We start from the raw sequence: 56,459 nt of genomic DNA, 5'->3' as shown, positions 1-56,459 counted from the left end.
CTGGCCGTACCTGACCCACGGCTGACCAACACGCTCACCGCCCTGGTCGTGCCCTCCGGCGCCGGAACGGACCTGCCCGAGTCAGAACTGTCCAAGGTACTCACCCAGCACTGCCGCACCAGGATGCCCGCCTACATGGTGCCCGGATCCCTCAGCGTCGTGCCCGAACTGCCGCGCACCAGCACCGGCAAGGTCGCGCGCTCCGCACTGCGCGACCTCGCCCTTCCCTCGGCGGGAGGCGCCCGATGAGCGGCGTCGCGCAGCCGCGGGCGGACCTGGTGGCACTGGAGGCGGACGTGTTGGCACTGGAGAACGAGGCGGCCGGGCTGGTGGCCGACCACCTCGGCCTGTCCGCGGACCAAGTGCGTTCCGCAGCCTCGCTGTTCGACCTCCCCGGGTTCGACTCGCTGGCCGTGGTGGCCGTACTGGACGGCCTGGAGGAGCGGTTCGGCCGCGAGGTTCCTCCCGAGCGCATCGTGCCGGAGGCGTTCGAGACGCTCGGCTCCCTCGCCGCACTCTTCCTGTCCGCAGGCCCCGCGGGGCCCAACTCCCCCGAGGAGGCAGCCACATGACCGTCACCCTGCTCCACGACCTGCTCGACCGACAGTCGGCGAGCACCCCCGACGCGCCGGCACTCACCCGGGGGGACACCACCTGGACCTACCGGGAGCTGCGGGAGCACAGTCAGGTGCTGGCCGCGCACCTCGCCGACCAGGGGGTCGGCCGCGGCGACCGGGTACTGGTCCTCGCCCCCCACGCCGCCGAGACGGTCGCCGCGCTCTTCGCCGCCTCCCGGCTGGGCGCGATGTACTGCGTGGTGAGCGACCAGACACGGCCCTACCACCTGCGCCACATCCTGGCCGACAGTGAGCCCGCGGTCGTCCTTGCCACCGGGGAGGCCGCAGCCCACGTAGAAGGTCAGAGCGGGTGCACCGTGCAGTGGTACGACGCACGCACACAGTCGTCACCGGTCGTTGCGACGTCACGAGAGGCCGAGAGCCGACAGACCGGTGCGTCGGTTGCTGCCGCGTCACCATCTGCCGACAACCGACAGACCGATGTGCCGCTTGCTGCCGCTTCACCATCGGCCGACAACCGACAGCCCCGCGTGCCCGTCGACGCAGCACCACCATCGGCCGAGAGCCGTCAGCCCTGCATATCGGTCGACGCCGTCGCTCTCACCTACACCTCCGGCAGCACCGCCATGCCCAAGGCGGTCGTCTCCACCCACCGCCAGGTCCTCTTCGCGGCCTCCGCCGTGCAGGAAGTGCTCCGGTACCAAGCCGGCGACCGTATCTTCTCCTGCCTTCCGCTCTCCTTCGACTACGGCCTCTACCAGGTCTACCTGGCCTGCGCGTCCGGCGCCCATCTCGTGCTCGGCGACAGCAGTCAGGCCGGTCCCGGCCTGCTCACGGCGCTGCGCGACCACGGCGCCACCGTCCTCCCGCTGGTCCCCTCGCTTGCCTCCAACCTGCTCCGGCTCCTGGCCCGGTCCGACAGTGCTCCGCCGCCCCTGCGGCTCGTCACCAACACGGGTGCGGCGCTCTCCCCCGGTCTCAGCGCCCAGCTCCGCCAGGCCGTCCCCAACCTCGCCGTGGTCCCCATGTACGGACTCACCGAGTGCAAACGCGTCTCGATCGGGGAACCGGACCTCGACCTGGTACGCCCCGGCTCAGTCGGCCGTCCGCTGAGGGACACCGAGGTCTACGCCGCCGGCCCTGACGGCCTGCCCCTGCCGGCCGGGCAGACGGGGGAACTCGTGGTCCGCGGACCGCACGTGATGGCGGGTTACTGGCGCGCCCCCGAACTGACCGCCGCCCGGTTCGCACGGGACGAGATCGGCCAGCCGCTGCTGCGTACGGGCGATCGCGGCCGGGTCGACGCCGACGGCTACCTGTACTTCGCGGGCCGCGACGACGACCAGTACAAGCAGCGCGGCTTCCGGGTGAGCGCCGTGGAGGTGGAGGCCGCCGCGCTGGACATCCCGGGAGTCCGCCTCGCCGCCGTGCTGCCACCGGCCGACGGACACGAGGCGGTACTGGCGGTCAGCGCCGACATGCCCGTAACCCACCTGGCCAAGGAACTGGGCGAGCGCCTCGACCCGGTAAAACTCCCGTCCGCGTACCGGGTCCTCGACGAGCTTCCGCTGAGTGTCAACGGCAAGGTCGACAAGCGGGCACTGGCCGAGACGCTGCGTGCACCCGGGGCCGCCGTATGACACTCCTGGCCGACCTCGCGCTGACCTACGGCACCCCCGCCTACGTCTACGACCTCCAGATGATCCGTTCCGCCCACGCCGACCTGCGGGCCGCACTGCCGTCCGGGGCCGAGCTGTACTACTCCGTCAAGGCCAATCCGCACCCCCAGGTGATCGCCTGTCTCGCCGGGCTGGGCTGCCGGACCGAGGTCGCCTCGTGCGGGGAACTCGATGCCGCGCTCGCGGCGGGGGTGGCGCCGGAGCGGATCCTGCTGACGGCCCCGGCCAAGAGCGAGAGCACCGTCCTGAACGCCCTCGCCCGCCGGGTCACCCACTTCTCCGTGGACTCCCCGACCGACCTCGCCCGCATCGCCGGTCAGGCCGAACGGATCGGTGTGCCGGCCGACTGCCTGCTGCGGGTCAACGCCGATCAGGCCGTGCCCGGCATGGGGTTGTCCATGACCGGAACCGCGTCGCAGTTCGGCGCGGACGCCTCGTGGATCCTGCGGGAACCGCATCTGTTCCAGGGCCATGACATGGCTCGGGTGACGGGCCTGCACCTGTACATGGGGACCAACATCGGTGAGCAGGAACGGCTGCTGCGGCAGTTCACCATCGGGGTCGAACTGGCCGCCGAGCTGCGTGCGTCGCTGGGCGACCACCTCAGGACCATCGATCTCGGGGGCGGTTTCGGGACCCCGTTCGCCCGAAGCGGCGAGCGCCCGGTCTTCCCCGCCCTGGCCACGGAACTGGCGTCCGTTCTGGACGGCGGTCTGCCTGGCTGGCGCGACGGGGACATCACCGTCGCGTTCGAGTCGGGCCGCTACCTCACGGGGGACTGCGGCCATCTGCTGACCACCGTCCTGGACACCAAGGAGTCCAAGGGGACACGGTTCACCGTCCTGGACACCGGGATCCACCACCTCGGCGGCATGTCGGGGCTCCGGCGGGTGCCTCCGGTCTCCCCCGACGTCATCCGGGCCGCGGAGACCGACGATCACGGGTCCACGCACGCGTACGAGGCCGATCCCCGGGCCACGCGTCCGTACGAGCCCGATCCCCGGCCCACGCATCCGTACGAGCCCGATCCCCGGCCCACGCACGCGAACCGGCCCGGGACCCGGACCGCCTCCGACGTCGAGTCGCAGCAACCGGGCGTACTCGCAGGACCTCTGTGCACCCCCCTCGACACCCTGAGCCGCAACATCCCCCTTCCCGCCATGGACACGGGCGATGTGCTCGCCATCCCCAACGTCGGGGCCTACGGCTTGTCCGCCAGCCTCGTCGCCTTCCTCGGGCACGCGCTGCCCGTCGAGATCGTCCTCGACGGCGGACACGTCGTCTCGGCGTCCCGACTGCGCATGACCCGTGACCCGGTCGACCCCGAAGCGAACGGGCCCTCGTACCCCGTCCACCACACCGAAGGAGTACACGCATGACAAACGATCAGTTCGAGAACCTGCTGCGCGCCCGGCTGCCCTACCTGCCGGCCGACCAGCCGCTGCGCGACGACGCCAACCTCACACAGCTCGGGCTCGACTCGATGCAGGCCATGGAGCTGCTGTTCGACATAGAGGAGGAGGCGGGCATCACCGTCCCGGACTCGGCCATGAACGCCGAAACCTTCGCCACTCCGTCCAGCCTGCGCGCCGTCGTGGACCAGCAGGCGGCGGAGGAGGCCGCATGAGCGCCGCCGCGACAGTTCCCGTGACCGACCGGCAGGCGGCGCCGATCGCCGCACGCGTCGAGGCCGTACTGCCGGTACTGCGGGCGGATGCCAAGCAGATCGACCACGACGCCGCTTTCCCCGTGCGCGGTCTGGCGGCGCTGCGCGAGAGTGGGCTGATGGGTCTGCTGGTCCCGAGTGAGCACGGCGGGCTGGGCGGCAGCCTGACGGACCTGGCGCACGTCGCGCAGGAGCTGGCCGGGGAGTGCCTCTCGACAGCCATGATCTGGGCGATGCACTGCCAGCAGGTCGCCGCCCTCGTCCGGCACGGCAGCCCCGGTCTGCGGGCGGAACTGCTGCCCCGCATCGCCCGCGGTGAGGTGTACGTCGCCTCCGTCACCAGCGAGAAGTTCAAGGGCGGGCACTTGCTGAGCGCCCGCTCCCCGTTGACCGACGAGGGTGACGGCGCGCTCCGGTTCGACCGGGACGCGCCCATCGTCACCGGCGGGGGGCACGCCGACGGCTTCCTGATCACCTTGCGGGACGGCGTCGACGCGGCCTCCCACGCGGTGACGGCCGTGTACGCCGATCGCGACCGCCTCACGGTGGAGGAGGGGGTCGACCGGTGGAACCCGATGGGCATGCGCGGCACGCACAGCATCCCGCTGCGGCTGCACGGCACCGTGGACGCGAGCGCGGTCGTGGGGCGGCGCGGCGCGTTCAAGGACGTCGCGGTGGCCGACTTCGTCCCCGCGGGTCACATCGCCTGGGCCGCGTGCTGGCTCGGCGCCGTCCGCGGCGCGCTCCGTGCCGTCCTGAACCTGCTCCGGTCGCCGGCGGGACGAAGTCAGTTCGACCTCTCCGGACAGCAGTTGCGCAGCCGGCTGGCCAGGGTCCGGATGGATCTCGACGCCATGGCCGCCCTGCTCGCCCAGGTGACCGCGGAGAGCGACGGGCGTCGTAGCGCCGCCGACGCCGAGTCTCAGCCCGTGCAACTGCGGTTGAACGCCCTGAAGATCTTTACGGCGGAGCGTTCCTTCGCCTGTGTCGACGAGCTGATCCGGGTGGTCGGTCTGCGCCACGGATACATGCGTCACGCCGACCTTCCGCTGGAGCGGCTGTTCCGCGATCTCAGGTCGGCCAGCCTCAACTACGCGGACGACCGTCTGCTCGCGGCGAACGGCGCCATGTGCCTGCTCGACAGGGAGGTCTCCCTTGCCGGCTGAGCGGACCCTCGCGGTGGCCCAGGCGTCGGACGCCACCTCTTGCGACGGTACGCTCACCCGCCTGGAACACGCCCTGGACTCCATGGCGGACCCAGCTTCCCCGGCCGATGGCCGGACACTGATCGGCGCCCTCGGGGAGGCCGGAGTCGTCGCGGACTGCCTGTCGGGACGTGACCCGCAACAGCCACTGCGGCTGCCTCTCCTGCAGAGCGTCCTCGGTGCCCTCACCGGCAGGGTGTCCAACGGCGCCCAACTGGCCTGCCTCCTGCACCTGTCGACGATTGCCCCGCTGTCGCTGCGGCTGGCCGGCCAGGAACGGTCCGGCCCGCTGGTCCGCGGCCGGGCGACGGCCGCCCTGGCCGCGACGGACTCGGGAGCGGCGGGGTCCGACCTGTTGGGGCTGACAACCACCGCGCGCCGGGACGGTGACGCGCTGGTGATCGACGGGCACAAGAGCTGGATCACGGGCGCGCGGTGGGCCGATCACTTCCTCGTCCTGGCCCGCCACCGCGCCGGCCGGCACTTCTCGGACTTCTGTCTCGTCACGGTGCCCGCCGACGCGCGCGGCGTGACGGTCGAACCGCTGGACACCCCGTTGCTGGACGGCGCGGGTCTCGGCTCCCTGGCCCTGGACGGTGTCCGGCTGCCGGCGGAGGCGATGTTGGGGCGGCCAGGCAGAGGCATGGTCGCCTTCACGACCCAGATGGGCGCCGAACGTCTGGCGGGTGGCATGTGGACGGCCGCACTGTGCCGTCGGCTGCTTGCCACCGCCGCCGACGACGCCTCGCGGCGCCAACTGGCCGGCCGCGCCCTGTGGGCGGAGTCCGTCGTACGGCAACGCCTGGGCGGCCTGCTCGCCCGGGTCCGGCTCCTGGAGGCCCTCGTCGACGACATCGTCACCCGCACCTCCGTGACCGGCCGTTTCCCGCTCGCCGACGCTGCCGTGGTCAAGGCCACGGTCGGTCCGCTGGCCGGGGAGGTGGCGGACACCTGCCTCCACCTCGCCGGAGCGGCCGGACTCGCCTCCGACAGTGCCCTGTTGCGTACAGCCCAGGACGTCCGGGCCTTCGCGATCGCCGGAGGGAGTACGGAGACCATGCTGGAGCTGATCGCCGAGGGGCTCCCGGGCGCCTCGGGACGGGAAGGGCCCCGGCCATGACCCTCGTTCGAGTCGGCTCCGCAGCGTTCGTCCGCGTCCTGCCGAGGCCGGAACACGGACAACAGGACGACACCGTACTGTCGCCGGAGGAACGCGCCAGGTGCGCGGGCATGCCACCGCACCGGCGCCGGGAATTCGTGCACGGCCGGAGCCTGGTGCGCCACCTGGTGGCGGAGCTCACCGGCGCCGACCCGAGCCGGATCCCGTTGTGCCTCGACGCCCGGGGGGCGCCCCGCGTGGCGCACGGCGGTCCGGGCGTGTCCATCTCCCATTCGACCCGTCACACGGCGGTGGCGGTCCGGCTCGACGGCCCGGTGGGCGTCGACGTCCAGGAGCCTCCGCCGGTGGTCAACGAGCGGATGGTCCGCCGGTGCTGCGGCGCGCAGGCGCAGGCGCTCCTCGCGCTGGGCCCCTCGGAGGCACGCGTCGCGTTCGCCCGCGTCTGGGCGGTCCAGGAGGCGGTGGTCAAGGCCATGCGGCTGGGGCTTGCCGGGGCACCTTGGCGGGTGCCGGTGCAGCTCAACGAACCGCACGGTCTCTGGCACGGCGTCGCCTGGCGGTCGCTGCCGCACGTCGAGCCGGTGGCGCTGGCCGTGGCCACCTCGTCCGTCGGCCAGGTGTGACCCTGCCCGTTCCCTCATCTCCCACCCTACGGAGGTATCGCCATGACGGCTCACCCGCTCGCTACCACGACGCAGTCCACCCCCGCCTCGTCCGTCGACCCCACCGCGGCCGGGCCCCCCGGTGGTGCGGGAGCGGAGGACTTCCGCGCCTTCATGACCTCTTGGCCCAGCGGAGTCTCGGTGGTCACCGCCCGGCACGGTGACGAGGCGCCCACCGGCTGCACCGTCAACGCCGTACTGTCCTGGTCCCTGCGTCCGCCGATGATCGCGGTGTGTCTGTCCGCGGCGAGCCGGACCCTGCGGACCGTCCGGGCCTCGGGCATGTTCGGACTCAACATCCTGAGCTGGGAACAGCGTCAACTCATCGACCAGTTCGCGACCGCGCCGGCGCACGAACGGTTCGACGGCGTGGTCCCTCTGCACCCGGCAGGGCCGACGCTGTTGAGCGGCGCCTCGGCCGCGGCGCTGTTCACCGTGTGCGCCACGTTCCCCTACACCGATCACGTCCTGGTGATCGGCCGTCCGGTCGGCCACCTGTACACGCAGGACGTGGCTCCCGTCGTCCTGCACAACAGGGGCCGCCGCCATCTGACGGAAGGATGAGACCTGTGCCGACCCTGTCAGCCGATTTCTTAGGAGACAACTCATCGACGAGATCCGACGCCCCGGGATGCAGCTCTTACACCGTGGCGATACTGAGGGGAGACATGACCCCGGAACAAGTGCGGGACGTCGTACACGGAAATGCGGAAAACGACGCGTGCGTGGTGGTGGTTTCCAGGTTCGTGATGGGCCGCGTCGAAGGAGGGGACAGCGTGTTGCCGACCGTACTGGCGGCTGCCGCAGAGGCCCTCGAACGAAACTGGGACGGCTCCGGGAATTCCACGTGCACGGAGAGCGAATTGCCGGGGATCGTGGACGGTGGCCGGGAGTTGAAGCGCGTCGTCGGGAGCGGGAAAGCAGGTGAGGACACGCCGTGCGCGGCGGCGCAGTCACCTCAGTTGTCCACCCGGGAAAAAGAGACCCTGCTTCTCGTCGCCGACGGATTGACCCGTAACCAGGTAGCACGCCGCATCGGGATAAGTCCGCATACCATCGACACCTATCTCAAGCGCATACGGGCCAAGCTCGGCCTGGGAAACAAGGCCGAACTCGCCAGAGCCGCGGAACGGTACCGGAGCTAGGAAATCTCGTACAGGGCATCGGCCGCGCGCCGGACGGACACAAGGCCGTTGCCGGGCCGGGCACAGGTTCGCTGCGACGCCTCGAAGGCGTCGCAGCGAACGTGTGCCCGGCCCTTGCTCACTCCACCAGCTTGGCCACCGGCTGGTGGCCCGCGCCGCCCGCCGCGCGCAGCAGGGCCACCACCTTGTCGGCGATCTCTCCGGCCGAACCAGCCCCCGGGCGCGGGCCGCCGAAGAAGCTGCGCACCAGCGTCTGCCGCGGGTCGAAGTCGAATCGGACCGTCGTACACGTCATGGGCAGGCCGGGCCGGAACGGACCGAGTTCCGTCGTCCGGGGGGCCGAGGCGTCAGGGCCGGGACGCCCGCTGCCCGGCAGCTCGCCGGTACCGCGGCTGACGTGCAGCTGGACGTAGCTGACGCCCTCCTCCTCAAGTACCGCCCGATAGGCGGGTATCTCCTGTGCCAGCCGCGGGACCGAGAGCCGCGAGTGGCGGACGGCGCGCATCGAGGCGCGGTACATCTCCTGGGCGTGCTCCGCAAGGCTGCGGTCCTCCCGGACGTGGCAGACCAGCGGCCGCTCGTTGATGAAGTAGCCGACGACTTCGCCGGCCTGCTGTCGCCGACGGGTGGAGACGGGGGTCTGGACGACGAAGTCGCGCTGTCCCGTGCGCTGCCACAGCGCCAGTGAGAGGAGCGTGGAGATGGCGGTGAACTCCGACACGCCGAGTTCCACGCTCAGTTGCTGGATCGTGCGGTCCAGTTCCGCGCCGCCGTGCAGGTGGTCGCGTTGGCTGAGGACCGCGGGGCCGGTGACGCCGCGCAGTGTGGGGTCGTGCAGCGGGGAGACGGTCTCCAGGGCTGAGCGCCAGGCGGTGGTCTCGGGAGCCGCACCCCGCTCACCGTCCGCCGCCCGCTGCCGGCAGAGGTCGGCGTAGGCGTTCGGCCCGGGGAGCCCGGGGTGCCGGCCGTCCTCGATCAGGGCTGCCAGTTGGCCTGCGGCGACGACCGAGGAGCGGGCGTCGGACACCAGATGGTCCATGGCGACGACGAGGGCGGTCTGCCCGTCGGCCCCCCGTACGAGCTCGAAGGCCGCCCGCACCGGCTCCGCGGCCGGACCGAGTTCCGCGAGGTGCAGTGCGGCCAGGCGTTCCCGTACGGTCCGCGTGACGTCGGTGGTCTCGATCGTCACCGGCCGGGGGCAGAGGTCTCCCGTCCACTGGGCCGTGGGCGGGCTGTCGCGCAACGCCGTGCGCAGAGCAGCCTGATGCTCGCAGAAGCGGACCACGGCGTCCCGGACGCGTGCCTCTTCGACGCCTGCAGGGAGCGGAAGGGTGAATGTCATGTTGTGCGCCACTCCCGGCCCCAGGAGAGTCTGCGCGTAGAGCATGCTGTGTTGCTCGGCGAGGAGGGGGAAATTCATTCCACTGGCTCCTTCGGGGAATTCGGGCACGGCGATGACTGTGCACCGTATTCCGTATCGTCATTCCCTGCACGTCCCTGAAACAGGGGTCAAGGTGGCGGGGCATCAATTCCCGCCCACCGGGGACCTGGTCGAGGTGTCGATTCGAGCCGGACGCACTGCGGTTGAGGTGCGTTCTCTCCGTCAGGGGAAATCGGCCAGGGTAATCGGCGCGAACGTCCATCGGAGGAGAAACATCGTGACTTCCATACTGATCACCGGCGGGCAGGGCTATGTGGGATCGACGCTGGCCCGTCAACTCGCCGCCCGTGGAGTGCGCGTCACCGTCGTCGACAACTCCTTGGTGCCCGGCGCGAGGATCGCCGGCTCCCGGGTCACCTACGTGGCCGGGGACATCCGCGAACCGGGAGAGTGGCAGTCCGCCCTGCGCGGTGCGGACGCCGTCATCCACCTGGCCGCGGTCGTGGGCGATCCGGCGTGCGGTCTGGACACCGACCTCGCCTGGCAGACCAACTACGTGGGCACGGTACGGGTCGCGGAGGCGTGCCAGAAGGCCGGCGTCGCCACCCTCGTGTTCGCCTCGACCTGCAGCAACTACGGAGCCACCGAGAACGACGAGGAAGTCGACATCTGGTCGCCCCTCAACCCCCAGTCGGTCTACGCCCAGTCGAAGATCATGGCGGAGCACTACCTGCTGTCCCTCGCCGGCAGCGCTCTCAACGCGCACATCCTGAGGTTCGCCACCGTCCACGGACTGTCCGACCGCATGCGCTTCGACCTCGCGGTGAACGTCATGACCGCCCATGCGGTCTCCCGTGGCGAGGTCGCCGTTCACGGCGGCCGGCAGTGGCGGCCCTTCCTCCACGTCCAGGACGCGGCGAGGGCGCTCCAGGCCGCGACGGACAGCACCGTTCCGACTCTCTACAACTGCGGTTCCGGGGAGGAGAACTACCAGATGGCGCAGATCGGGGAGATCATCGCCCGGGAGATCCCCGGCACCCGCGTCACCGTCCAGGACGAGGCCGCCGATCCGCGCAACTACCGGGTCAACTTCGAGCGCATCCGCCGGGACAGGCTCTTCCAGCGCCGGTTCGGCGTGGTCGACTCGGTCCGCGAGATTCGGGACGCCATGGCCCACGGACGCTACCTGGACTTCACCGACGCCAAGTACAGCAACTTCCTCACGGCGCAGAACTCACTCACGGCGCGGGACACGCTCACCGCCGCCGCGCCGGCCGGTGGCGCCCACATCGGCATGTTCTCCCCCATCGCGTCCGTCTGACCCGACTGATCCGTCTGATCCCTCCGGTCCGTTCGAGAGGAACACCGCATGAAGACCGTCAGCACCGCCACCACGCACCCGGCACCGTCACAAACCGGTGACCGCCCGCCCATCCCGCTGGTGCGGCCCACCGTCGAACCGGACAGCGCCCTGCTGAGCAGGATGGACGAGGTCCTGAGGTCGGGGATGCTGACCAACGGAGTGTGGGTCGGCCGCTTCGAGGAGGCGGTCGCCGAGTACCTCGGGGTGCGCCATGCGGTGGCGGTCAGCAACTGCACAGCCGGCCTGATGCTGGTCCTGCGCTCCATCGGCAGGGGCAAGGACGTCGTGGTGCCGAGCTTCACCTTCATGGCGACCGGCCATGTCGCCGCCTGGAACGCCCAGAACGTCCTCTTCGCCGACAGCGACCCACGCACCTGGACCCTCGACCCGGCCGCCTGCGCCGAGGTGGCCCCGGCCGCGGGCGCGGTCGTCGGCATGCACACCTTTGGCGCGCCGTGCGACGTCGCCGGACTCCAGCAGGCGGCCGGCAGCCACACGCCCCTCGTGCTGGACGCGGCGCACGGCTTCGGCAGCCGCTACCCCGACGGGACCATGGTCGGCAGCAAGGGACTCGCGGAGGTGTTCAGCCTGAGCCCCACCAAGCCGCTGTCGGCGGGCGAGGGCGGACTGGTCACCACCAACGACGACAGCCTGGCCCAGGAACTGCGGACCGGCCGCGAGTACGGCAACCCCGGTGACTACGACGCCCGTTTCGTCGGACTGAACGCGCGCATGCCCGAACTGTCCGCGCTGGTGGGCCTGTCCGCGCTGGAGCGCTTCCCGCACTGGCTGGAGCGCCGGCTGTCACTGGTCCGGCGCTATCGGCGCAATCTCGCCGACCTGCCGGGGCTGACCTTCCAGGACGTGCCCGAAGGCGCCCGCAGTTCGTACAAGGACTTCGGGGTCCAGGTCGCCCCCGAGGTGTTCGGCACGGACCGCACCCAACTCGCCAAGAGCCTGTCCGGCGAAGGCATCAGCACCCGCTTCTACTTCGACCCGCCGCTGCACCGCCAGACCGCGTACCGCTCGGAAACGGCCCCGGCCGCCTTGCCTGTGACAGACCGGCTGTCCGAACGGATGATCACCCTCCCGCTCTACTCGCACATGCCGGAGCATGACGTCGACCGCGTTTGTGACGTGGTGCGCCGGGCACATGTCGATGGCTTTTCGCACGCGGTCTGACCACCGCCGAAAGGACGACGGATGAACGACTACGTAGCCGAGCTGCGCTCCCTGGTGGGCCACCGGCCCGTCATCTTCCCGGGGTCGTCGGTGGTGGTCACCGACGACCGCGGGAGGGTGCTGCTGCTGGCCCGCGCCGACACCGGCGGGTGGGGGCTGCCCGGGGGGCTGATGGATCCCGGCGAGTCCTTCGAGGAGACCGCCCGCAGGGAGGTTCTGGAGGAGACGGGGCTCGTCGTCGGCGAACTCGACCTGCTGGGCCTGTTCTCCGGGGGGCCGGACTTCTTCTACCGCTACCCGAACGGCGACGAGGTGCACAACGTCACGGCCGCCTACGTCGCTCCCCTGCCCGCCGGTTCCACCGTGGTGCCCGACCGGGTCGAGAACACCGCGGCGGCGTTCTTCGACATCGACGACCTCCCGCCCGACGTCATCACACCGGAGCGCCCCATCCTCGACATGTACCGCGACAGGTACGGGGACGCCTCCCCGGCCGCCCCCCGCGGCGCGCCGGACCGGACGGTCGTGCGCACGGCCCGAGGGGCGGTGCGGCGATGACCGACTACCTGCCCTGGCTCGACGCGGTCCTGGACCGGGCGGACGAACTGGCCGCGCGGCACGCCGGCCGCGGTCCCGGCGGGGCGGTAGAGGTCGTCGAGGTGAAGCCCGAGGACAGCAACCAGATCACCACGGCGGCCGACCACGCCATCGGAAAGATGATCGTCTCGGCGCTCGACCGGGACTTCCCCTCCCACTCGGTCATCGAGGAGGAGACCGGCGTCCGGGAGGGCTCCGGACCCGTCACGTGGATCATCGACCCACTGGACGGCACCAGCAACTACGCGGCAGGCAGCCCGCTCTACGGTGCCATGCTCGCCGCCGTGGACGACCGGGGCCTGCTGGCCGCGGGGATCACCTTGCCGGCGCTGGGCCGGCGGTACCTCGCGCAGCGCGGCCGCGGGGCGTTCCGCGACGGGGTTCCCGTGCGTACCCCTGCCTGCACCGGGCTGGAGGGCCGGCTGGTGGCGTACGGCATGGACAAGGCGGAACCGGAGCGGATGGCCGAGGACGCCCGCCTCATGACGGCCGTCGCCGCCCAGTGCCTCGGCATCCGGACCAGCAACAGCGTCTTCGACGCGGCCCTCGTGATCGACGGCGCCTACGCCGGGTTCGTCCACCGAAGCTGCCGCATCTGGGACGTCGCCGCACCGGCATGCGTGCTGGCGGAGGCCGGCGGAGCCTCCACGGACCTGGCCGGACGCCCGCTGGACTTCCGCGACCCGCTGTCCAAGGCCGACCTGGTGTACGAGGTCATTCTCGCGGCCGACGGCGCCCTGGAACCACTCGCGGAGCTGGGCCGGCAGTCAGCGGCGCCCGGCCGGCGGACAGGTCCCCCGACCGACTGAACACGGCTCGTACCACCCGTACGTACGAGAAGCCCCCGAGCGGAAAGCGACGGATCCTCCTCGATGCCAACAATCACTGGGCGTCCCCTCCGCCGGCCCGGCACCACGGTCGGTCTCGCCGTCGTCCTGCTGGGCCTGACCTACGGCTACGACGGCACGGCGATGGCCGGCGCGCAGATCCTCGTCACCGAGGCGTTCCACCTCTCCCCCCTGGAGCAGGGCACGCTGTACGCCGGTCCCGTCGTGGGGCTCATGGCGGGAACCCTGCTGGCCGGACGGCTGTCCCACGCCGTGGGCCGGCGCAGGACGCTCGCCGTCGCCGCGGCCGTCTGCGCCGTCACCACGGTCGTGTCCGCCCTGTCCGTCAACTCCGTCATGCTGGTGGGCACCCGCGTGGTACTCGGCATGACCATGGGTGTGCTCATCGTCATCGCGCCCATCCTCATCGCCGAGTCCGTCCGTACGGCGATACGGGGCCGGGTCGCCGTGCTCTACCAGTGCGCCACGGCGGCCGGGTGCGCGGCGACCTACTTCGTCAGCTATCTGCTGGCCGGCGGCGGCCACTGGCGGACCATGCTCGTCATCCCCGCGCTCTGCGCCGCCGCTGCCGCCCTTTCCCTGCTGCGGCTGCCGGAGACACCGAGCTGGTACCTGATGAGACAGCGTCCCCGCCAGGCGGCCGACGCGCACCGCATCCTGGGCACCCCCGAGCCGGACACCGCCCCCGAGGCGCCGCCTTCCGCCGGTCTGGCGAAGAACCGGGTGCGGGAACTGTTCAGTGCGAAGTACCGGAAACTGACCTTCTTCGTCATCATCCTCGGCTTCCTCGTCCAGATCACCGGCATCAGCGCCATCGGCTACTTCAGCCCGCGCATCTTCCAACGCATGGGCTACGAGGGTGACTTCAGCCTGCTCGTGCTTCCCGGTTTCATCCAGCTGCTGTCCGCCGTCGCAGCTTTGGTGTGCGCCGTGGCGATCGACCGGGTCGGCCGACGCACCGCGCTGCTCACCGGCACGGCTCTCATGACCGCGGGCCATCTGCTGCTCGTCGGCGTCTTCGCCGAGTTCCTGCCGGCTCCGGCCGGCCTGCTCGGGCTCGCGGTCTTCGCGATCGGCTTCAACGCCGGTTTCGGAGCGTTGATCTGGGTGTTCGCCGCCGAAGGCTTCCCCACCCGGCTGCGCGGTCCGGGCGCGTCGGTGATGCTCCTGTCCAACCTGAGCGCCAACCTGATCATCGCCCAGTTCTTCCTCAGCGCGCTCTCCGCCCTGGGCGGCACCACCGTCTTCTGCCTGCTGCTCGCCGTGAACGTCATCGCCTGGTGCTACGTGTACGCCCAGGTCCCCGACACCACGGGCCGGACGCTCGCCGAGGTGCAGGCGTACTGGGAGAACGGCCGCCGGTGGCAGAACCCGCCCCTCGCCTCCACCGCCCCGAAGTCCCCAGGCGGTAACTCCCGTGGCGGTGACCGGACATGACGGACCCGATCGCCGCCGGCCCGGACCTTGCCGAGCGGGCCCGCCGACGGCTGGACCCCACCTCGTTCGCCTTCTACTCGGCCGGGTCCGGCGAGGACCTCTCCCGCCGCGAGGCCCCCGACGCGTGGCGCGAATGGCGAATTGCCCCGCGGGTGCTGCGCGACGTCTCCTCGGTGGACACCCGCACCACCTTGCTCGGCGCCGAGCTCCGCGCCCCGGTCGTCGTGGCGCCCACCGCCTTCCACAGCCTCGCCACCGCGCAGGGGGAGATCGCCACCGCCGAGGGCGCCGCGTCGGCCGGTTCGCTGCTGACGCTCTCCGCGCGTTCCAGTCGCCCGCCCGAGGAGGTGGCAGGGGCGGCGGGCCCCTGGTGGGCCCAGATCTACTGCCTGCGCGACCGAGTACTCACGGAGAAGTACGTGAAGCGGGTTGCTGCCGCCGGGGCGCAGGCTCTGGTCCTCACCGTCGACGCGCCCTACGTCACCCCCCGGGGTGCCCGGCTCGGCCCCCTGCCGTTCGGCCACGGCGACGTCGGCGCCCGCCTGTCCGACCCCGCCACGCGGCCCGCAGCCCTCGAACAGGACCCCTCCCTGACGCCGAGTGCCATCGCGTGGCTACGTGACCTGTCCGGCCTGCCGGTCCTCGTCAAGGGGGTCCTCCGTCCCGACGACGCGCTCACCTGTGTCGAGGCCGGCGCCCGGGGCGTCATCGTCTCCAACCACGGTGGCCGGCAGCTCGACCGGGTCCTGCCCACGGGCCGGGCCCTGGCACCGGTGGTCCAGGCGGTGGCCGGACGGGTGCCGGTGCTGGTGGACGGCGCCGTCCTGACCGGCCTGGACGTTCTGGTGGCACTGGCCATCGGCGCCGATGCCGTCCTTGTCGGGCGCCCCGTCCTGTGGGCACTGGCGCTGGCCGGCGCGGCCGGTGTGGAGTCGCTGCTCCACTCCTACCGGGAGCAGCTGTCCCACGCCATGGCCCTGGCCGGGTGCGCCACGACGGCCGACATCACCCGGGACCTCGTCCAGCCGGGCTGAACCCGGCCCGAGGAAAAGCAGCCTGTGCGCGACATGCCGATGCCGGGCGCGCGTGACAGGGCGCGCCCGGCATGAAGCCCGGCCTGGTCCGAACGAAAGACCTCAGGTGGTGAGGGACTTCTTGTCGCTGCTGCCCGGCTGGACCGGGAGGCCGTTCGCCGGCTCCTCGGCGGTGGCCGCGCCCTCGGGCTGGTGCGCGCTTTCGTCCAGCAGCGTCTTCTCGTCGAACGGCAGCTTCCCGTCCAGTACGAGGTCGACCCGCTCGCGGTCGACCTCCTTGGTCCACGTGCCGATCAGGAGCGTCGCCACTGCGTTGCCGGCGAAGTTGGTCAGCGCGCGGGCCTCGCTCATGAAGCGGTCGACGCCGATGATCAGGCCGACGCCATCCACCAGGCCCGGCTTGTGCGATTGCAGACCGCTGGCCAGGACGGCGATGCCGGAGCCCGACACACCCGCGGCGCCCTTGGAAGCGATCATCATGAACAGCAGCAGGGAGATCTGCTCGCCGACGCCGAGCGGCTGGTCCATCGCCTCGGCGATGAACAGCGACGACATGGTCAGGTAGATCATCGTGCCGTCGAGGTTGAAGGAGTAGCCCGTCGGGACGGTGATGCCGACGACCGGACGGCTGACGCCCAGGTGCTCCATCTTCGCGATGAGCCGCGGGAGCGCGGACTCGGACGAGGAGGTGGACAGGATGAGCAGGAACTCACGGCCCAGGTACTTGAGGAGCTTGAAGAGGTTGACGCCGGTCACCAGGCGCAGCAGCGAGCCGAGCACGATCAGGATGAACAGCGCGCAGGTGACGTAGAACCCGACCATGATCGTGGCGAGGGCCTTCAGGGCGTCCGTGCCGGTCTCACCGACCACCGCGGCCATCGCCCCGAAGGCACCGACCGGAGCGGCCCACATGATCATGCCGAGTATGCGGAAGACCAGCCGCTGGATGTGCCCGATGCCGCGCAGGACCGGCTCCCCGGCGCGGCCCATCGCCTGCAGCGCGAAGCCCACGAGCAACGCGACGAGCAGCGTCTGCAGCACCTCGCCCTCGGTGAAGGCGGAGACCATCGTCTTGGGGATGATGCCGAGCGCGAAGTCGACGAGTCCCTTGTCCGCCTCTTCGGCGGCCTCGTGGCCCGCGCCCTTCTCGGTGTCCGTGAGGTCCATGCCCGAGCCTGGGTGCAGGATGTTGCCGACCACCAGGCCGATGGCGAGGGCGACGACCGACATCGCGACGAAGTAGGCGAGCGCGAGGCCGCCGACCTTGCCGACCTTGGCCGCCTTACGGACGGAACCGACGCCGAGGACGATCGTGCAGAAGATGATCGGCGAGATCATCATCTTGATCAGGTTCACGAAGCCGGTACCGACCGGCTTGAGCTCCTTGGCGAAGTCGGGCACGAGCAGGCCGACACCGATACCGAGGACTACGGCGATGATGACGGCGATGTACAGATAGTGGGTCCGGTCCCGCTTCGCAGCGGGTGCCGGTGTCACCTGGCTGTCGGTGGTGTCGGCCACGAGGGCCCTCCTTGAACGACTACGTCGGCGTTTTTCGGCCAGTGCGTGGGTGTCACGTACTGGTGCGGCCTGGGCGTGCGGCTCACGTCGTGGGCATGCGAATCCCGGTGACTATCTCTCGTCCTGTGAGGACGGTCACCCTTGCGTTCATTTAGTTCGCGCTTACGAGGGGAGGCAAACTGGCCACATGCCCCTTGCCCGTTCGCCCCGGCCGCGCAGTCTCGCCGGGCAGCTCTTCGCGATGCAGATCGTGCTGGTCGCCGTCGTGGTGGCCGGTTGCGCCCTGTTCACGTTCCTGAGCGACCGGCAGCAGGCGGAGGAGAGCGCGCGTCGCCAGGCGACGGCCGCGGCGCGGGCGGTCGCGGACTCCCCCTCGGTACGGGAGGCCGCGCGTGGCGAGAATCCGACGGCGACCCTCCAGCCGTACGCGACCGACGTGCGCCGGCACACCGGGGTCGACTTCGTCACGATCATGGACCCCGACGGCATCCGCTGGACCCACCCCGACGAGAACGAGATCGGCGAGCGCTTCCTGGGGCACCGGGCCCGGGCACTGCGCGGCGAGACCTTCACGGAGACGTACACCGGGACGCTGGGTCCCTCGGTGCGCGTGGTCACGCCGATCCTCGCCGACGGCGGGTCGGCCCGCATCACGGGCCTGGTCAGCGCGGGCATCACGATCGAGGAGATCAGCCAGAAGGCGCGCGGCCAGCTCCTCGCCCTGCTCGGCGTCGCGGTGGGCGCGCTCGCGCTGGGCGCGATCGGTACGTACGTCATCAACGCCCGTCTGCGCCGGCACACCCACGGCATGAACGCCGCCGAGCTGAGCCGCATGCACGACTACCACGAGGCCGCGCTGCACGCGGTGCGCGAGGGGCTCCTGATGCTGGACGGGCAGCGGCGCATCGCCCTCATCAACGACGGAGGGCGCGGGCTGCTCGGCGTGTCGGGCGACCTCGTCGGCCGGAACGTCGCCGAGCTCGGTCTGCCCGCCCCGCTGACGGGCGCGCTGCTCGCGACCGAACCGCGCGTGGACGAACTGCACCTGACGGCGGACCGGGTGGTCGTGGTGAACACCTCGCCCGTGTCGGGCGGCGAACGGCGCGGCACGGTGGTGACGTTGCGCGACCACACCGAACTCCAGGCGCTGACCGGCGAACTCGACTCGGAGCGCGGGTTCACGCGGGCGCTTCGCTCGCAGGCCCACGAGGCGGCGAACCGCCTGCACACGGTGGTCTCCCTCATCGAGCTGGGCCGCGCGGACGAGGCCGTCGACTTCGCCACCGCCGAGCTTGAGCTGGCCCAGACGCTGACGGACCAGGTGGTCGCGGCCGTGAGCGAACCGGTACTCGCCGCGCTGCTCCTGGGCAAGGCCGCCCAGGCGAACGAACACGGCGTGGAGCTGGTGGTCTCGGCCGACAGCAGCATCGACGACGGCATGCTCCCCGCGGACCTGCCGGCCCGCGACCTGGTGACGGTCCTGGGCAACCTGCTCGACAACGCGGTGGACGCGGCCCAGGGATCGCCCGCCGCCCGGGTGACGGTGACGGCACGCGCGGACGAGGCGGGACTGACGCTGCGGGTGACCGACACCGGCCCCGGCGTCGACCCGGCCCACACCGACGCGGTCTTCCGGCGCGGCTGGTCGACCAAGGCCACGGCGGGGCGCGGCCTCGGCCTGGCCCTGGTCCACCAGACGGTGACAAAGCACGGCGGGACGCTTACGGTGCGGGAGGCGGCCGGGGGCGGGGCGGAGTTCGAGGCGCACCTGCGGACGACGGCCACGGTGCCGGGGGCGGACGACGAGGCGTCCGGTACGCCGGCGGGGCTGCCGGGTGCGGGCGACAAGACGTCCGGTACGCCGGCGGGGCTGCCGGGTGCCGACGACAAGACGTCCGGTACGCCGGCGGGGCTGCCGGGTGCCGGTGGCGAGACGCCCGCTACGCCGGCCCCGCCGCCGGGCGCAGACAACAAGGTGTCCGGTACGCGGACTGCGCCGGCAGACGGAGGCATCACGTGACAGAGCCCATCCGGGTCCTGGTCGTCGAGGACGACCCCGTGGCCGCCGACGCCCACGTCCTCTACGTCAACCGCGTCCCCGGCTTCCGTGCGGTGGGCAGGGCGCACAGCGCGGCCGAGGCGAAACGCGCCCTGGACCGCGTGGAGGTCGACCTCCTGCTGCTGGATCTGCACCTCCCCGACGGCCACGGACTCCAACTGGCCCGCACCCTGCGGGCCGCGGGCCACCGCACGGACGTCATCGCCGTCACGTCGGCCCGCGATCTCGCGGTCGTGCGCGAGGGTGTCTCCCTCGGTGTGGTCCAGTACGTGCTGAAGCCCTTCACCTTCGCCACCCTCCGCGACCGCCTCACCCGGTACGCCGAGTTCCGTACCGCCGCGGGCGAGGCCACCGGCCAGGACGAGGTGGACCGCGCGCTGGCCACCCTGCGCGTGCCCGGCCCCGCGGCCCTGCCGAAGGGGCTCAGCGGCCCCACCCTGGAAAGGGTGACCCGCGCACTGCGCGACGCGCCCGCCGAGGGCGTCACCGCCGCCGCCACCGCGGAGACCGTGGGCATCTCCCGTATCACCGCGCGCCGTTACCTGGAACACCTGGTCACCACGGGCCGCGGCGCCCGCACCCCGCAGTACGGCAACGTCGGCCGCCCCGAGTACGCGTACCGCTGGCTGACTTCGCAGGCGTGACGCGGCAAGTACCGCAGGCCCGGCATCCGTTCCCGCAGTTTCGGTGCGCCGATGACCACAACTGCCCCGCCCCGGGCTCAGAGGCATTGCTAAGTGGGGACTGTCCCTGTATTTTCCCCGTCAGAGAAACGTGGACAGTCCCCACTTAGCCTCCAGGAGCCACCCTCGCCATGCGTGAACAATCCATCGCCAACTCCCATGCCCAGCACCCTCTTTCGCCCACTGCCTCCCCCGAGGCCACCGTCCCCGTCCGCAGGCCCGGCATGGTGCTCGCCATCGTTCTCGCCCTCCAGACGATGCTCATCCTGGACGTCAACGTGGTGAACATCGCGCTGCCCGACCTTCGCTTAGCCCTTGGTTTCACGCCCACCGGCCTTTCGTGGGTGCTGAGTTCCTATCTGCTCACCTTCGGCGGACTGTTGCTGCTGGGCGGCCGGGTGGGCGATGTCGTCGGCCACCGCCGCGGTATGGTCGCCGGCGTCGCCGTGTTCACGGTCGCCTCGCTGCTGGGCGGCCTCGCCACCAGCGCCGGCTGGCTGCTGACTGCCCGCGCCCTGCAAGGAGTGGGTGCGGCGATCGCGGCGCCCACGGTGCTCGCGCTGATCACCACCCACTTCACCGACGAGCGCGCGCGGGCCCGTGCCCTCGGCGCGTACGCGGCCGTCTCAGGTTCCGGCGCCGCTGTCGGCCTGATCGGCGGCGGCGTCCTGACCGACCTGCTCTCCTGGCGCTGGGTCCTGTTCATCAACGTGCCGATCGGCGTCGTGCTGCTGGTCCTGACCCCGATGTTCATCCACGAGACCAAGCGCGCCCCGGGCCGATTCGACCTGGCCGGCGCACTCACGTCCACGGCCGGCATGACCTCACTCGTGTACGGCTTCATCCGGGCTTCCGAGTCCGGCTGGGGCGACGGCCTCACCCTGGGCTCATTCGCCCTCGCGATCGCCCTGATCGTCGTCTTCTACTTCGTCGAGACCCACGCGCGTCAACCGATCACCCCGTTGCGGCTGTTCGCCGACCGTAACCGGGCCACCGGCTACCTTTCCCTGCTGTTCGTCATGGCGGCGGGCAACTCGATGTTCTTCTTCCTCACCCAGTTCCTGCAGGAGGTGCGTGGATTCAGCCCGATCCAGGCGGGTCTGGCGTTCGTACCCCTGGCCCTGTTGATCCTGGTGACCTCCGGTCTGGCCGCCAAGTGGCTGCCGCGCACCGGCCCGCGCGTGCTCACCGCGGCCGGGGCCGCCGCCATCAGTGTCTCGCTCGTGTGGTTCGCCCAGCTCGACCAGGAATCCGGCTACGCGTCCGCGCTGCTCGGCCCGTTGGTCGTCGCCGGTATCGGTATGGGCACCCTGCTCGTCGGTGTCACCACGATCCTGATGTCCGGCATCGCGCCCGAGGAGGCCGGCGCCGCTTCCGGACTGCTGAACGTCATGCAGCAGATCGGCGGCGCGCTCGGACTCGCCATCATGGTCACCGTGTTCGGCGCCGCCGGCCGGGACGCGGCACAGAGCGTTCCGGCAGGGTTGAGCGAACAGGGCGCCGCCGACTTCGTCCTCACCGAAGGCGTCACGACGGCCTTCGCCTGGGGGGCCGGCTTCACCGCGCTCACCATTGCGCTCGCGTTCGTCATGCGCGAGGCCACCCCGGCGCCCGCCGTGGAAGCGACGGACGCGGAGGCCACGTCGTAGCGGCGCTCCCCCGCTCGGCAGTTCTCGGTGCCGGGTGAGCTCGTCGGATGTCCGGGATAGCATCCGGGGTTACACCCCATTTCGGGTCCCGTACCCCCGAGCCGGGTGCGGGACCGCTCCCGGCTCGAAGGGAAGTGTGATCCGGATGCGCGCCGACGCACGCCGTAACTACGACCGGCTGCTCACCGAGGCCAAGTCGGCCTTCGAGAAGCACGGCATCGACACCTCGCTCGACGACATCGCCCGGCAGGCCGGGCTGGGCAACGCGACCCTCTACCGGCACTTCCCCACCCGGGAGAGCCTGCTGGAAGCCATGCTGCGCGAAAGTCTCGAAGAACTGGGCGCCACCGCGCAGGAGTTGTCGAGCACAGTCCGACCCGGGGCGGCTCTCGCCACGTGGGTCGGCGCGGCGGTGGAGCACGCCACCGTCTACCGCGGTCTGGTCAACATGCTGATGCACGGCCTGAAGGACGAGGCCTCCGACCTCAACCACGCGTGCACCACCATGCAGGCATCGGGCGAGCAACTGCTGGTGCGGGCCCAGCACGCGGGCGACATCCGCCCGGACATCACGCCCGCCGAGTTGTTCACGCTGATCGCCGCCACGGCGTGGGCCAGGGAGAACGCCCCGGACGAGGCCGGTCGGGTGCTGACCGTCCTCCTCGACGGACTGCGTCCCATCGCCGGGGGGCGGTAGCCGCCCGGCCGTGCCCCGGTGGCAGAAGGGGTGTCCTGCTCTCAGGCCGGGCGCCCGGCCACCGTCAGGGCGGCCTTGACCTGACGTATCACGCGGGCCGCGTCCTGGGGGTTGTGCACGACGTCCGTGCGGCTCATGTCGATGACGAGGACCTCGCTGGCGCGGTAGTGCTCGCGCACCCAGTCGTCGTAGCCGGACCACAGCGTGCGGTAGTACTCGACGAGGCCCTCGTCCTGCTCGAAGTCACGGCCCCGCAGTCCGATCCTGCGCAGTACCGTCTCGAAGTCGGCCTTGAGGTAGACCATGAGGTCGGGTGCCTTGCGGTACGGCAGGCCGTCGATCTCGCGCATCATCTCGTCGAGCAGACCCTCGTACACCTGCATTTCGAGGGTGCTGATCCGGCCGAGGTCGTGGTTGACCTTGGCGAAGTACCAGTCCTCGTAGATGGACCGGTCGAGGACGTTGTCGCCCTTCTTGTACGCCTCCTTGATCGAGGCGAACCGGGTCCGCAGGAAGTGCAGCTGGAGCAGGAAGGGATAGCGCTTGGCCTGTATCTCCTCGGGGCTCGCGGTGTAGAAGAGCGGCAGGATCGGATTGTCGTCCACGCTCTCGTGGAAGACCTCGCTGCCCAGTTCCTTGGCGATCAGCTCGGCGACGCTCGTCTTGCCGATTCCGATCATGCCTCCGACGCAGATCACTGACTCTCCCACTGCTGCTGCACCTCATGACGGGCCGCCGCGCCGCGGCCGTCCTGAAGCATAAGGCGTTCCGGTTCTCGTGCGGTCCTCGCACGGCTCGGCGCACGCAGCGCTAGGGCGCGAGCACGTCCAGCTCCTCCAGGGCGCCCACGGTGATCTCGCGGGTCAGTTCCTCGGCCCGCACCGCGTCCCGCTCCCGCACCGCCTCGGCGACCTTGACGTGCAGGGTGACCGCCGCCGGGTCGGGGTCCTCGAACATCACCTGGTGGTGGGTGCGGCCGGTGAGCACCTCGGCGACCACGTCGCCCAGGCGGGCGAACATCTCGTTGCCGGACGCCTTGAGTATCGTCCGGTGGAACTCGACGTCGTGCAGGAGATAGCCCTCCAGCCGCCGGCCGCGGGAGTGGGCCACCATGCCGATGGCGCACTCGGTGAGGGCGGCGCACTGTTCGGCGGTGGCGTTACGGGCGGCGAGGCCCGCGGCCGTGGGTTCGACGGCGGAGCGCAGCACCGTGAGGGAGCGCAGCTGGCGGGGCCGGTCCGCCCCGGCCAGACGCCAGCGGATGACCTGCGGGTCGTACACGTTCCATTCGTGCGCGGGCAGCACGGTCACACCCACGCGCCGCCGCGACTCCACGAGGTGCATGGACTCCAGGACCCGGACCGCCTCGCGCATCACTGAGCGGGACACCTCGAACTCCTGGGACAGCTCGTCCGTGCGCAGGACGCTTCCCGGCGGGTACTCGCCTCCTGTGATGGCGGGCCCGAGGCTTTCCAGTACGCGGGCGTGCAGCCCTCGGGCCTGTGCAGTCATGGCGTAAGCGTACGAGGCGCCTCCGTTCCGCAATAAGTATGACTTTTAAGTCACAGGCTCTTGAATTCTTCGGACCTTATGGGTTTCAGTGGCGTGACGCACGACCGGCCGCCGTGCGAGATGTCAAAGAAGACAGCGAGGCAGCAGCAATGCACACCCCCCACGTCGTCGTAGTCATGGGTGTGGCAGGAACCGGCAAGACCACCATCGGTCCCCTGCTCGCAGACCAGCTCGGCGTTCCCTATGCCGAGGGCGACGACTTCCACCCCGAGGCGAACATCGCCAAAATGTCCGCGGGCACCCCGCTGACCGACGACGACCGGTGGCCCTGGCTCGACGCCATCGGCGCCTGGGCCCACGGCAGGGCCGGACTCGGCGGAGTGGTCAGCAGCTCGGCGCTGAAGCGGAGCTACCGCGACCGGCTGCGGTCCGCCGCCCCCGATGTCGTCTTCGTCCATCTGACCGGCTCACGCGAGCTGATCGAGGGCCGGATGACCCAGCGCCAGGGGCACTTCATGCCGACCGCGCTGCTCGACTCGCAGTTCGCCACGCTCCAGCCGCTCGGCCCGGACGAAGCAGGTGTCGACGTGGATGTCGCCGGCAGCCCGGAGGAGATCACCGAGCGGGCGGTGGCGGCGCTGCGCGCCACCGGGCCGGCAACTGACGACGGTGCCACGCGCGCCACCGGGCCGGGTCCCGACGGCAGCACCCCCCGCGCCACCGAACCGGACCCCGACGGCAGCACCCCCCGCGCCACCGAACCGGACCGCGACGGCAGCACCCCCCGCGCCACCGGGCCGGACCCGGACGGCAGCACCCCGCCCCCGTCGCTTTCGTCCTAGCGGCGCCCGCGCCGGCCTTCGGGCGGCGCATCCCCGACGCGCGGCCCCCCACGCGGACGCGCACCCTCCCCCCATAAACCACCTCCTGCAAGGGAAACACCGTGACTAGTCTCAGCGTCGAGACGCTGGCAGCGGACGCCGTGGAGCCGATCACCTCGGCAGGCCACGCCCAGCTCGGAATCGCCGTCCTCGCGGGCATCGCCGTCATCGTCCTGCTCATCACCAAGTTCAAGGTGCACGCGTTCCTCGCGCTGACCATCGGGTCGCTCGCGCTCGGGGCCTTCGCGGGTGCCCCGCTGGACAAGGTGATCACCAGTTTCACCGCGGGGCTCGGTTCGACCGTCGCCGGTGTCGGCGTCCTGATCGCACTCGGCGCGATCCTCGGCAAGCTACTCGCCGACTCCGGCGGCGCCGATCAGATCGTCGACACGATCCTCGCCAAGGCGGGCGGTCGGTCGATGCCCTGGGCGATGGTGCTGATCGCCAGCGTCATCGGGCTGCCGCTGTTCTTCGAGGTCGGCATCGTGCTGCTGATCCCGGTCGTGCTGATGGTCGCCAAGCGCGGCAACTACTCGCTGATGCGCATCGGAATCCCCGCCCTCGCCGGTCTCTCCGTGATGCACGGCCTCATCCCGCCGCACCCCGGCCCGCTCGTCGCCATCGACGCGGTCGGCGCCAACCTGGGTGTCACGCTCGCCCTCGGTGTGCTCGTCGCGATCCCGACCGTGATCATCGCCGGCCCGCTGTTCTCCAAGGTCGCGGCCCGCTGGGTGGACATCCCGGTGCCCGAGAAGATGGTGCCGCAGCGTCCGTCGGAGGCCGCGGCCGAGGCCACCGGCGAGCCCGGCAGCACGGCTCCCAAGCTGCCCAGCTTCGGGGCGACCCTCGCCACCGTGCTCCTGCCCGTCGTCCTGATGCTGGCGAAGGCCCTCGTCGACATCGTCGTGGACAACCCCGAGCACACGGTGCAGCGCGTCTTCGACGTCATCGGTTCGCCGCTGATCGCCCTGCTCGCGGCCGTCATCGTCGCCATGTTCACGCTGGGCCGCGCCGCGGGCTTCTCCAAGGGCAGGATCACCACGACCGTCGAGAAGTCGCTCGCCCCGATCGCGGGCGTCCTGCTGATCGTCGGCGCGGGCGGAGGTTTCAAGCAGACCCTCATCGACTCCGGTGTCGGTCAGATGGTCCTGCAGATCTCCGAGGACTGGTCCATCCCGGCCCTGCTGCTCGCGTGGCTGATCGCCGTCGTCATCCGCCTGGCCACCGGCTCCGCCACCGTCGCGACGGTCTCCGCCGCCGGCTTGGTGGCGCCGCTCGCCGCCGAGATGTCGACCTCGCACGCCGCCCTGCTCGTCCTCGCCATCGGCGCCGGCTCGCTCTTCTTCAGCCATGTCAACGACGCGGGCTTCTGGCTGGTCAAGGAGTACTTCGGCATGGACGTCGGCCAGACCATCAAGACCTGGTCGCTCATGGAGACCATCATCTCGGTCGTCGCCGGAGCGCTCGTCCTGCTGCTGTCGTTGGTGCTGTAGCCAAAGTCAACAGCGCTCGTGATCAATACACCTAGTGCGTTGACCGGGTGACTTCGCCGGGTTGATGGGGTGTGGGCCGGTGGGTTGTCGAGCTCCATCGGTTTCGGGTTCGCGGAGGCGTGGTGGCAGAGCCCGTCAGGGTCCGTCGGTAATCCGACCAGGAGGGCCAGAAACCGCAGCAGGTGGTGCGCCGCGGCACGATGAACACGGTGCGCTGCCGCCGCGCGATGATGCTGCTGGCCTCGGCGTGAGGCAGTCGGGACCCGGCTATCGCGCCCCCATCGAGGAGTACTTCGGACCTCTGCGGCAGTTCGCCGTGGCTAACTCCCACCACCCGAACCACACCGTCCAGACCCGCGCCCTGCACGCCTACCTGCGCTGGCGCAACACCCACGCCCGCCATCCACGACGTCCTCGCCGCCCAACGCTGCGAACGCGCTCGCATCCGCAGCGAGTAGGGCATCCGCCGGGGCGGACGCCCGCTCCTCGCTATGGCCCGCCACCCGGCGAGTCACCCGATCAGCCCAGTTGCCGTTCCGGCTACCGGTTTGCCGCGCCTCGCGCTCCGCTGAGGGACTGGGCGACGAGTCGGCTTTCGATGTGCTGGAGCGTCGAGATCACGGCAGCGATCTGGTGGGGATCGGTGACGGTGCCATCGAGCAGGCGGCTCCAGACAGCACGCAGTCGCCGCAGGTTCTCCTGTGCTTGCTCGGTGGGGTAAAGGCGCACCCGGCGGGCGTCGCGCGGGTCGACGTCGCGCCGTACCAGGCCCTTCTTCTCCAGACCGCGTACCGCCCTGCTGAAGTTGCTGGAGATCAGCCGGGTGGCCTCGGCCGCTTCGCCGGCCGTCGTGCCGGGATGGCGGTCGATGAAACGCATCACCGCGCCCTCCAGGGGCGTCCCGGACTCGGCCGCGACCTCCTTGGACGCCTCGATGTGCCGCCCCACCGCCAGGATCAGGTCAGCGAGCTCGAAGAGCTGCGAGGTCTCGTTCTCTTCCATCATCCCACCCTAACCTCCCTTCTCTGTCGAATGATAGCGGTCATTTGACAGGCAATTCTTCGGCTCGTAGTGTGAGTGGTGTCCGAATTGCCTAGTTTCAGGATCGGCACTCAAGACCGACCCTTCCAGAACGAGGAGCAACCATGACAGCGACCATCAGCAAGACCGCTCTGATCGTCGGCGCCTCCCGCGGACTGGGCTACGCGTTGACCGCCGAGCTCCTGAGCCGGGGCTGGCAGGTCATCGCGACCGAGCGCAAGGAGTCCGACCTGCACACCCTGGCCCGGACGGCGAACGGCCGCCTCGCGGTGGAGAACGTCGACATCACGGCGCCCGAGCAGGTTGCAGCGCTGCGCGAGCGCCTGGCCGGCACCACGCTCGACCTGCTGTTCGTCAACGCCGGCACGAACTACACCACCGACCCCTCGGCGACCTTCACCGATGTGTCCACCGACGACTTCACCCGCGTCATGGTCACCAACGCACTGAGCCCCATGCGCGCCGTCGAGACGCTGCAGAACCTGGTTCCCGCGAGCGGAACCATCGGCGTGATGTCCTCGGGGCAGGGCAGCGTCGCCGACAACACGAAGGGCGGCTTCGAGGTCTACCGGGCGAGCAAGTCCGCGCTGAACCAGCTGATGCGCAGCTTCGCCGCCCGGCACGCCGACGACCCCCGCACGCTCCTGCTCATGGCCCCGGGCTGGGTCAAGACCGACCTGGGCGGACCCAGCGCCCGCCTGACCATCGACGAGAGCATCCCCGGCGTCGTCGACACGATCGAGTCCCAGGCCGGCAAGGGCGGACTGCACTACCTCGACCGCGAGGGCCAGACCGTCCGCTGGTAGAACCCCCGCTCCACCCCCGACTGCCCCGGAGGCCGTCCACATGAAGATCATCGCTGTCGAAGAACACTGGAACAGCGCCCGCATCCGGGAAGCCCTGGAACGCCTGCCGTCCGAGTCCCGGGACGAAAGCGTCGCCTTCAACGCAAGGGGCGACAACCAGGCACGCCTTGAGGACATCGGCCCCGGCCGCATCGCAGCGATGGACGCCGCCGGGATCGACGTGGCCATCCTGTCGGTCGTCACCCCCGCCACCCAGCCCCTGCCGCCGGCCGAGGCCGTCGCACTGGCACGGGAGGCGAATGACGAAGCCGCCGACGCTGTCCGCGCCCATCCCGACCGCTTCCGCGCGTTCGCCACCCTGCCGACCAGCGACCCACAAGCCGCAGCCGCCGAACTCGAACGCTGTGCGACCGAGTCGGGGCACGTCGGGGCGATGATCCACGGACGCAGCGGCAGCCGCACACTCGACGATCCGGCCTACGAAGACCTGTTCGCCACCGCGGCCCGTCTGCACCAGCCCGTCTTCATCCACCCGCAGATCACCTCCAACGAGCTGCGCGATGCCGCCTACCGGGGCCTGGATCCGCAGGTCGAGCTCGGCCTGGCGAGCTTCGGCTGGGGCTGGCACATGGACACCGGCCTCTCAGCCCTGCGCCTCATCCTCAGCGGCACCTTCGACCGCCACCCCGAGCTGCAGCTCGTCCTCGGGCACTGGGGCGAGATGCTGCTGTTCTGGATGGACCGCGTCGACAGCCTCTCGAACGTCGCTACCCACCTCGAACGCCGAGTGGCCGACTACATCACCACCAACATCCACATCACCAGCAGCGGAATGCTCCAGGAACGGCTCCTGCGCCACAGCCTCGACTTCACCCACGCCGACAAGGTGCTGTTCTCCACGGACTACCCCTTCCACCGACCCGACGCAGCGGCCGTCCACAACTTCTTCGAGGCCATCCCCGACCCAGCAGCCCGCTGCCAGATCGCCTCAACCAACGCAGAAGCCCTGTTCTCCCTCGCCTGAGAAGCCGAACGGAAAACTCCACCAGTGACGGCCAGGGTGGTGCGGCTCGTGGCGCAGCTGGTGACCAGTGAGATGCCGACGAGCCCCCGTACGAGTCCGCGCCGGGTGCTCGAAGACCTCGGTCCGTCCCTGCTGGACCTCGCGCACGGCAGGGACGACCTCGTCCAGGACGTGGGCGGCGTCGTCATCCACGACCCCGGGGACGAGGTCGCGTACCCGTCCCACGCGATCGTGCTGGGGGTCGCCGTCCACGGGACCGGGGACATCGCCCGTCTGCTCACCGAGCTGGGCGGGCACGGGGCGGGCGCGGACGTGCGGAACAGGCTGCGCTCCGACCTCGTCAGCACCGTCCTGGAGGGCGGCGCCGGCGCCGCCGACGCCCTCGACCGGCTGGGGTTCGGCAACGGGCCCACGGTGGTGATGGCGCTCGGCCTCGCGGGTCGGAGCGACGATCACGCCCGGACCGCCGCCGAGCGGGAGCGGCTCACCAGCGCGCTGGGCATCCACCTCGACGCGGTGCGGCCCCGCTCCGCCCTCGCCCTGCTGGGCGACGTCGCCTACGCGATCGTCCCCGTGCCGGGGGCCCGGAGGCGGGCCGCGAGCAGGCGGCCCGGGTCGCGGGCAACTTCGTGGAGCGTACGGGTGGGAGGTCGCGGGCGGTCATCGGCATCGGTTCGGTGGCGAGGGAACCGACGGCACTTGTGCGTTCGCGCACGAGCGCCGACCGGGCCCTGCGGGTGCTGCTGAGCGGGAGAACCGGCAGACGGGTCGCCGCGATCGGCGACGTCCACCTCGACGCCCTGCTGCTGGAGTTGAGCGATCTGGTCACCCAGCACGGCGACGAACCGCCGAACCCCCGTCACCCGGCTCGCCGCGTACGACGCCAAGCACCGGTCCCAGCTGGTCGAGACCCTGAACGCCTGGCTCGACGCGTTCGGTGACGTTCCGGCCGCCGCCGCGAGCGGCCGCGTCCACCCGAACACCTTCCGGTACCGGATCCGGCGGGTGGCCGAGGTGGCCGGGGCCGACCTGCGGGACCCGTCCGTACGCTTCGCGCTGATGCTGCAACTACGGCTGGCCGCACACTCCCCACCGCGGCCCGGAGGACCCGACGAGGAGGGCTGAAGGCTGCCACCGGGGCCTCGTCCCGGTCGTCGTGGGTGCTCTCGCGGGGGTACGGGCGAGGCGGCCGGGACGGACTCATCCGTTCGGTCGCCGCCTGCTCGCACATCGGAGAACGCCCGCATCAGATGGAGTTGCGTACCCGGGTGAGAAATCGGCCAACGGGTACGCGGTCAGTCGTCGAGACGCGGGCCCGGCCGAGCGGCCCCCGTCAGGTCCGGGAGGAGTTCAGCATGCCGCAGGGTTCCAACGCCAAGCGCGAGCGCCAGTACGAGCACATCAAGGAGGGCGCCGAGAAGCGCGGCACCTCCACCGGGCGCGCGAAGGAGATCGCGGCGCGCACGGTGAACAAGGAGCGTGCCCGCTCCGGGGAGTCGAAGACCGCCAGCAAGACCTCCACACGTGACAGGAAGTCCGCACCGGAGCGCGGTGGCGAGCGTTCGCACAGCGGCTCCCAGGGGCGGACGAAGGACCAGCTGTACGCGGAGGCGAAGAAGCGCGGCATCGAGGGCCGCTCGTCGATGAACAAGCAGGAACTGGAGAAGGCGCTCAGCCGCTGACCGCGCGACGGGGCTGACCGCGCGACGGGAGCGGACGGGAGAGCGGACCACACTCCGCGCAGCCGCTGACCGCCCCGCGCCACGAAAGCGCGCCACTCCACGCCACGAGAGCGCACCGCCCCGCGCCACGGGAGCGCACCGCACCCCGCGACGGGACCGCACCGCACCCCGCCCGGGGCAGCATGGGAATAAATGTGAACAGGGGGTGTGAAACGGGCGTAGGCGGTCACTCGCCAATTGCGGGACGATCAGAGTCAAGCAAGCGGTCAATCGGCCGGCCGATTCGCCTGGAGGAACCGTGGCAGTACGGCACCAGCCCGTCAGCAGCCCACCGCGCGCGCCCCAAGAAGCGGTGTCCGGCGCCGCACCGCACGTGCCGCGGGACTCGGTGTCCGGCACGAGCGGGGAGGTGGCGGATGTCTGACGCGGTGGTGATCGGCAGCGGGCCCAACGGCCTCGTCGCGGCGAACCTGCTGGCCGACGCCGGCTGGCAGGTCACCGTCCTGGAGGCGCAGGACGAGCCGGGCGGCGCGGTGCGCAGCGACCGCGGCGTGCACCCGGACTTCGTCAGTGACGTGTTCAGCGCGTTCTATCCGCTGGCCGCCGCGTCCCCGGTGATCGGTGGCCTCGGTCTCGACCGGTACGGCCTGCGCTGGAGCCATGCCCCGCAGGTCCTCGCGCATCCGCTGCCCGACGGGCGCTGTGCGGTGCTCGACCGCGACCGTCAGGCGACGGCCAGGAGCCTGGAGGGGTTCGGCGCCGGTGACGGGCAGGCGTGGCTGGAGCTGTGCGAGGGCTGGGACCGGGTCGGCGGGCCGGTGCTGGACGCGTTGTTCACACCGTTCCCGCCGGTGCGCTCCGGGGCCGTCCTCGCCGCTCGGGTACGGGCCGCGGGCGGGCTGCGCTTCGCACGGGAGATGCTGCTGCCGGTGCGGCGGCTGGGCGAGGAGAAGTTCACGGGTGAGGGCGGCAGGGTGCTGCTCGCCGGTAACGCGCTGCACGCGGACCTGGCCCCCGAGGCGGCGGGCAGCGGCGGTTTCGGCTGGCTGATGTCCATGCTCGGCCAGAGCCACGGCTTTCCGGTGCCGGTCGGGGGTGCGGGAGCGCTCACCGACGCCCTGGTGGCACGGCTGCGCGAGCGCGGCGGCAGCGTGCACTGCGGGCGGCAGGTCACCGAGGTGGTGGTACGGAACGGCAAGGCGCTGGGCGTACGTACCGCCGACGGGGAAGCCGTACGCGCCCGGCACGCCGTGCTGGCCGACGTGAGCGCCTCACAGCTCTACGGCGAGCTGATCGGCGCCGACCATCTGCCCTCGCGCGTCCATGACGACCTGCGGCGCTTCGCGTGGGACTTCGCGACGTTCAAGGTCGACTGGGCGCTGGAGGGGCCGGTGCCCTGGACCGCGCCCGAGGCGGCCGGGGCCGGGACCGTGCACCTGGCCGACGGCGTCGACGCCCTCACCCGGTTCGCCGCGCAGCTGTCCACCGGGCAGGTCCCCGACCACCCGTTCCTGCTCTTCGGCCAGATGACCACCGCCGACCCGTCCCGCTCCCCCGCCGGCACGGAGTCGGCCTGGGCCTACACGCACGTACCGCAGGAGGTACGTGGCGACGCCGGGGGCGACCGGATCACCGGTCGCTGGGACAAGGGCGAGCAGGAGGCCATGGCCGACCGGATGGAGGAACAGGTCGAGCGGTACGCGCCTGGCTTCCGCGACCGGATCCGCGCGCGGCGTCTGCTGGCGCCCCCCACGCTGCAGGCGGCCGATGCCAATCTGCACCGCGGCGCCATCAACGGCGGCACCGCCTCCCTGCACCAGCAGCTCGTGTTCCGCCCCGTTCCGGGCACCGCACGCCCCGAGACTCCGGTCCGCGGTCTCTTCCTGGCCTCCGCGTCCGCCCATCCGGGCGGCGGTGTGCACGGCGCGCCGGGCTCCAACGCGGCTCGCGCCGCCCTGCGCGCCCGTGGGCCGGTGAACCGGGCCGCCGTGGCCGCGCAGCGCGTACTGACCGGGCGCCGGGGGTGATGTGCCGGTGGCAGCCGGCCCCCCGTGGGCTGGTGGCCGCGCGCCGGGCGCGCGGGCCTGAGCAGGAAGAAGTGCGAGAGCACGAGCATGATGGAGCAAGACGCCGAGGACGCCGACAGCCTGGCGCCCTACGGCCCCCGTCGATGAGAACGGCAGAGAGATGAATGGCCGCCAGACAGCCGCACACGCAGACCTGACCAGCAGCTCGGTGTTCGGGGCGCCTTGCTGGGTCAGTCTCACCACCCGGGACCTCGAAGCCACGGAGGCGTTCTACCGCGCCGTGCTGGGCTGGGAGTGGCGCACCGGAAAGCTGGGCGAGCGGTACAGCTTCGCGAGTGTCGGCGGCGTGCCGGTGGCCGGCGTGTCCGCCGCGCGGGCCGTGGCGCACGCCCCCGTCGCCTGGACGCCGTTCTTCGCGGCGGACAGCGCGGACGAGACGGTGTCCCTGTGCCGGGAGCGGGGCGGGACCGCGGCGGTGGGACCGCTCTCCTTCCCGCCGGGACGGGCGGCGCTCCTGGCCGACCGCGACGGCGCGGTCTTCGGGGTGTGGGAGGGAGAGCTGATCTCGGACTGGGAGCGGTGGCGGCGCGCGGCTCCCGCCTTCGTCGAGCTGCACACCCGGGACGCCTTCGACGCGGCCATCTTCTACGCGGAGGTCCTCGGGTGGGGTTCGGAGGTGCCCGGCAGCAGTGAGGTCGCCTACGAGGACGAGCGGGTGGTGCTCCGCAGCCAGGGCGACGTCGTGGCCCGGATCCACTCCGGCGCGGTGGAGTCCGCACCGGACCCCGCGCTCCGGCCGCACTGGCAGATCCACTTCTCCGTCACCGACGTCGAAGCCTGTGTGAGCGCCGCGCTGGCGCACGGCGGAGACGTGCACCAGCGCGGGCAGAACCCCGAACAGGCGGTCCTGAGCGACCCGGGCGGGGCGCGCTTCTCCGTGGGCACCTGAACCGCACGGAGGCTCCCCCTCCCGCTCCACCTGCCCCCGACCGTCCCGGCGTCAGGCTCCACAGCTTCTGCGAAGGAGGCCTCCGTTGTCCGCACCCGCTGATCCTCGTGAGCCGGGCCTGCCAGGCTCCGGGGCTGCCGCCCCCACCATGGGCGTGGAGGAGGAGTTCCTGCTGGCGGACCGGCGCACCCGGCGCACGGTGCCCAAGGCCTCCGCGGTCATGGACGCGACGCGCGAGGTGGTGGGGGCCGCCCATGTGGAGCTGGAGTTCTCTCCCGTACAGCTGGAGACGGTGAGTGCGGTCTGCGCCGACGCGCAGGCGCTGGAGAAGGAGATCACCCGGCTGCGGGGCGCCGCCGCGGCGCAGGCCCAGTTGCGGGACTGCTTCCTCGTCGCGGCCGGCGCCCCGGTCCTCGGTGACCCCGGCCCGCCCCCCGTCCAGGACAGGCCCCGCTACGGACAGATCCACCAGCACTTCGGCCCCCTGGGACGGGACCAGTGCGTGGGCGCGTGCCACGTCCACATCGGGGTCGACGACCCGGAGGAAGCGGTACGGGTGGTCAATCACCTACGGGTGTGGGCGCCGCTGCTGCTGGCCCTGTCCGCCAACTCACCGTTCTGGAACGGCTCTGACACCGGCTATGCGAGCTGGCGCACCCTGTTGTGGGACAGATGGCCCTCGTCGGGTCCGCCGCCCGTCCTCGAATCGGCGGAGCACTACGAGAGCATCGTCTCCGCGGTGGTCAGGAGCGGGGCGGCGATGGATCCGGCGATGATCTACTGGCAGATACGTCCGTCCCGCCATGTCCCCACGGTGGAGGTGCGGGTCGCCGACGTCATGCCGGAGGTGGCGGACACCGTCGCGTACGCCTTGCTGGTGCGGGCACTGGTGAGCGTGTCGCTCGACCGGGTCCGCGAAGGACGGCCGGCGCCCGGCGTGCCGGAGACCGTCCTGCGGGCCGCGAGCTGGTGCGCGGCCCGGCACGGCATGACGGGCTCCCTCCTGGACACCTGCCGGCCCGAGGCGCTTCCCGTACCCGCCTGGCAGCTCGCGGATTCCCTGATGGCACTGGTGGAACCGCGTCTGACGGCGTGGGGCGACCTGCGTACCGTGTCGGCCTGGCTGCTCGACCTGCGGGAGCGGGGCACCGGCGCCACCCGCCAGCGCACGGTCGCCGCACGGCACGGACGGCTGGAGGCGGTGGTGGACGCGCTGCGGGTGGGCCCGTAGCGCGCGGGCCTTGGGCGAACGTTTCTCACGGGGGCACACGCGTTCGGCGCAACGGGTGGCAGCAAAAGCCGCTGCTCGGGGTAGGCGGGGAGGAAGACGTAGCAGCCGACCCGTATGTGGAGGACGACCATGGCAGAGAAGTCGCAGGACGTGGTGGAGCTGATCCTGGACGACCACCGGCGGATGGAGGAGCTGTTCCGCCGGATGCGGAGCGTCGAGGACGACCGCGCCGGCGCGCTGCGGGAGTTCTCCGCCCTGCTCATCGCCCACGGTGAGGCGGAGGAGGAAGAGGTCTACCCCGCGCTCAAGCGGTACAAGGACATCGACAACGAAGAGGTCGACCACGGTTCCGAGGAGCACGCCGAGGGCAACGAGGCCCTGCTCGCCCTGCTGGAGGTCGACGAGGTCGGCTCGGACGACTGGGACTCCAAGCTGGAGGAGCTCGTCGAGGCCGTGGCGCACCACACCGACGAGGAGGAACGCACCATCCTCAACGGCGCCCGCGAGAACGTGTCGGGCACCCGTCGCGGCGAACTCGCCGTGGCTTTCTGGGGCGCACGCGAGAAGCACCTCAAGGCCGACTGCGGCACGGTCGAGAATGTGCGCAAGGTCGTCAAGAACTCCTGAGGCGGGAGGAGGCCGGGTGACGTGCCGCCGCTCCCCTGCCGAGGTCGACGCCCGGGCGCGTCGCCCTCTCACCGCAACGGCGTGCCGTCCTCGGTCAGTTGCATCTGGGGGCGGCCCGTCACCAGGAGCCAGGCGGGCAGGGACGCGATGCACATGAGCGCGATGATCGCGGGCGACGACACGAGCACGGCGGCGGTGAAGAGGCTGATCCACCCCTGCCGGGTGATCGCGAGCAGCATGCCGAGCACACCCGCCGCGATGCCGACCGAGGGGTGCACGCCCGGCACGAGCGCGTGCACGCAGAGACCGAACGCGGCGCCGACGAACACGGCCGGAAAGATCCGTCCGCCCCGGAACCCACAGGCCGCCGCGACCAGCAGCGCCACCAGCTTCACCACCGCGAGCCCGGCGAACTGTCCGGCCGACCGGCCGTCCGGGTCCGCAGCAAGCTCGCCGACCTCGTGCAGCCCCTTGAACAGGGTGAGCTGCCCGCCCAGTGCGCCGAGCAGGCCGAGTACGAGCCCGCCGAGCGGCAGCATCAGCATCGGGTGCCGCAGGCTCCCGAAGGCGCGGTGCACGTAGGGGAAGAGGAGGACGGCGACCATGCCGAGCACCGCGGCGGCGCAGGCGACCACGATCGCGGCCAGCAGGTCGCCCCAATCCGGCCGGCCGAAGGGCGGGAGGCCCAGGTCGAAGGAGGGCGAGGCGAGCAGGGTCGTCGTCAGCGACCCTGCCGCCGCGGCGAGCAACGGGCCGAAGAGGTTGTCCCACAGGGAACCCTTCACCGGCATGGGCCGCCCCGCCAGCGCCTCGGAGACCACGAGCGCGGCGGCGACCGGGGTACCGAAGAGGGCGCCGAGTGTCGCCGCGGTGGCGAGCGACATCCACAGCTGACCCGGAGCTCCCGGCAGCGCCTTGGTGCCGAGCCAGAAGGCGAGCGCCACGTTGGCGGCGATGATCGGGTTCTCCGGGCCGAGGCTCGGACCTCCGGCGAGCATCAGGGCGTTGGCGACCAGCAGCCCCGGCACCACGTAGGGCCGCAGCGGTTCCTCCTCGCCGAGACCGAGCGTGGCCGGGTCGGGGCCCGCTCCTCCGGGCGCTTTCCACACGACGAGCCCGACCAGCACACCGGTGGAGGTGAGCATCACGATCATCCACAGCGCCGAGTACCCGCCGATGCCGAGCGCGTCGGGCAGATCCGTCCAGAGGACCTCCTGAAGTTCCTCGGCGAGCGCGCTGACCGCGAGGAAGAGCAGGCTGCAACCGACGCCCACCACGAGCGCGGGCACCACGAGGGGCAGCAGGGTGCGGGCGGAGACTGCGGGCGGGACCGGGGGCGGGGGCGGCGTGACATCGGCTGAGGTGCTCACCGCGTCACCCTATTTGCAGGCATTTCAACTGGATTGTTCTTTGTGGGTGTTTCACAGGGCTTTCCTCCGCCGGGGCCGCCGGGGCAGGTACCCCCCGCGCCCGTACCGTCACGCGATCCCCCCCGTACCGTCACGCGATCCGTGTCCGATGTCACGGTCCGCCGTGTGGACCGCGGTGACCGTCGGGGCCGCGGGCGCCTAGGGTGTCGGGTGCAACTGGTTCGCCCTGCCCGCCAGGCAGGCGCGTCGCAAGAGGGAACCCGGTGGGAATCCGGGACTGCCCCGCAGCGGTGAGTGGGAACGACCGCCGTCATACGCACTGGGTCCGGCCAAGGACCTGGGAAGCGACGGCCAGTAGGAACCTGCCGGAGCAACACCGGCAGAAGTGCCCGCGAGTCCGAAGACCTGCCCGTTGCCCGTACGCGACCCCTCGCGTACGGACATCCCGGTGACCTCGTGGGCGGGTCGGCGTACACATCAGGCGAAGGACCGCGCCCGTCGCGCGCCTTTGCCCGGTTCCGTCACCCTTCGCGTCCGTGATCCGTCTCCGGGATTCTCAGGAGTCATCTCGCGAAGGAGATTTCCGTGACAGCGAAGTCCGCAGCAGCGGCAGCACGGTCCACCGTGTACGGCTACCCCCGCCAGGGCGGCAACCGGGAGCTGAAGAAGGCCGTCGAGGGCTACTGGAAGGGCAAGGTCACCGCCGACGCCCTCCGGGAGAGCGCACGGGAGCTGCGCCGCACCAACTGGCGGCAGCTGGCCGAGGCCGGCCTCCACGAGGTGCCCACCGGTGACTTCTCGTACTACGACCACGTCCTGGACACCAGTGTCATGGTCGGCGCCGTCCCCGCCCGCCACCGTGCGGCCGTCGAAGCCGACGTGCTGGACGGGTACTTCGCCATGGCCCGCGGCAACCAGGACGTGGCACCCCTGGAGATGACCAAGTGGTTCGACACCAACTACCACTACCTGGTGCCCGAGTTGGGGCCCGGCACGGTCTTCACTGCGGACTCCACCAAGCAGGTCGCCGAGTTCCAGGAGGCTCTCGCGCTCGGTCACGACGCGCGGCCCGTACTCGTCGGCCCCGTCACCTATCTGCTGCTGGCCAAGCCCGCTCCCGGCGTGGCCGCCGACTTCGAACCGCTGACCCTGCTCGACCGGCTGCTCCCGGTGTACGCCGAGGTGCTCGCCGACCTGCGGGCGGCCGGGGCGCAGTGGGTGCAGCTGGACGAGCCGGCGCTGGTCCAGGACCGCGCCCCCGCCGAGCTGAGCGCGGCCGAGCGCGCCTACCGCGACCTGGGCGCTCTCACCGACCGGCCGCTGCTGCTCGTCGCCTCGTACTTCGACCGGCTCGGCGACGCCCTGCCGGTACTCGCCAAGGCCCCGGTCGAGGGTCTCGCACTGGACTTCACCGGTCCCGCGGCGGCCAACCTGGAGGCGCTGGCCGCCGTCGGCGGGCTGCCTGGCAAGCGTCTCGTCGCAGGTGTCGTCGACGGCCGCAACATCTGGATCAACGACTTCGAGAAGTCGCTGGCCACCCTCGGTACCCTGCTCGGCCTCGCCGGGCGGGTCGACGTGGCCGCCTCCTGCTCGTTGCTGCACGTCCCGCTGGACGCCGCCGCCGAGCGCGACGTCGACCCGCAGATCCTGCGCTGGCTGGCCTTCGCCCGGCAGAAGAGCGCCGAGATCGTCACCCTGACCAAGGGGCTGGCCCAGGGCACCGCGGCAATCACCGCGGAACTCGCGGTCAACCGGGCCGACCTGGCCTCCCGCGCCCACTCCCCCATCACCCGCGACCCGGCGGTACGGTCCCGGGTTGCCGCCGTCACCGGCGCGGACGGCCGGCGTTCGGCGCCGTACGAGGAGCGGGCCGCGGCCCAGCGCGCCGCGCTCGGCCTGCCGCTGCTCCCGACGACCACGATCGGCTCGTTCCCGCAGACCACCGAGTTGCGGGCGGCCCGCGCCGACCTCAGGACCGGGCGCATCGACACGGCGGGCTACGAGGAGCGCATCGAGGCGGAGATCCGGGACGTCCTGGCCTTCCAGGAGAAGGCCGGCATCGACGTCCTCGTGCACGGCGAACCCGAGCGCAACGACATGGTGCAGTACTTCGCCGAGCAGCTGACGGGATATCTGGCCACCCAGCACGGCTGGGTCCAGTCGTACGGCACCCGCTACGTGCGCCCGCCGGTACTCGCCGGTGACATCTCCCGTCCGGAGCCGATGACGGTGCGCTGGACGAGTTACGCGAACTCCCTCACCGACCGCCCGGTCAAGGGGATGCTGACCGGTCCCGTGACGATGCTCGCCTGGTCGTTCGTACGGGACGACCAGCCGCTCGGCGACACCGCACGCCAGGTCGCCCTGGCCCTGCGGGACGAGGTCGGGGACCTGGAGGCCGCCGGCACCTCGGTCATCCAGGTCGACGAGCCGGCGCTCCGCGAGACCCTGCCGCTTCGTGCCGCCGACCACACCGCGTACCTGGCCTGGGCGACGGAGTCCTTCCGGCTGAGCACCGGCGGGGTACGCGCAGAGACCCAGATCCACACCCACATGTGCTACGCGGAGTTCGGTGACATCGTCCAGGCCATCGACGACCTCGACGCGGACGTCATCAGCCTGGAGGCGGCGCGCTCGCACATGCAGGTCGCCAGGGAGCTGGCCGCGCACGGCTACCCGCGCGAGGCGGGTCCCGGTGTCTACGACATCCACTCGCCGCGCGTCCCCTCCGCGCAGGAGGCGGCGGACCTCCTGCGCAAGGGCCTTGAGGCCATTCCGGCGGAGCGGCTGTGGGTCAACCCGGACTGCGGTCTGAAGACCCGCGGCTGGCCCGAGACCCGGGCCTCGCTGGAGAACCTGGTGACCGCGGCCCGCACCGTGCGCTCGGAACTCTCCGGGTCCTGATCCGCGGAGCGGGCCCCTGGCGGGCCGGGTCCTTCCCGGTCCGCTCAGGGACTCGCGGTGGAGACCGCGTACACCCAGGGGCGCTCGGGGACGGTGCGGTCGACCGTGATGTCCAGGGTGGGCAGCGGGGCCTTCTGCCGGTAGGTCAGGCCCGACCACTTGCGGCCGGGGGTGAAGACCCAGCCGACGGTGGTCCGGTCGTGCTCGCGGATGCTGACCGTGCCCTCCTTGAGGGCGCCGGCCGAGGTGCCCACGTCCTTGAGGAAGGTGTCGAGGTCCGCGGGGGTGGTGGCGAACCGGACGTGCATCCGGCTGGTCTTCCAGTTGTTGGTCTCGTAGTACGCGAGGTTCTGGGCCATCAGCGGGATCGGCAGGTGGTAGATCCGTCGCTGCACCTGGGAGGGCCAGCCGACGGTGAGGCCCCCCGCCGCGGCCTCGCGCTCCTTGTTGCGGCCGCTGTCGCGGCTCTGTTCGGCGGAGACGAGCAGATAGCCGGCCGGGATGCCGATGAGCAGCACGATGATGACCGCGGTGACCGTACGCCGCACGATCACCCGGCGGCGGCTCTCCGGCGGCCGGTTCCCGCGGCCGTCGGGGGGCGGGCTCTGGTGCGGGATCGTGGAGGTCATCGGGTGGTTCCCTGTGCGCCGTGGGCGCTGTCGGTGCCGGGTGCGCGAGGGGCTGCGCGGGTGGCGGGGCCCTGCTCGGGGGCGGGCCCGGCGGGCATGGTCGGTTCGGCCTCGCGGGCCTGCCCGGGTCCTGCGACCGGTCCGGCCGCCGGGGCCGGTCCCGCCGCGGGGGCCTTCTCCGCCGCGGGGGCCTGGTCCGCCGCGGGAGCCTGGTCCGCCGCGGGAGCCTGCTCCGCCGGAGCCGGGGCCTGCCTCGGTTCCGAGGTGGCGGTGCGGATCACCTGCGCGTAGCGCTCGTAGCGTTCGTGGCGCTCGACCCGGCGGCGGTTGGCCCGGCGGAACCGGCGGGCGACCAGCCGGGCGAGGTCCGCGGCCCCGACCATGCCCGCCTCCGGGCCCAGCTGGGCCTTGGCGATACGGGCCTCGGGGCGGTAGCCGCGGCCGGTGAGGTGGCGGCGGAAGGCGTCCCTGGCCGGGCCGATCAAGAGGTCGTCGGCGGCGCTGACGCCGCCGCCGATGACGAAGCAGGAGGGGTCAAGGGCCGCGGCCAGGTTGGCGATGCCGACGCCGAGCCACTGGCCGATGTCCTGGAGGAGTTCGACGCACATGGCGTCGCCGCCCCTGGCCAGCTCGGTGATCAGCGGGCCGGTGATCTCGTGGATGTTCCCGCCGACGCGCTCGATGAGGTGGTACGCGACCGGGGAGTCCGCGGCGGCGAGTTCGCGGGCCTCACGGACGAGGGCGTTGCCGGAGCTGTACTGCTCCCAGCAGCCGCGGTTGCCGCACGGGCAGCGGTGCCCGCCAGGCACGACCTGCATATGGCCGAACTCGCCGGCGACTCCGTACTCACCCCGCTTGACCTGGCCGTCCTCCAGGATGGCGCCGCCGATGCCGGTACCGAGGGTGATCATGACGAGGTGGTCCTCGCCGCGTCCTGCGCCGAACCGCCACTCGGCCCAGGCGGCCGTGTTGGCGTCGTTGTCGACGAGCACGGGGACCGCGAGGCGCGCGGAGATCGCGTCCCGCAGGGGCTCGTTGCGCCAGGCGAGGTGCGGGGCGAAGAGGACCTTGCTGCGGTCCGCGTCGACCCAGCCGGCGGCGCCGATGCCCACCGCGTGCACGTCGTGCCGGTCGGAGAGGTCCAGGACCAGCTCGACGATGGTGTCCTCGACGACCTTGGCGCTCTTGGACTTGTCCGGTGTCTCCGCGCGCAGGGTCTCCAGGATGGCGCCGTCGGCGTCCACGACGCCCGCCATCACCTTCGTACCCCCGATGTCGATGCCGACGGTGGGCACGCGCGGGGCGGTCAGGTGGGAGCGGCGCTCACGGGGGCCGACGGTGCGCAGGACGGTGGCGCGGGCGGTGCCGCGGCCTGCGAAGTCACGGTAGGAGCTGCTCATCGGCCGGGGCCTTCTGCGGTGTCGGGGGCCGGCGCCTCGGGGCCCGGCGGCGGACGGCGCCCACCGCCGCCGATTGTGCCATCCGTACGCGTGCGGAACCTGTCCGGGCGTGCGGCCCCGGCCCTTCGGCGGGCGCGGCGGACGATGTTGTTCCGCACACCGGCCGCCCGCCCGCACCGCGTCGCGCGGCCCGTCCGGGGAGGTACGGACGGGCCACCGCACTACGTCGCGGGCCCCTCGTCCACCGGGTGTCCGCCGAGGTGGGCGGGGGCCGGCGCGCGCTCCAGTTCATGGCTGAGTTCGTCGAGTTCGCTGCCGCCGGCCATCTGCCGGGTGAGCTCGTCGAGGGTGGTCTCCTGCTTGGTACTGCTGCCCGCCATCGCCCCCCTCTTGAGGAGCACGAAGCGGTCGCCGACGAGGTAGGCGTGGTGCGGGTTGTGTGTGATGAGGACGACACCGAGGCCCGCGTCCCGGGCCGCGGCGACGTACTTGAGGACGACGCCCGACTGCTTGACACCGAGGGCCGCGGTGGGCTCGTCGAGGACGAGGACCTTCGCACCGAAGTGCACGGCGCGCGCGATGGCCACGCACTGCCGTTCGCCGCCCGAGAGGGTGCCGATGGGCTGGTCGACGTCGCGCAGGTCGATGCCCATGCGCAGCAGTTCCGAGCGGGTCGTCTCGCGCATCAGGGCGACGTCGAGGCGCCGGAGGGGGCCGCGGCCCTTCGTGGGCTCGGAGCCGAGGAAGAAGTTGCGCCAGACGGGCATCAGCGGGACGACGGCGAGGTCCTGGTAGACGGTGGCGATTCCCCTGTCGAGGGCGTCGCGCGGGTTGACCAGGGTGGTCTCGGCGCCCTCGACGCGGAAGGTGCCCGCGTCGTGCTGGTGCAGCCCGGCGATGATCTTGATGAGGGTGGACTTGCCCGCGCCGTTGTCGCCGAGCACGCACGTGATCTCGCCCGCGTGCACTTCGAGGGAGACGTCCTCCAGCGCCTTGATGTTGCCGTAGAACTTCGACACGTGGTCGAGCTCGACGAGCGGCGTCCCGGGCGCCGTCGGCGTCCCTCCCGGTTCGACGGCTGTGCTCATGACCGTGCCTCCGCGCGCTTGCGTACCCATGCGTTGAGCAGGGTGGCCAGAAGGAGCATGGCTCCGAGGAAGAACTTGAACCAGTCGGGGTTCCACTCGGCGTAGACGATGCCCTTGCTCGTCATGCCGAAGATGAACGCGCCGACCGCCGAGCCGATCGCGGAGCCGTACCCGCCGGTGATCAGACAGCCGCCGATGACGGCCGCGATGATGTACGTCAGCTCGTTGCCGACGCCCTCGCCCGACTGGACGACGTCGTAGCTGAACAGCAGGTGCTGGCCGGAGACCCAGGCGGCGAAGGCGACGCCCATGTACAGGCCGATGCGGGTCTTGTTCACCGGTACGCCGGTGGCGCGCGCGGCGTCCTTCTCACCGCCCACCGCGAAGATCCAGTTGCCCGCGCGGGTGCGCAGCAGGATCCAGGTGGCGAGCGCGATCAGGACGAACCACCAGAGGATGGTGACCTTGAGGTTCACCGAGCCGATGGTGAGCTGGGAGGCGAAGACCGACCTGGCGGACTCGAAGCCCTCCATGTCGCCGATGCTCTTGGTGGAGACGGTGCCGCTGATGAGCTTGGTGAGGCCGAGGTTCAGGCCGGTCAGCATCAGGAAGGTGCCGAGCGTGATGATGAAGCTCGGGAGTTTGGTGCGGGTCAGCATGAAGCCGTTGAAGACGCCGATCAGCAGCGTCACCAGGAGCGAGACGAAGACACCGACCCAGACGTTCGCGGTCATCTGGTAGCTGAACATCGAGGAGATCAGCGCGGAGCTGGTCACCATGACGCCGGCGGACAGGTCGAACTCGCCGCCGATCATCAGCAGCGCCACGGGCACCGCCATGATGCCGATGGTCGAGGCCGCGTAGAGGACGGTGCCGAAGCTGGAGGCGCGCAGGAAGCTGTCGGCCGCGATCGAGAAGAACAGGAACACGGCGACCGCGCCCACGATGGAGCCAAGCTCCGGGCGGCCCATCAGCTTGCGCAGCGGCGACGTGTGGATCAGCCGTTCGTCGGCCCCGGGAGGTGGCGCGGGTGCGGTCGCTGTCATCGGGTCCCCCGGTTGGTGTACGCCTTCAGCTGCTCGGCGCTCTCCTTGGTGATGACCTGCGGGCCGGTGAGGACGGGTTTGCCGCCGCCGAGCATGTCCGCGTTGTAGCGGTAGAGCCAGAGCAGGTCCACCGCCTCGTACCCCTGGAGGTAGGGCTGCTGGTCGACGGCGAAGCCGAGGGCTCCGGAGGCCAGCGAGTCGGCGACCTTGGCGTTCAGGTCGAAGGTGTCGACCTCGGCCTCGCTGCCGGCCTGCTGCTTGGCCTGGACGGCGGCGTCCGCGAAGGGCGCGCCCAGGGTGACGACCGAGTCGATGTCCCGGGTGGTCTGGAGCTTGGCCTCGATGGACGCCTGGACGTCGGGCATGTTGGTGCCGTCGACGTAGAGGTTCTCCACGGAGCCCTTGAAGGACTTCTTGACGCCCTCGCAGCGCTGCTCGTGGCCGACGTTGCCCCGCTCGTGCAGCACGCAGAGCGCCTTCTTCTTCGCGCGCTTGTCCAGCTCGTCGCCGACGGCCTCGCCCGCGATGACCTCGTCCTGGCCGATGTGGGTGAGCGCCCCGAAGGCCTTGGACTCGGCGGTGCCCGAGTTGATGGTCACCACCGGGATGCCGGCCTTCTTCGCCTTGGCGAGGACGCCCTTCATGGCGTCCGGCTTGGCGAGGGTGACGATCAGGCCGTCGACCTTCTTGTCGATGTACGTGTCGACCAGCTGGGCCTGCTGCTGGGCCTCCGCGTTGTTCGCGTAGAGGAAGTCGATGTTGTCCTTCTCGGCTGCCTGTTTGGCGCCCTTCTGGACGATGTCCCAGAAGGTGTCCCCTGCACCCGAGTGGGTGACCATGGCGAAGGTCCACCTGGGGGTGGACACCGCGGCCTTGCCCTGGGCGGCCGTAGCCGCGCGCTCCTCGGCGCGCTTGCCGCCGGTGCTGCTGCAACCGGTGAGGGAAGCCCCGAGTACCGCCGCCAGCACGGCGCCCAGCGCACGTACCCCTGTCCGAACCCTTGCCACGACGTCGTGCCCTTCTCGCTGTACTCCTGGGTGCGGCCGGGCGGCACGATGTCCGACCCCGGCCGCCCAAGTATCGGTCATGGGGGTGCGCCGTGCGGTCGGCGGGTGGGTCATCGGGTGCCGCGGGCGGTGTATTTCTCCAGCTCCGGGACGTCGTCGGCGGTGACGATCGCAGGCCCGGTAAGGACCGGTTTGCCACCTCCCAGGACGTTCCCGTTGGTGCGGTTGAGCCAGATCCCGTCGACGGCGAGGTAGCCCTGGAGGTAGGGCTGCTGGTCGACGGCGAATCCGACCGCTCCCGACCCCAGACTCTTGACCACCGCCGCGTTCAGGTCGAAGGTGTCGACCTCCGCCTTGCTCCCGGCGCCCGCCTTCGCCTGCACCGTCGCGTCCGCGAAGGGCGCGCCGAGGGTGACCACGGCGTCGATGTCCTTGGCCGCCTGGAGCTTCGCCTCGATGGAGGAGGTGGTGGCCGGCATGTTCGTCCCCTCCACGTTGAGGTTCTCGACGCTGCCCTTGAACGCCTTCCGCACGCCGGCGCAGCGCTCCTCCAGGGAGACGTTGCCCTGTTCGTGGATGACGCAGAGCGCCTTCTTCCTGCCGCGCCTGGTCAGCTCCTCACCGACCCCCTCACCTGCCACCGTCTCGTCCTGGCCGATGTGGCCGAGTGCGCCCAGGGCCTCGGAGTGCTGTCCGCCGGAGTTGACGGTGACGACGGGGATGCCGGCGGCGACGGCCTTCCTGACCGCCGCGCCGACGGCCTCGGGCTTGGCGAGGGTGACGACGATGCCCTGCACCTTCTGGTCGACCGCGGCCTCTATGAGCTGCGCCTGTTCCTTGCCCTCCTTGTTGGCGGAGTAGAGGAACTCGACGTTGTCCTTGGCCGCGGCGGCCTTGGCACCGCTCTGCACGATGTCCCAGAAGGTGTCGCCCTCGCCGGAGTGGGTGATCATCGCGATCTTGATGCGCGGCGTACCCGCCGCCTTGCCCCCACCCCCGCCGCGCTCCGGCTGTTCCTCGGAGCCCTTGCCACCGGAGCCGCTGCATCCGCAGAGGGTGAGTGCGGTTAGGGCCACCGCGGTGGTCAGCGCTGTCGCCGTACGGGTGGTACGCATCGTCGGGCCCGCCTCGCATCCCCCGCCGCCCGGTTGCGGCTGGGGGAGTTCTAGCGGCGGTCGTACGGCGCCGTCAATGGTTGTGCGTCCGGCTGCGTGGTCCTTGACAGTGCTGCGGGCCTGTTGTCGGGTGGGCGGCATGCGTATCGGACTCATGGGCACGGGCCGCATCGGTTCCTTCCACGCCGAGGTGCTCGCCCGGCACCGCGAGGTGGACTCACTGGTGCTGGCCGACGCGGACGCGGGGCGGGCCGAGGGGGTCGCGCGCCGGGTCGGCGCCGAAGTCGCCCCGACGGAGCGCCTGTTGGCGTCGGGGGTGGACGCGCTGGTCATCGCGTCGGCGACGGCCGCGCACGCGGAGCTGATCGGCAGGGCCGCCCGCGCCGGTCTGCCCTGCTTCTGCGAGAAGCCGATCGCCACCGACCTGCCGGGCACCCTGGAGGCGCTGCGCGAGGTGGAGTCGGCGGGCACGGTGCTCCAACTCGGCTTCATGCGCCGCTTCGACGCCGGTTACGCGGTGGCGCGCGAGCGGGTGCGCTCGGGCGCGCTGGGCCGGCTGCACACGGTGCGCACGGTCTCCTCCGACGCCGCCCCGCCCCCGGCCGCGTACCTGCCGCTCTCCGGTGGGCTCTACCGGGACTGCCTGGTGCACGACTTCGACATCCTGCGCTGGGTGACCGGGCGCGAGGTGGTGGAGGTGTACGCGACGGGCTCGGCCGCGGGACCCGCGATGTTCGCGGCGGCGGACGACGTGGCGACGGCCGCCGTGGTGCTGACGCTCGACGACGGGACCCTCGCCACGTCGACCGCGACCCGCTGCAACGGGGCGGGTTACGACGTACGGATGGAACTGGCGGGGGAACTGGACCAGTTGGCGGTCGGCCTGGACGACAGGACCCCGATCACCTCGGCCGAGGTGTCGGGGCCGCCCGCGCCCGCGAAGCCGTGGGCCGGGTTCCTGGAGCGTTTCGCCCCGGCGTACGAGGCGGAGCTCGACGCGTTCCTCCAGGTCGTACGCGGTGAGCGGGCGAACCCGTGCGACGGCCGGGAGGCGCTGGAGGCGCTGCGGGTGGCCGAGGCGTGCGAGGTGTCCCGCCGGGAGGGGCGGGCGGTCCGGCCGGCGGAGCTGCCCGGTCTCGGCAGGCCGTGAGCCACCCCCCACGGCCTGCCGGGCGTCGGTCAGCTCACCAGCGGACGGGCAGTTTCCGTACGCCTCTGATCAGCAGTCCCGGCGCCCACTCCCAGGGCGCGCCGTCGGGGTCCAGTGCCAGGTCGGGGCAGCGTTCGAGCAGGGTGCGGACGGCGATGCGGCCCTCCAGCCTGGCCAGCGGGGCGCCCAGGCAGAAGTGGATGCCGTGCCCGAAGGCGAGGTGGCCCTGTGCGGAGCGGCGGATGTCGAAGCGGTCCGGCTCGGGGAACCTGGCGGGGTCCCGGTCGCCGGAGGCGAGGGCGACGAGGACGAGCCTGCCCGCCGGGATCGTCACCCCGCCGAGCTCGACGGGTTCGCGGGCGAACCGGAAGGTGGAGGTCTCCACCGGGCCGTCGTAGCGCAGCATCTCCTCGATGGCGCCGTCGATGAGGCCGTCGAAGTCGGCGCGCAGGGCGGCGAGTTGTTCGGGGTGCGAGAGCAGGGCGCGGACACCGTTGGAGATCAGGTTGACGGTCGTCTCGTGGCCGGCGACGAGCAGCAGGAACGCCATGCCCATGAGCTCGTCGGGCGAGAGCTGGTCACCTCCCTCGTCCCGCGTCCTGATCAGCGCGCTGAGCAGGTCCTCGCCCGGCGAACGGCGCTTCTCCTCGATCAGCTCGGCGAGGTAACCGCCCATTTCCTCGATGGCGGCGGCGCTCTCCTCCGTCCCGGTGGGCGCGACGACCTCGTTGGACCAGACGCGGAAGCGGTCCCGGTCCAGGTCGGGGACGCCGAGGAGTTCGCAGATCACGGTCATCGGCAGCGGGAACGCCAGCGCGTCCACCAGATCGGCCGATGAACTCCCCTTGTCCGTCATCGAGTTGATGAGGTCGTCGGTGATCTGCTGCACCCGCGGCCGCATCGCCTCGACCCGCCGGGCGGTGAACTCACGGACGACCAGCTTGCGCAGTCGCGTGTGGTGCGGCGGGTCGGCCTCCAGCATGTTGCTGTTGACCGCGTGGGCCGCCTCCTTGTCCCAGAGGTCCGAGACCCGCCAGTCCTTGCTGAGCCGGGGGTCGGCGAGGGCCTGGCGCGCCTCCTCGTACCCGACGACCATCCACATCTCGTCCACGTCCTTGGTGCGGACGCGATGCACAGGCCCGGAGGCGCGGAGCCTCTCGTAGTACGGATACGGATCGGCTGTGAAGTCCTCGGTGCACTCACGCAGGTCGACGACTGTCATGGATCACCCCTCCCCGGCCGGGTCCGGTCGACCCCGCCGCCCAACCAGCCTACGTGGCAGCGGCCTTCACTCCTCGACGGTGTCGAGCAGCCCGGCGTCGTGGGCGAGGAGCGCGATCTGGACCCGGTTGTTCAGGGCCAGCTTGGCCAGGATGCGTGAGACGTGGGTCTTGACCGTGGGCACGCTCAGATAGAGCTCGGCGGCGATCTCCGCGTTGGAGCAGCCGCGTCCCACCGCGACGGCCACTTCCCTTTCGCGCTCGGCGAGTTGGCCGATACGCTGCTGTGCGCGGGCCTTACGGTCCTGGGCCCCGCCGGCCCCCGCGACGTGGCCGATGAGCTGCTGGGTGACCGCGGGGGACAGCACCGGGTCCCCGGCGGCGACGCGCCGTACCGCTGCGACGATCTCGGCGGGCGGGGTGTCCTTCAGTACGAAGCCCGCTGCGCCGGCCCGCAGGGCGCGCAGCACCTGCTCGTCGGCGTGGAAGGTGGTGAGGACGACGACCTCGGGCGCGTCGGGCCCGGCGCGCAGTTTCTCCGTCGCGGTGAGACCGTCGACGACCGGCATCCGGATGTCCATCAGCACCACGTCGGGCCTCAACTCCTCGACCGCTCGCGGGACCTGCGAGCCGTCGGCGGCCTCGCCGACGATCTCGATGTCCGCCGCGCCGCCCAGCATGAAGGTGAGCCCGGCACGCACGAGGGGGTCGTCGTCGACGAGGAGGAGCCTGATCGTGGAGATCGTCATGGTGCCCACGGTAGCCAGGCATCGATCCGGAACCCGCCGTCGGGCCCGTGGCCGTGGTCGAGCCGGCCGCCGGCGAGGACCGCGCGCTCGGTGAGGCCGATGAGCCCCTGGCCCGAGCCGGGGACCTTGGGGACGTCGCCGTCGGGGGCGGGGTTGTGCAGGGTGACGGCGACGCCGTCGCCGGGGCGGCCGGTCACCGTGACGGCGACCTCGGTGCCGGGTGCGTGCTTGCGGGCGTTGGTCAGGCCCTCCTGGGCGATGCGGTAGACGTTGCGGCCGACGGCGGCCGGCACGCCGGCCGGATCGTCGATCCGGTTGTCGAGGGTGACCTTCATGCCCGCCTGGCGGGACTCCGAGACCAGGGCGTCCAGGGTGGTCAGGGTCGGCTGCGGGCGGTCGTCGTCGCCGCTCCCGGGGCTGCGCAGCACACCGATGATCTCGCGGAGGTCCTGGAGCGCCTCGTGGGCGCTGTCGCGGATGACCCCGGCGGCGCGGGCGACCTGGGCGGGCGGGGCGTCGGGCCGGAACTCCAGGGCGCCGGCGTGCACGCTGAGCAGGGTGAGGCGGTGGGCGAGGACGTCGTGCATCTCGCGGGCGATGGCCTCGCGGGCGAGCCGCTGGGCCTGTTCGGCGCGCAGCCCGGCCTCGGCCTCGGCCCGTACGGTGCGCTCACGGAGCGAGGCGACGAGCTGGCGGCGTGCGCGTACGAACATGCCCCAGCCCACGATCAGCATGGTGATCACGACGGTGGCGACGAGAGCCGCCAGGAAGGAGGTGCTCGGGTCCGGCCGCACCCAGGCCTGGAGCAGCCCGGTGGCGAGCGCCCCGGCGGCCATCGGCCCCGCCACCTTGAACGGGCGGTGCACGGTCACGCCGAACAGGGCGACGATCATCGCGCCGGAGGCCGCGGGCGCGACCACGGAGAGCACGACGAGCACCACCGCCACCCCGACGGGCCGGCGCCGCCGCAACCAGAGCGCGCAGCACGCGAGCGCCCCGGCGATCTGGTCGAGGACGAGTACGGCGCGGTGCTCGCCGAAGTCCGCCGCGGTCTGCGCCGCCGCGATCCCGATGGCCGCGGCGAAGAGGAACATCAGGAGGTCGACGGTCCAGTCCCGCAGGGTGCGGCGCGGCCGGGCCCGCGCACTCCCCACGGCGCCGGGCCCACCGCCGGAGCGGCTCCCGGGTTCGCCGGGCGTCTCGGGGCCGCCCATCGCCGACGGCAGCAGCCACCGGTACTCCTGTTCGCTCATGCGTACAAAACTACGCAGGCGGCGGTGGTGCGGACGGCCGTCGGGGGCAGTCGGCTACCGAAGTCGCCCGGAAGGCTACTTCGGTCGCGGCAGGGGCCCGGGCGGGTAGCCCTGCGGACGATGGCGGCCGGGGCCCGCGCGCCCCAGTGTGGCGGGCATGAGGCGAATCTTCGAGGTGGCGGGCGTCCTGCTGATGGTGTGGGGCGCGGGAGGGCTGATCCACGAGTGGGCCGGCTGGTTCCACGCGTGGGGTGTGGTGCACAAGCTCGGCTGGTTCGAGGGTTACGAGGTCTACGCGAACATCGTCCTGGCGGTGGCGGGCCTGGTACTGGTGGTCGCCTCGGAACGCGCGGGCGGGGCGGGCCGGGCGGGGCACGGCGACGCGGACGCCCAGCGGACCGACCGTGCGGGCGACGCGGGCGGCACGGGCGGCACGGGCGGCACGGGCGGCACGGGCGTACGCTGACGACCCAGGGCACAGCCGCGCGGGCGAACGCTGACCACCGGGGGCACAGCCGCGCGGGCGCACGCCGACACCCCGCAGTTCCGTCAGGCCGACGGTCCTGAGCCCTCCGGCGCCGGGCGCCGGGCCGCCACCGCCCGACGCCCCCAGGCGGTGCCCGCGAGCACCAGGGCGCCACCCAGCAGGCCCACCGCGCCGAGCCGTTCCCCGCCGATCGCGATGCCGACGGCCGCCGCCCACAGGGGTTCCGTACCGAGCAGCAGGCTGACCCGGGACGGCGAGGTGCGCCGTACCGCCCACATCTGCACGGCGAACGCGAACAGCGTGCAGCACACGGACAGGAACAGCAGCCCCGCCCACTCCCCCGCCCCGAACCCGGCCGCCACGCTCCACGGCGAGGGCCCGGTGCCGGGCGCGGCCGCCAGCAGGGCGAACACGGCTACGGCAGCGCCGAGCTGGACGGTGGTCAGGGACAGCGCGTCGGCGTCCTGGACGGCCTTGATCCGGGCCATGAACAGCACGTGCGCGGTACGGGCGAGTGCGGCGAGCAGCATCAGCAGGTCCCCCGTGGAGGGCTCGGTGAAGCCGCCGCCCTGGGTCAGCAGGAGCACGCCCAGTACCGAGAGCCCGGCGGCGGCCAGGAACGCGCGGGGCGGCGCCGTCCTGGTCACGGCGGCCTCGGCGAGTGGAGTGAAGATCATCGTGAGGCTGATGATGAGCCCCGCGTTGGTCGCCGAGGTGTGCACGACGCCGTACGTCTCCAGCAGGAAGATCCCGCTGAGCACCAGGCCGAGCAGGCCCGCTCCCCGCCACTGCGCGGCGCTGAGCGCCCGCAGCTTGCGCCGTCCGGCGACCACGAGCACCGGGAGCACGATCGCGAACCGCAGTACCAGCACCGCGACGACGGTCTGCGCGGTGGTGATCCCCTTGGCGGCGAGGTAGCTGGCTCCCCAGACCGCCGCCACCCCCAGCACGGGAAGGTCGGCGAAAGCGGCCCGGCGGGCGGACACGGATCTCGGTACGGCGGGCGAGGTGGCGGCCACGGCGCGGTCTCCAACTGATGGTGCGGTGTGGAGACTTCGGCGGCTCGCACGCGGGCGCCCACCGTACCCGGCGGTGATCTTCACGGGGAAGGGGCGCAGGCCCGTCCCGCTGCCGGTTCCGGTGTCCGCACGGCGCCGGCGCGGGCACGGAGCTGGTCGGGCACGATCCGGGTCAGCGCCGAGACGGATCCAGCGGCGGGCGGGTCAGCGCGGAGACGGGTCCAGCGGCGGTACGGGCCAGCGCCGAGACGGGCCCAGCGGCGGGCGGGGCGTCAGCCCGTGTGGTGGCCCCGGCCCGTGCCGTTGACCGTGTTCAGGTGGGTGCCGCGCGGGGCGGCGATGCCCAGCAGTGCGATGTCGTCGTGCTCGCGGGTGCCCAGCCACTGTGTGGTGAGGTTCTCCACCCGTTCGATCACCGCCTCCACCGGCAGCCGCGCGCAGTCCGCGAGGGTCGCGCGCAGCCGTTCCTCGCCGAGCAGCTCCGCTCCGCCGGGCCCGCCCCGCGCCTCCGTGACGCCGTCGGAGTAGAGCAGGCAGGTGTCACCCGCCCGCAGCACGGTGTGGCAGGTGCGGGTGGTGATCTCGGGCAGGGCGCCGATCAGGGTGCCCCTGGTGGGGGCCTCGTCGACCGTGCCGTCGGCGCGGACGATCAGCGGTGCCGGGTGCCCCGCCGCGGTCAGCCGCAGGGCGACGTCGCCGTGGCTCAGGGGGGTCGCTCCCGCCAGCACCATGGTGGCGAACCTGCTGTCGGTCTCCTCCAGCAGTGTGGCGTTGAGGAGTTCGAGCAGGCGGTGGTGGTCGCTCTCCAGGTGGCGCAGCGCGGAGAGGGTGTTGCGGATCTTGCCGGTGAGCACGGCCGCCCTGGCGCCCTTGCCGCAGACGTCGCCGAGGACGAGGAAGGTCTCGCCACCGGGTCCGCTCCCCGGGTGGACGTCGTAGAAGTCCCCGCCGATCAGGTCGGTGGCCCGGGAGGCGCGGTAGGTGGCCGCCAGGTCGAGGCCGCTGGAGCGGCGCAGGACGGGCGGGAGCAGGGAGCGCTGGAGGACCGCGGTGGTCTCCGCCCGGTCCGCGTACAGGGCGGCGGCCGAGAGGGCGGCCCCCGCGCGGGCGGCGAAGACGCGGGAGAAGACCTCCTCGTCCTCGTTGAAGGCCGGGGTGCGGGTACGGCGCAGCAGGACGAGCGCACCGGCCGGCACGCCGTTTCCCGGCATCGGTGTGACGACGACGGAGCCGAGCGGCCCGAAGCCGTCCGGGACCAGCCAGCCGGGGACCGCGGCGGGCGCCACGCACCGGGCGGGCACGGACGGGAACCCGGCCAGCGCGTCGGCGAGACCCGGCACCTCGCCGACCGGCTCGGTGAGCAGGCGCTCGTCCACCAGCCGGCCGTCGACCGCCGAGGTGAGCCGCAGGCGCCGGTCGCCGTTGCCGGCGATCACCACCGCCGCGTCGGCCATCCGCTCGCCGGCCAGTTCGGCCACGGCCTGCACGGACCTGTGCCAGTTGAGGGTGGTGAGCAACCGGGCGGACGCCCTGGCCAGGAACTCGGCGCGGTCGCGTTCCTCCTGCCAGCGGCGCTGCCAGACGAGTTCGAGGGTCACGTCGTCGAGCAGATAGGCGACGTGGCCGTCGGGCAGCGGCATCCGGCGGGCGGCCATCTCGCGCGCCCCCACGGCCCCCTGGGCGAAGGCGAGCTGTTCGTACTGGGCGCGGGCCAGCCAGTCGGGCACCCGTGGCGCGCACATGGCGTCCGCCTCGCGCAGCCCGGGGAAGAGGTCGCGCGCCGATTCGTTGAGCAGACGGACCAGTCCGGCGCCGTCCAGCATCACGACGGCGCCGATTCCGCTCTCCACCAGGGCGTGCGCCAGCGCCGCGCCCGGTGCAGCGGCGAGCGGGTGCGCACCCTCGACGGGGCGGTCGGTGGAGCGTGGGGAGGAAGTCACAACCGAAGGCGAAGCCCCGCGCGACCGGACGGCCGTAGGCTCCTGTCATCCTCTCGGAGCTATAGACGCACGACGACAACTGTTGTCGCACGGCAACCGTCTCGCGCCGGGCCCCGGCATGGCAAGCGACACCCACAGGACCTTCACAGGGAATACCGAACTGTCCGCCCATATCGGGACGTTGTACCCCTTCGTGTGCACGGGTCCCACACACCGGATACGATGCGCCCGCGGACCGGCTAGCCGGGTTGTCACCGGGCAGTAGGCCCGCAGCAGTCGGGAAAGGCAGGAACCGTGGGAGAACGAGGCGGCGACCCCGCACACCCCCAGAGGGACACGGCCGTGCCGTCGGCGCCCCGCGCCGCGCCCGCGGGCGGCCCGCTAGGCGCTCCGGCCGGCCTTCGCCGCCGGGCCGTCCAACTGCCCCGCGCCGACCGCGAGACGCTCCTCGACCGCCGTTCGGAACTCGCCGAGCCCGTGCACCAGGGCCTCCCGCGCGGCCACCGGCATCGTCGCGACCGCCGCCACCAGTGCCTCCTCGCGCCGGGCCCGCAGGTCCCGCAGGTAGGTGCGGCCCGGCGCGGTCAGCCGCAGCTCGACCTCGCGCCTGCTGACCTCGCTGGCCGACCGCTTGACGTATCCGAGCGCCTCCAGCCGGTCGCAGAGTCTGCTGACCGACGGGGGCGCGGCTCCCAGGACGTCGCCGAGCGTGCGCAGATTGATGCCCTCGGCGCGCTCCAGAATGTGCATCACCCGCAGTTGCGAGGACGACACAGGCGCGGGGGACACCGCGTCCCTGCCGTGCTCCCACAGCACTTCCAGCAGTGCGATCACCTCGCACGCGGCCCGGGCAGCGGCGTCCGCCGTGCCACCCGGTGCGCCCTCGCTGCGAAGGCGTGAGCCCTGGAGGTCCACGCTTGCCCTCCCCGTACATCCTTCGAGAAAGTGATTCTCCGACGTTGGACAGACTCGCGTCCGTGGAACGCCACCTGCGTGCCGCCGACCCCCATGCGCTGCTCGACGCGTTGCGCACGGTCCTGACGGACCTCTACGGCTCACTCGCGGTCGATCTGCTGATGGCTGACTACGCCATGACGATACTGCAACCGGTCGGCACGCTCCCCCATACCGCCGAGCCCGTCTCGGCGCACACAGGCGCGCCGGGGCGAGCCTTCGGAGCGCAGCAGCCGTACTCGTGCGCGGGCTCCTTCCCGGCCTCGGTGACGGCACACCTGCCGGTGACGGTGCGAGGTGACCGGCTCGGCGTCCTGTGCGTCACACTGGCCGAGGAGCGCTACGACGCGGACGTACTGGCGGAGCTGACGGACGTCGCGGAGGCGCTGGGCCACCAGATCGTGGTCGCCGAGCGCGACACCGACCTGTATCTCCAGGCCCGCAGGGCCGAGCGGCTCACGCTGGCCGCCGAGATCCAGTGGGGGCTGCTGCCGGGACGTTCCTGCGCCCGCGCCGAGTACGAGCTGGGCGCCCAGCTGGAGCCCGCGTACGCGATCCACGGCGACAACTTCGACTGGTCCACCTCGGACGACCACCTGACCCTCGCCCTCACCAACGGCATGGGCGAGGGCATCGACGCCGCGCTGCTCACCAGCCTCGCCATCAACGCGCTGCGCAACGCGCGCCGGGCGGGTCTGAGCCTCACGGACCAGGCGTGCATGGCGGACCAGGCGATCTACGGCCAGCACCGGGGCGCGCTTCACGTGTCCGTCCTGCTGCTCCGCTTCCACCTGCCGTCCGGGAACGTGGAGATCGTCGACGCCGGCTCACCGCAGGTCTGGCGGCTGCGGGCGGGCACCGTGGAGCCGGTGAAGCTGGACCCGCAGCTGCCGCTGGGCATGTTCGAGGACTCGGTCTACACGGTGCAGCCCTGGCAGGTGCTGCCGGGTGACCGGCTGCTGTTCGTGAGCGACGGGGTGTACGACGTGGCCTCGCCCGCCGGGGAGCGCTACAGCGAGCAGGCGCTGGCCCGCGCCATCCAGTCGACCCGGCTGCTGCCGCCTCCGCAGGTGCCGCGCGCCGTCCTGCACGAACTGGCCGGGCACCGCGGGGAGGTCATGGCGGAGGACGACGCGATGATCGTCTGCCTGGACTGGCACGGCCGCCCCGAGAAGGCCTGAGCCACAGGGGCACGGGGCCGACGGGGTACGGGGCCACGGAGGCACGGGGCCACGGAGGTACGGGGCCACGGAGGTACGGGCGTGGGGGGGGGCGCGCCCCCCGGGGGCCGGGGGCCCCCCCCCCCCCCCCCCCCCCCCCGCCCCCGGCGAGACCCCCACGCGCCGGTG

Annotated in this window: 51 protein-coding genes, 3 pseudogenes and 1 riboswitch (1 of these 55 running past the window's edge); of the genes and pseudogenes, 36 read left to right on the top strand and 18 right to left on the bottom strand. The window is 71.8% G+C overall.

Annotation, left to right across the window (positions count from 1 at the left end):
• From ACIQM4_RS02465 to ACIQM4_RS02420, 10 genes are all read left to right on the top strand, one after another.
• Positions 1–249, top strand: partial view of an amino acid adenylation domain-containing protein gene (locus ACIQM4_RS02465; RefSeq protein WP_401584872.1) — the final stretch only. It extends 1,356 nt beyond the left edge of the window; 249 of the gene's 1,605 nt are visible here — the last part of the coding sequence; its start codon lies beyond the left edge, outside the window; the stop codon is at positions 247–249.
• A complete protein-coding gene (locus ACIQM4_RS02460; RefSeq protein ID WP_401584869.1) occupies positions 246–572 on the top strand; it encodes an acyl carrier protein in 327 nt (108 codons plus the stop codon). The genes ACIQM4_RS02465 and ACIQM4_RS02460 overlap by 4 nt, the downstream gene beginning before the upstream one ends.
• On the top strand, positions 569–2,218 hold the full coding sequence (locus tag ACIQM4_RS02455) for a class I adenylate-forming enzyme family protein (protein ID WP_401584866.1): 1,650 nt from the start codon (positions 569–571) through the stop codon (positions 2,216–2,218). Before ACIQM4_RS02460 ends, ACIQM4_RS02455 begins: the two co-directional genes overlap by 4 nt.
• Positions 2,215–3,636 carry a type III PLP-dependent enzyme gene (locus ACIQM4_RS02450; protein ID WP_401584864.1) on the top strand — a complete coding sequence of 474 codons (1,422 nt, stop codon included), beginning with the start codon at positions 2,215–2,217 and terminating at the stop codon, positions 3,634–3,636. Before ACIQM4_RS02455 ends, ACIQM4_RS02450 begins: the two co-directional genes overlap by 4 nt.
• Complete coding sequence (locus ACIQM4_RS02445) at positions 3,633–3,884, top strand: phosphopantetheine-binding protein (protein WP_401584861.1); 252 nt, start codon at positions 3,633–3,635, stop codon at positions 3,882–3,884. Before ACIQM4_RS02450 ends, ACIQM4_RS02445 begins: the two co-directional genes overlap by 4 nt.
• The gene (locus ACIQM4_RS02440; protein ID WP_401584858.1) at positions 3,881–5,089 is read left to right on the top strand and encodes an acyl-CoA dehydrogenase family protein; all 1,209 of its coding nucleotides are present in this window, start codon (positions 3,881–3,883) and stop codon (positions 5,087–5,089) included. Before ACIQM4_RS02445 ends, ACIQM4_RS02440 begins: the two co-directional genes overlap by 4 nt.
• On the top strand, positions 5,079–6,248 hold the full coding sequence (locus ACIQM4_RS02435; protein ID WP_401584855.1) for an acyl-CoA dehydrogenase family protein: 1,170 nt from the start codon (positions 5,079–5,081) through the stop codon (positions 6,246–6,248). Before ACIQM4_RS02440 ends, ACIQM4_RS02435 begins: the two co-directional genes overlap by 11 nt.
• The gene (locus tag ACIQM4_RS02430) at positions 6,245–6,871 is read left to right on the top strand and encodes a 4'-phosphopantetheinyl transferase family protein (protein ID WP_401584853.1); all 627 of its coding nucleotides are present in this window, start codon (positions 6,245–6,247) and stop codon (positions 6,869–6,871) included. Before ACIQM4_RS02435 ends, ACIQM4_RS02430 begins: the two co-directional genes overlap by 4 nt.
• Positions 6,872–6,913: 42 nt before the next feature.
• A complete protein-coding gene (locus tag ACIQM4_RS02425; protein WP_401584851.1) occupies positions 6,914–7,474 on the top strand; it encodes a flavin reductase family protein in 561 nt (186 codons plus the stop codon).
• A 104-nt stretch (positions 7,475–7,578) separates the two neighbouring features.
• The gene (locus tag ACIQM4_RS02420; RefSeq protein ID WP_401584849.1) at positions 7,579–8,055 is read left to right on the top strand and encodes a response regulator transcription factor; all 477 of its coding nucleotides are present in this window, start codon (positions 7,579–7,581) and stop codon (positions 8,053–8,055) included.
• Between the two features lie 118 nt (positions 8,056–8,173).
• Here ACIQM4_RS02420 and ACIQM4_RS02415 read toward each other — a convergent pair whose 3' ends face one another.
• Positions 8,174–9,475, bottom strand: a complete 1,302-nt coding sequence (locus ACIQM4_RS02415; RefSeq protein ID WP_401584846.1) for a condensation domain-containing protein — start codon at positions 9,473–9,475, stop codon at positions 8,174–8,176.
• A gap of 238 nt (positions 9,476–9,713) precedes the next feature.
• Here ACIQM4_RS02415 and ACIQM4_RS02410 point away from each other — a divergent pair, with 238 nt between their 5' ends.
• From ACIQM4_RS02410 to ACIQM4_RS02385, 6 genes are all read left to right on the top strand, one after another.
• Positions 9,714–10,757, top strand: a complete 1,044-nt coding sequence (locus tag ACIQM4_RS02410) for an NAD-dependent epimerase/dehydratase family protein (RefSeq protein WP_401584843.1) — start codon at positions 9,714–9,716, stop codon at positions 10,755–10,757.
• Positions 10,758–10,805: 48 nt separating this feature from the next.
• On the top strand, positions 10,806–11,981 hold the full coding sequence (locus tag ACIQM4_RS02405; RefSeq protein WP_401584841.1) for a DegT/DnrJ/EryC1/StrS family aminotransferase: 1,176 nt from the start codon (positions 10,806–10,808) through the stop codon (positions 11,979–11,981).
• A 21-nt stretch (positions 11,982–12,002) separates the two neighbouring features.
• A complete protein-coding gene (locus ACIQM4_RS02400; RefSeq protein ID WP_401584839.1) occupies positions 12,003–12,539 on the top strand; it encodes an NUDIX hydrolase in 537 nt (178 codons plus the stop codon).
• Positions 12,536–13,387, top strand: coding sequence for an inositol monophosphatase family protein (locus ACIQM4_RS02395; protein WP_401584836.1), 852 nt, complete (start codon positions 12,536–12,538; stop codon positions 13,385–13,387). Before ACIQM4_RS02400 ends, ACIQM4_RS02395 begins: the two co-directional genes overlap by 4 nt.
• Positions 13,388–13,450: 63 nt before the next feature.
• Positions 13,451–14,863, top strand: coding sequence for an MFS transporter (locus ACIQM4_RS02390; protein ID WP_401584833.1), 1,413 nt, complete (start codon positions 13,451–13,453; stop codon positions 14,861–14,863).
• The gene (locus ACIQM4_RS02385) at positions 14,860–15,897 is read left to right on the top strand and encodes an alpha-hydroxy acid oxidase (RefSeq protein WP_401584830.1); all 1,038 of its coding nucleotides are present in this window, start codon (positions 14,860–14,862) and stop codon (positions 15,895–15,897) included. Before ACIQM4_RS02390 ends, ACIQM4_RS02385 begins: the two co-directional genes overlap by 4 nt.
• A 102-nt stretch (positions 15,898–15,999) precedes the next feature.
• Here ACIQM4_RS02385 and ACIQM4_RS02380 read toward each other — a convergent pair whose 3' ends face one another.
• Positions 16,000–17,418 (bottom strand): cation:dicarboxylate symporter family transporter, encoded by a 1,419-nt coding sequence (locus ACIQM4_RS02380; protein ID WP_401584827.1) that lies wholly within the window; start codon positions 17,416–17,418, stop codon positions 16,000–16,002.
• Positions 17,419–17,605: 187 nt separating this feature from the next.
• Here ACIQM4_RS02380 and ACIQM4_RS02375 point away from each other — a divergent pair, with 187 nt between their 5' ends.
• The 4 genes from ACIQM4_RS02375 to ACIQM4_RS02360 all read left to right on the top strand — a co-directional run bounded on the left by ACIQM4_RS02375 (position 17,606) and on the right by ACIQM4_RS02360 (position 22,506).
• The gene (locus ACIQM4_RS02375) at positions 17,606–19,438 is read left to right on the top strand and encodes an ATP-binding protein (RefSeq protein ID WP_401584825.1); all 1,833 of its coding nucleotides are present in this window, start codon (positions 17,606–17,608) and stop codon (positions 19,436–19,438) included.
• Positions 19,435–20,121, top strand: a complete 687-nt coding sequence (locus ACIQM4_RS02370; RefSeq protein ID WP_401584822.1) for a response regulator — start codon at positions 19,435–19,437, stop codon at positions 20,119–20,121. Before ACIQM4_RS02375 ends, ACIQM4_RS02370 begins: the two co-directional genes overlap by 4 nt.
• A 170-nt stretch (positions 20,122–20,291) precedes the next feature.
• Positions 20,292–21,809, top strand: a complete 1,518-nt coding sequence (locus tag ACIQM4_RS02365; protein WP_401584819.1) for an MFS transporter — start codon at positions 20,292–20,294, stop codon at positions 21,807–21,809.
• 145 nt (positions 21,810–21,954) lie between these two features.
• Positions 21,955–22,506, top strand: coding sequence for a TetR/AcrR family transcriptional regulator (locus ACIQM4_RS02360; RefSeq protein WP_401584817.1), 552 nt, complete (start codon positions 21,955–21,957; stop codon positions 22,504–22,506).
• Positions 22,507–22,547: 41 nt separating this feature from the next.
• Here the strand turns inward: ACIQM4_RS02360 and ACIQM4_RS02355 are convergent, their stop codons facing one another.
• Positions 22,548–23,204, bottom strand: a complete 657-nt coding sequence (locus ACIQM4_RS02355; RefSeq protein ID WP_401586051.1) for a deoxynucleoside kinase — start codon at positions 23,202–23,204, stop codon at positions 22,548–22,550.
• Positions 23,205–23,316: 112 nt separating this feature from the next.
• Positions 23,317–24,018, bottom strand: a complete 702-nt coding sequence (locus ACIQM4_RS02350) for a FadR/GntR family transcriptional regulator (protein WP_401584814.1) — start codon at positions 24,016–24,018, stop codon at positions 23,317–23,319.
• 149 nt (positions 24,019–24,167) lie between these two features.
• Between ACIQM4_RS02350 and ACIQM4_RS02345 the strand changes: the two are divergent.
• From ACIQM4_RS02345 to ACIQM4_RS02335, 3 genes and pseudogenes are all read left to right on the top strand, one after another.
• Positions 24,168–24,665 (top strand): annotated as a pseudogene (locus ACIQM4_RS02345) (gluconokinase); the annotation flags it as partial.
• Between the two features lie 296 nt (positions 24,666–24,961).
• Complete coding sequence (locus tag ACIQM4_RS02340) at positions 24,962–26,392, top strand: gluconate:H+ symporter (RefSeq protein WP_401584811.1); 1,431 nt, start codon at positions 24,962–24,964, stop codon at positions 26,390–26,392.
• 277 nt (positions 26,393–26,669) lie between these two features.
• A pseudogene (locus ACIQM4_RS02335) lies at positions 26,670–26,850 on the top strand (IS630 family transposase); the annotation flags it as partial.
• Between the two features lie 82 nt (positions 26,851–26,932).
• Here ACIQM4_RS02335 and ACIQM4_RS02330 read toward each other — a convergent pair.
• Positions 26,933–27,397, bottom strand: coding sequence for a MarR family winged helix-turn-helix transcriptional regulator (locus ACIQM4_RS02330; RefSeq protein WP_401584808.1), 465 nt, complete (start codon positions 27,395–27,397; stop codon positions 26,933–26,935).
• A 140-nt stretch (positions 27,398–27,537) separates the two neighbouring features.
• Here ACIQM4_RS02330 and ACIQM4_RS02325 point away from each other — a divergent pair, with 140 nt between their 5' ends.
• The 9 genes from ACIQM4_RS02325 to ACIQM4_RS02285 all read left to right on the top strand — a co-directional run bounded on the left by ACIQM4_RS02325 (position 27,538) and on the right by ACIQM4_RS02285 (position 35,779).
• Complete coding sequence (locus ACIQM4_RS02325; protein WP_401584806.1) at positions 27,538–28,239, top strand: SDR family NAD(P)-dependent oxidoreductase; 702 nt, start codon at positions 27,538–27,540, stop codon at positions 28,237–28,239.
• Positions 28,240–28,279: 40 nt separating this feature from the next.
• Positions 28,280–29,263, top strand: a complete 984-nt coding sequence (locus tag ACIQM4_RS02320) for an amidohydrolase family protein (protein WP_401584804.1) — start codon at positions 28,280–28,282, stop codon at positions 29,261–29,263.
• 24 nt (positions 29,264–29,287) lie between these two features.
• Positions 29,288–30,010: a hypothetical protein gene (locus ACIQM4_RS02315; RefSeq protein ID WP_401584802.1), complete on the top strand. Its 723-nt coding sequence runs from the start codon at positions 29,288–29,290 to the stop codon at positions 30,008–30,010.
• A gap of 72 nt (positions 30,011–30,082) precedes the next feature.
• Entirely contained in the window at positions 30,083–30,388 is a 306-nt protein-coding gene (locus ACIQM4_RS02310; protein ID WP_401586049.1) for a PucR family transcriptional regulator, read from the top strand.
• Between the two features lie 230 nt (positions 30,389–30,618).
• Positions 30,619–30,945, top strand: coding sequence for a plasmid stabilization protein (locus ACIQM4_RS02305; RefSeq protein ID WP_401584799.1), 327 nt, complete (start codon positions 30,619–30,621; stop codon positions 30,943–30,945).
• Between the two features lie 416 nt (positions 30,946–31,361).
• Positions 31,362–32,972 carry a phytoene desaturase family protein gene (locus tag ACIQM4_RS02300; protein WP_401584796.1) on the top strand — a complete coding sequence of 537 codons (1,611 nt, stop codon included), beginning with the start codon at positions 31,362–31,364 and terminating at the stop codon, positions 32,970–32,972.
• Between the two features lie 160 nt (positions 32,973–33,132).
• Positions 33,133–33,921, top strand: coding sequence for a VOC family protein (locus tag ACIQM4_RS02295; RefSeq protein WP_401584793.1), 789 nt, complete (start codon positions 33,133–33,135; stop codon positions 33,919–33,921).
• Positions 33,922–34,006: 85 nt separating this feature from the next.
• On the top strand, positions 34,007–35,152 hold the full coding sequence (locus ACIQM4_RS02290; RefSeq protein ID WP_401584790.1) for a glutamate--cysteine ligase: 1,146 nt from the start codon (positions 34,007–34,009) through the stop codon (positions 35,150–35,152).
• Between the two features lie 129 nt (positions 35,153–35,281).
• Positions 35,282–35,779, top strand: a complete 498-nt coding sequence (locus ACIQM4_RS02285) for a hemerythrin domain-containing protein (RefSeq protein ID WP_401584788.1) — start codon at positions 35,282–35,284, stop codon at positions 35,777–35,779.
• A gap of 68 nt (positions 35,780–35,847) precedes the next feature.
• Here ACIQM4_RS02285 and ACIQM4_RS02280 read toward each other — a convergent pair whose 3' ends face one another.
• Positions 35,848–37,149 (bottom strand): ion channel protein, encoded by a 1,302-nt coding sequence (locus ACIQM4_RS02280; protein WP_401584785.1) that lies wholly within the window; start codon positions 37,147–37,149, stop codon positions 35,848–35,850.
• A gap of 200 nt (positions 37,150–37,349) precedes the next feature.
• Positions 37,350–37,577, top strand: a riboswitch (cobalamin riboswitch).
• Between the two features lie 157 nt (positions 37,578–37,734).
• Here ACIQM4_RS02280 and metE point away from each other — a divergent pair.
• Positions 37,735–40,053, top strand: coding sequence for a 5-methyltetrahydropteroyltriglutamate--homocysteine S-methyltransferase (gene metE, locus ACIQM4_RS02275; RefSeq protein ID WP_401584782.1), 2,319 nt, complete (start codon positions 37,735–37,737; stop codon positions 40,051–40,053).
• Between the two features lie 44 nt (positions 40,054–40,097).
• On the opposite strand, the gene ACIQM4_RS02270 is transcribed toward metE, so the two are convergent.
• The 6 genes and pseudogenes from ACIQM4_RS02270 to ACIQM4_RS02245 all read right to left on the bottom strand — a co-directional run bounded on the left by ACIQM4_RS02270 (position 40,098) and on the right by ACIQM4_RS02245 (position 46,338).
• Positions 40,098–40,682: a hypothetical protein gene (locus tag ACIQM4_RS02270; RefSeq protein ID WP_401584780.1), complete on the bottom strand. Its 585-nt coding sequence runs from the start codon at positions 40,680–40,682 to the stop codon at positions 40,098–40,100.
• A gap of 242 nt (positions 40,683–40,924) precedes the next feature.
• Positions 40,925–42,082 (bottom strand): annotated as a pseudogene (locus ACIQM4_RS02265) (ROK family glucokinase); the annotation flags it as partial.
• A 221-nt stretch (positions 42,083–42,303) separates the two neighbouring features.
• The gene (locus ACIQM4_RS02260) at positions 42,304–43,170 is read right to left on the bottom strand and encodes an ATP-binding cassette domain-containing protein (protein ID WP_401584778.1); all 867 of its coding nucleotides are present in this window, start codon (positions 43,168–43,170) and stop codon (positions 42,304–42,306) included.
• Positions 43,167–44,216, bottom strand: a complete 1,050-nt coding sequence (locus ACIQM4_RS02255; protein WP_401584776.1) for an ABC transporter permease — start codon at positions 44,214–44,216, stop codon at positions 43,167–43,169. The genes ACIQM4_RS02260 and ACIQM4_RS02255 overlap by 4 nt, the downstream gene beginning before the upstream one ends.
• Positions 44,213–45,223: a sugar ABC transporter substrate-binding protein gene (locus ACIQM4_RS02250; RefSeq protein ID WP_401584774.1), complete on the bottom strand. Its 1,011-nt coding sequence runs from the start codon at positions 45,221–45,223 to the stop codon at positions 44,213–44,215. The genes ACIQM4_RS02255 and ACIQM4_RS02250 overlap by 4 nt, the downstream gene beginning before the upstream one ends.
• 110 nt (positions 45,224–45,333) lie before the next feature.
• Entirely contained in the window at positions 45,334–46,338 is a 1,005-nt protein-coding gene (locus ACIQM4_RS02245; RefSeq protein WP_401584772.1) for a sugar ABC transporter substrate-binding protein, read from the bottom strand.
• A 139-nt stretch (positions 46,339–46,477) separates the two neighbouring features.
• Here ACIQM4_RS02245 and ACIQM4_RS02240 point away from each other — a divergent pair, with 139 nt between their 5' ends.
• Complete coding sequence (locus ACIQM4_RS02240) at positions 46,478–47,488, top strand: Gfo/Idh/MocA family oxidoreductase (RefSeq protein WP_401584769.1); 1,011 nt, start codon at positions 46,478–46,480, stop codon at positions 47,486–47,488.
• A gap of 34 nt (positions 47,489–47,522) precedes the next feature.
• Here ACIQM4_RS02240 and ACIQM4_RS02235 read toward each other — a convergent pair whose 3' ends face one another.
• From ACIQM4_RS02235 to ACIQM4_RS02225, 3 genes are all read right to left on the bottom strand, one after another.
• Positions 47,523–48,710 carry a cytochrome P450 gene (locus ACIQM4_RS02235; RefSeq protein ID WP_401584766.1) on the bottom strand — a complete coding sequence of 396 codons (1,188 nt, stop codon included), beginning with the start codon at positions 48,708–48,710 and terminating at the stop codon, positions 47,523–47,525.
• Between the two features lie 66 nt (positions 48,711–48,776).
• Positions 48,777–49,457 carry a response regulator gene (locus tag ACIQM4_RS02230; protein ID WP_401584764.1) on the bottom strand — a complete coding sequence of 227 codons (681 nt, stop codon included), beginning with the start codon at positions 49,455–49,457 and terminating at the stop codon, positions 48,777–48,779.
• Positions 49,454–50,710, bottom strand: coding sequence for a sensor histidine kinase (locus tag ACIQM4_RS02225; protein ID WP_401584761.1), 1,257 nt, complete (start codon positions 50,708–50,710; stop codon positions 49,454–49,456). Before ACIQM4_RS02225 ends, ACIQM4_RS02230 begins: the two co-directional genes overlap by 4 nt.
• Positions 50,711–50,867: 157 nt before the next feature.
• On the opposite strand from ACIQM4_RS02225, the gene ACIQM4_RS02220 reads away from it, so the two are divergent.
• On the top strand, positions 50,868–51,176 hold the full coding sequence (locus ACIQM4_RS02220; RefSeq protein ID WP_401584758.1) for a hypothetical protein: 309 nt from the start codon (positions 50,868–50,870) through the stop codon (positions 51,174–51,176).
• An 83-nt stretch (positions 51,177–51,259) separates the two neighbouring features.
• Here the strand turns inward: ACIQM4_RS02220 and ACIQM4_RS02215 are convergent, their stop codons facing one another.
• From ACIQM4_RS02215 to ACIQM4_RS02205, 3 genes are all read right to left on the bottom strand, one after another.
• Positions 51,260–52,216, bottom strand: coding sequence for a DMT family transporter (locus ACIQM4_RS02215; protein WP_401584755.1), 957 nt, complete (start codon positions 52,214–52,216; stop codon positions 51,260–51,262).
• A 272-nt stretch (positions 52,217–52,488) separates the two neighbouring features.
• On the bottom strand, positions 52,489–54,156 hold the full coding sequence (locus tag ACIQM4_RS02210) for a PP2C family protein-serine/threonine phosphatase (protein ID WP_401584753.1): 1,668 nt from the start codon (positions 54,154–54,156) through the stop codon (positions 52,489–52,491).
• Positions 54,157–54,537: 381 nt separating this feature from the next.
• Positions 54,538–55,071 (bottom strand): MarR family winged helix-turn-helix transcriptional regulator, encoded by a 534-nt coding sequence (locus ACIQM4_RS02205; protein ID WP_401584750.1) that lies wholly within the window; start codon positions 55,069–55,071, stop codon positions 54,538–54,540.
• Positions 55,072–55,115: 44 nt separating this feature from the next.
• Between ACIQM4_RS02205 and ACIQM4_RS02200 the strand changes: the two genes are divergently transcribed.
• Positions 55,116–56,291, top strand: a complete 1,176-nt coding sequence (locus ACIQM4_RS02200; RefSeq protein WP_401584748.1) for a PP2C family protein-serine/threonine phosphatase — start codon at positions 55,116–55,118, stop codon at positions 56,289–56,291.
• Positions 56,292–56,459: the final 168 nt, after the last annotated feature.

Source organism: Streptomyces sp. NPDC091272, assembly GCF_044757485.1.
GTDB lineage: Bacteria > Actinomycetota > Actinomycetes > Streptomycetales > Streptomycetaceae > Streptomyces.
This window is presented reverse-complemented; position numbering and strand designations above follow the sequence as displayed.

Coding starts and splice junctions, on each gene's coding strand:
- ACIQM4_RS02375 (WP_401584825.1), top strand. CDS start 17,606: ATGCCCCTTGCCCGTTCGCCCCGGCCGCGCAGTCTCGCCGGGCAGCTC.
- ACIQM4_RS02325 (WP_401584806.1), top strand. CDS start 27,538: ATGACAGCGACCATCAGCAAGACCGCTCTGATCGTCGGCGCCTCCCGC.
- ACIQM4_RS02220 (WP_401584758.1), top strand. CDS start 50,868: ATGAGGCGAATCTTCGAGGTGGCGGGCGTCCTGCTGATGGTGTGGGGC.
- ACIQM4_RS02415 (WP_401584846.1), bottom strand. CDS start 9,475: ATGAATTTCCCCCTCCTCGCCGAGCAACACAGCATGCTCTACGCGCAG.
- ACIQM4_RS02420 (WP_401584849.1), top strand. CDS start 7,579: ATGACCCCGGAACAAGTGCGGGACGTCGTACACGGAAATGCGGAAAAC.
- ACIQM4_RS02385 (WP_401584830.1), top strand. CDS start 14,860: ATGACGGACCCGATCGCCGCCGGCCCGGACCTTGCCGAGCGGGCCCGC.
- ACIQM4_RS02255 (WP_401584776.1), bottom strand. CDS start 44,216: ATGACAGCGACCGCACCCGCGCCACCTCCCGGGGCCGACGAACGGCTG.
- ACIQM4_RS02430 (WP_401584853.1), top strand. CDS start 6,245: ATGACCCTCGTTCGAGTCGGCTCCGCAGCGTTCGTCCGCGTCCTGCCG.
- ACIQM4_RS02390 (WP_401584833.1), top strand. CDS start 13,451: ATGCCAACAATCACTGGGCGTCCCCTCCGCCGGCCCGGCACCACGGTC.
- ACIQM4_RS02405 (WP_401584841.1), top strand. CDS start 10,806: ATGAAGACCGTCAGCACCGCCACCACGCACCCGGCACCGTCACAAACC.
- ACIQM4_RS02350 (WP_401584814.1), bottom strand. CDS start 24,018: ATGACTGCACAGGCCCGAGGGCTGCACGCCCGCGTACTGGAAAGCCTC.
- ACIQM4_RS02300 (WP_401584796.1), top strand. CDS start 31,362: ATGTCTGACGCGGTGGTGATCGGCAGCGGGCCCAACGGCCTCGTCGCG.
- ACIQM4_RS02365 (WP_401584819.1), top strand. CDS start 20,292: ATGCGTGAACAATCCATCGCCAACTCCCATGCCCAGCACCCTCTTTCG.
- ACIQM4_RS02225 (WP_401584761.1), bottom strand. CDS start 50,710: ATGAGCGAACAGGAGTACCGGTGGCTGCTGCCGTCGGCGATGGGCGGC.
- ACIQM4_RS02235 (WP_401584766.1), bottom strand. CDS start 48,710: ATGACAGTCGTCGACCTGCGTGAGTGCACCGAGGACTTCACAGCCGAT.
- ACIQM4_RS02395 (WP_401584836.1), top strand. CDS start 12,536: ATGACCGACTACCTGCCCTGGCTCGACGCGGTCCTGGACCGGGCGGAC.
- ACIQM4_RS02360 (WP_401584817.1), top strand. CDS start 21,955: ATGCGCGCCGACGCACGCCGTAACTACGACCGGCTGCTCACCGAGGCC.
- ACIQM4_RS02305 (WP_401584799.1), top strand. CDS start 30,619: ATGCCGCAGGGTTCCAACGCCAAGCGCGAGCGCCAGTACGAGCACATC.
- ACIQM4_RS02445 (WP_401584861.1), top strand. CDS start 3,633: ATGACAAACGATCAGTTCGAGAACCTGCTGCGCGCCCGGCTGCCCTAC.
- ACIQM4_RS02285 (WP_401584788.1), top strand. CDS start 35,282: ATGGCAGAGAAGTCGCAGGACGTGGTGGAGCTGATCCTGGACGACCAC.
- ACIQM4_RS02425 (WP_401584851.1), top strand. CDS start 6,914: ATGACGGCTCACCCGCTCGCTACCACGACGCAGTCCACCCCCGCCTCG.
- ACIQM4_RS02240 (WP_401584769.1), top strand. CDS start 46,478: ATGCGTATCGGACTCATGGGCACGGGCCGCATCGGTTCCTTCCACGCC.
- ACIQM4_RS02270 (WP_401584780.1), bottom strand. CDS start 40,682: ATGACCTCCACGATCCCGCACCAGAGCCCGCCCCCCGACGGCCGCGGG.
- ACIQM4_RS02320 (WP_401584804.1), top strand. CDS start 28,280: ATGAAGATCATCGCTGTCGAAGAACACTGGAACAGCGCCCGCATCCGG.
- ACIQM4_RS02400 (WP_401584839.1), top strand. CDS start 12,003: ATGAACGACTACGTAGCCGAGCTGCGCTCCCTGGTGGGCCACCGGCCC.
- ACIQM4_RS02450 (WP_401584864.1), top strand. CDS start 2,215: ATGACACTCCTGGCCGACCTCGCGCTGACCTACGGCACCCCCGCCTAC.
- ACIQM4_RS02460 (WP_401584869.1), top strand. CDS start 246: ATGAGCGGCGTCGCGCAGCCGCGGGCGGACCTGGTGGCACTGGAGGCG.
- ACIQM4_RS02245 (WP_401584772.1), bottom strand. CDS start 46,338: ATGCGTACCACCCGTACGGCGACAGCGCTGACCACCGCGGTGGCCCTA.
- ACIQM4_RS02230 (WP_401584764.1), bottom strand. CDS start 49,457: ATGACGATCTCCACGATCAGGCTCCTCCTCGTCGACGACGACCCCCTC.
- ACIQM4_RS02330 (WP_401584808.1), bottom strand. CDS start 27,397: ATGATGGAAGAGAACGAGACCTCGCAGCTCTTCGAGCTCGCTGACCTG.
- ACIQM4_RS02455 (WP_401584866.1), top strand. CDS start 569: ATGACCGTCACCCTGCTCCACGACCTGCTCGACCGACAGTCGGCGAGC.
- ACIQM4_RS02260 (WP_401584778.1), bottom strand. CDS start 43,170: ATGAGCACAGCCGTCGAACCGGGAGGGACGCCGACGGCGCCCGGGACG.
- ACIQM4_RS02295 (WP_401584793.1), top strand. CDS start 33,133: ATGAATGGCCGCCAGACAGCCGCACACGCAGACCTGACCAGCAGCTCG.
- ACIQM4_RS02440 (WP_401584858.1), top strand. CDS start 3,881: ATGAGCGCCGCCGCGACAGTTCCCGTGACCGACCGGCAGGCGGCGCCG.